Source organism: Filibacter tadaridae, assembly GCF_900609045.1.
Classification (GTDB): Bacteria; Bacillota; Bacilli; order Bacillales_A; family Planococcaceae; genus Sporosarcina; species Sporosarcina tadaridae.
On record NZ_UXAV01000032.1, the window covers coordinates 1 to 47,113 of the forward strand.

Annotated in this window: 48 protein-coding genes, 16 tRNA genes and 1 riboswitch; of the genes, 13 read left to right on the forward strand and 51 right to left on the reverse strand. The window is 42.4% G+C overall.

Annotation, left to right across the window (positions count from 1 at the left end; translation table 11 throughout):
- Nucleotide 1: 1 nt before the first annotated feature.
- Nucleotides 2-394 carry a hypothetical protein gene (locus tag FILTAD_RS06095; protein WP_124069629.1) on the reverse strand — a complete coding sequence of 131 codons (393 nt, stop codon included), beginning with the start codon at nt 392-394 and terminating at the stop codon, nt 2-4.
- Between the two features lie 42 nt (nt 395-436).
- Nucleotides 437-1,819 (reverse strand): leucyl aminopeptidase family protein, encoded by a 1,383-nt coding sequence (locus FILTAD_RS06100; RefSeq protein ID WP_124069630.1) that lies wholly within the window; start codon nt 1,817-1,819, stop codon nt 437-439.
- 283 nt (nt 1,820-2,102) lie between these two features.
- On the opposite strand from FILTAD_RS06100, the gene FILTAD_RS06105 reads away from it, so the two are divergent.
- Entirely contained in the window at nt 2,103-2,426 is a 324-nt protein-coding gene (locus FILTAD_RS06105) for a PadR family transcriptional regulator (RefSeq protein WP_124069631.1), read from the forward strand.
- Nucleotides 2,419-3,447, forward strand: a complete 1,029-nt coding sequence (locus tag FILTAD_RS06110) for a DUF4097 family beta strand repeat-containing protein (RefSeq protein WP_124069632.1) — start codon at nt 2,419-2,421, stop codon at nt 3,445-3,447. Before FILTAD_RS06105 ends, FILTAD_RS06110 begins: the two co-directional genes overlap by 8 nt.
- A 43-nt stretch (nt 3,448-3,490) precedes the next feature.
- Here the strand turns inward: FILTAD_RS06110 and FILTAD_RS06115 are convergent, their stop codons facing one another.
- Nucleotides 3,491-3,727 carry a hypothetical protein gene (locus FILTAD_RS06115; protein WP_124069633.1) on the reverse strand — a complete coding sequence of 79 codons (237 nt, stop codon included), beginning with the start codon at nt 3,725-3,727 and terminating at the stop codon, nt 3,491-3,493.
- 109 nt (nt 3,728-3,836) lie between these two features.
- On the opposite strand from FILTAD_RS06115, the gene FILTAD_RS06120 reads away from it, so the two are divergent.
- Together FILTAD_RS06120 and FILTAD_RS06125 are read left to right on the forward strand one after the other, a co-directional pair.
- Nucleotides 3,837-5,162, forward strand: coding sequence for a M20/M25/M40 family metallo-hydrolase (locus FILTAD_RS06120; RefSeq protein WP_124069634.1), 1,326 nt, complete (start codon nt 3,837-3,839; stop codon nt 5,160-5,162).
- A gap of 54 nt (nt 5,163-5,216) precedes the next feature.
- A complete protein-coding gene (locus FILTAD_RS06125) occupies nt 5,217-5,669 on the forward strand; it encodes a YaiI/YqxD family protein (RefSeq protein WP_124069635.1) in 453 nt (150 codons plus the stop codon).
- Nucleotides 5,670-5,741: 72 nt separating this feature from the next.
- Here the strand turns inward: FILTAD_RS06125 and FILTAD_RS06130 are convergent, their stop codons facing one another.
- On the reverse strand, nt 5,742-6,041 hold the full coding sequence (locus tag FILTAD_RS06130; protein WP_124069636.1) for a cupin domain-containing protein: 300 nt from the start codon (nt 6,039-6,041) through the stop codon (nt 5,742-5,744).
- Between the two features lie 15 nt (nt 6,042-6,056).
- A complete protein-coding gene (locus FILTAD_RS06135) occupies nt 6,057-7,061 on the reverse strand; it encodes an LLM class flavin-dependent oxidoreductase (protein WP_124069637.1) in 1,005 nt (334 codons plus the stop codon).
- A gap of 140 nt (nt 7,062-7,201) precedes the next feature.
- On the opposite strand from FILTAD_RS06135, the gene FILTAD_RS06140 reads away from it, so the two are divergent.
- Together FILTAD_RS06140 and FILTAD_RS06145 are read left to right on the forward strand one after the other, a co-directional pair.
- Complete coding sequence (locus tag FILTAD_RS06140; protein WP_124069638.1) at nt 7,202-8,281, forward strand: type III polyketide synthase; 1,080 nt, start codon at nt 7,202-7,204, stop codon at nt 8,279-8,281.
- A 12-nt stretch (nt 8,282-8,293) separates the two neighbouring features.
- The gene (locus FILTAD_RS06145; protein WP_124069639.1) at nt 8,294-8,824 is read left to right on the forward strand and encodes an isoprenylcysteine carboxyl methyltransferase family protein; all 531 of its coding nucleotides are present in this window, start codon (nt 8,294-8,296) and stop codon (nt 8,822-8,824) included.
- 277 nt (nt 8,825-9,101) lie between these two features.
- On the opposite strand, the gene hutG is transcribed toward FILTAD_RS06145, so the two are convergent.
- The 3 genes from hutG to FILTAD_RS06160 form a co-directional block, all read right to left on the reverse strand.
- Nucleotides 9,102-10,031, reverse strand: coding sequence for a formimidoylglutamase (hutG, locus tag FILTAD_RS06150; RefSeq protein WP_124069640.1), 930 nt, complete (start codon nt 10,029-10,031; stop codon nt 9,102-9,104).
- Nucleotides 10,032-10,059: 28 nt separating this feature from the next.
- Nucleotides 10,060-11,457 carry a Na+/H+ antiporter NhaC gene (gene nhaC, locus FILTAD_RS06155; protein WP_124069641.1) on the reverse strand — a complete coding sequence of 466 codons (1,398 nt, stop codon included), beginning with the start codon at nt 11,455-11,457 and terminating at the stop codon, nt 10,060-10,062.
- Between the two features lie 357 nt (nt 11,458-11,814).
- Entirely contained in the window at nt 11,815-12,597 is a 783-nt protein-coding gene (locus tag FILTAD_RS06160; protein WP_238988167.1) for a ZIP family metal transporter, read from the reverse strand.
- Between the two features lie 157 nt (nt 12,598-12,754).
- On the opposite strand from FILTAD_RS06160, the gene FILTAD_RS06165 reads away from it, so the two are divergent.
- Nucleotides 12,755-13,186, forward strand: coding sequence for a hypothetical protein (locus FILTAD_RS06165; RefSeq protein WP_124069642.1), 432 nt, complete (start codon nt 12,755-12,757; stop codon nt 13,184-13,186).
- Between the two features lie 203 nt (nt 13,187-13,389).
- On the opposite strand, the gene FILTAD_RS16065 is transcribed toward FILTAD_RS06165, so the two are convergent.
- The 10 genes from FILTAD_RS16065 to FILTAD_RS06215 all read right to left on the reverse strand — a co-directional run bounded on the left by FILTAD_RS16065 (nt 13,390) and on the right by FILTAD_RS06215 (nt 22,311).
- Complete coding sequence (locus FILTAD_RS16065; RefSeq protein WP_238988168.1) at nt 13,390-14,844, reverse strand: hypothetical protein; 1,455 nt, start codon at nt 14,842-14,844, stop codon at nt 13,390-13,392.
- Nucleotides 14,845-15,109: 265 nt separating this feature from the next.
- Entirely contained in the window at nt 15,110-16,000 is an 891-nt protein-coding gene (locus FILTAD_RS06175) for a cation diffusion facilitator family transporter (protein ID WP_124069643.1), read from the reverse strand.
- Nucleotides 16,001-16,141: 141 nt separating this feature from the next.
- A complete protein-coding gene (locus FILTAD_RS06180; RefSeq protein ID WP_124069644.1) occupies nt 16,142-16,501 on the reverse strand; it encodes a fluoride efflux transporter FluC in 360 nt (119 codons plus the stop codon).
- A complete protein-coding gene (crcB, locus tag FILTAD_RS06185) occupies nt 16,498-16,920 on the reverse strand; it encodes a fluoride efflux transporter CrcB (RefSeq protein ID WP_124069645.1) in 423 nt (140 codons plus the stop codon). The genes FILTAD_RS06180 and crcB overlap by 4 nt, the downstream gene beginning before the upstream one ends.
- The gene (locus FILTAD_RS06190) at nt 16,917-19,073 is read right to left on the reverse strand and encodes an ATP-dependent helicase (protein ID WP_124069646.1); all 2,157 of its coding nucleotides are present in this window, start codon (nt 19,071-19,073) and stop codon (nt 16,917-16,919) included. The genes crcB and FILTAD_RS06190 overlap by 4 nt, the downstream gene beginning before the upstream one ends.
- 130 nt (nt 19,074-19,203) lie before the next feature.
- Nucleotides 19,204-19,389 (reverse strand): hypothetical protein, encoded by a 186-nt coding sequence (locus tag FILTAD_RS06195; RefSeq protein WP_124069647.1) that lies wholly within the window; start codon nt 19,387-19,389, stop codon nt 19,204-19,206.
- 76 nt (nt 19,390-19,465) lie between these two features.
- Nucleotides 19,466-20,011 (reverse strand): GNAT family N-acetyltransferase, encoded by a 546-nt coding sequence (locus tag FILTAD_RS06200; protein WP_124069648.1) that lies wholly within the window; start codon nt 20,009-20,011, stop codon nt 19,466-19,468.
- Between the two features lie 194 nt (nt 20,012-20,205).
- Nucleotides 20,206-20,733, reverse strand: a complete 528-nt coding sequence (gene lepB, locus FILTAD_RS06205; RefSeq protein WP_124069649.1) for a signal peptidase I — start codon at nt 20,731-20,733, stop codon at nt 20,206-20,208.
- A 184-nt stretch (nt 20,734-20,917) separates the two neighbouring features.
- A complete protein-coding gene (locus FILTAD_RS06210; RefSeq protein ID WP_124069650.1) occupies nt 20,918-21,502 on the reverse strand; it encodes a histidine phosphatase family protein in 585 nt (194 codons plus the stop codon).
- A gap of 20 nt (nt 21,503-21,522) precedes the next feature.
- Complete coding sequence (locus FILTAD_RS06215) at nt 21,523-22,311, reverse strand: alpha/beta hydrolase (RefSeq protein WP_124069651.1); 789 nt, start codon at nt 22,309-22,311, stop codon at nt 21,523-21,525.
- 117 nt (nt 22,312-22,428) lie between these two features.
- On the opposite strand from FILTAD_RS06215, the gene FILTAD_RS06220 reads away from it, so the two are divergent.
- A complete protein-coding gene (locus FILTAD_RS06220) occupies nt 22,429-22,941 on the forward strand; it encodes a gamma carbonic anhydrase (RefSeq protein ID WP_124069652.1) in 513 nt (170 codons plus the stop codon).
- Nucleotides 22,942-23,644: 703 nt separating this feature from the next.
- Here FILTAD_RS06220 and FILTAD_RS06230 read toward each other — a convergent pair.
- The 6 genes from FILTAD_RS06230 to metK all read right to left on the reverse strand — a co-directional run bounded on the left by FILTAD_RS06230 (nt 23,645) and on the right by metK (nt 29,628).
- Nucleotides 23,645-24,397: a DUF3888 domain-containing protein gene (locus FILTAD_RS06230; RefSeq protein WP_124069653.1), complete on the reverse strand. Its 753-nt coding sequence runs from the start codon at nt 24,395-24,397 to the stop codon at nt 23,645-23,647.
- Between the two features lie 222 nt (nt 24,398-24,619).
- Nucleotides 24,620-24,841 carry a DUF3953 domain-containing protein gene (locus tag FILTAD_RS06235; RefSeq protein WP_124069654.1) on the reverse strand — a complete coding sequence of 74 codons (222 nt, stop codon included), beginning with the start codon at nt 24,839-24,841 and terminating at the stop codon, nt 24,620-24,622.
- 154 nt (nt 24,842-24,995) lie between these two features.
- Nucleotides 24,996-26,297: a S41 family peptidase gene (locus tag FILTAD_RS06240; protein WP_124069655.1), complete on the reverse strand. Its 1,302-nt coding sequence runs from the start codon at nt 26,295-26,297 to the stop codon at nt 24,996-24,998.
- A 398-nt stretch (nt 26,298-26,695) separates the two neighbouring features.
- The gene (locus tag FILTAD_RS06245) at nt 26,696-27,400 is read right to left on the reverse strand and encodes a DUF5694 domain-containing protein (RefSeq protein WP_124069656.1); all 705 of its coding nucleotides are present in this window, start codon (nt 27,398-27,400) and stop codon (nt 26,696-26,698) included.
- 655 nt (nt 27,401-28,055) lie between these two features.
- The gene (locus tag FILTAD_RS06250; RefSeq protein ID WP_124069657.1) at nt 28,056-28,310 is read right to left on the reverse strand and encodes a hypothetical protein; all 255 of its coding nucleotides are present in this window, start codon (nt 28,308-28,310) and stop codon (nt 28,056-28,058) included.
- 118 nt (nt 28,311-28,428) lie between these two features.
- Nucleotides 28,429-29,628, reverse strand: coding sequence for a methionine adenosyltransferase (metK, locus tag FILTAD_RS06255; RefSeq protein WP_124069658.1), 1,200 nt, complete (start codon nt 29,626-29,628; stop codon nt 28,429-28,431).
- 192 nt (nt 29,629-29,820) lie between these two features.
- Nucleotides 29,821-29,938: riboswitch (SAM riboswitch) on the reverse strand.
- 183 nt (nt 29,939-30,121) lie between these two features.
- On the opposite strand from metK, the gene pckA reads away from it, so the two are divergent.
- Complete coding sequence (gene pckA, locus FILTAD_RS06260; RefSeq protein ID WP_124069659.1) at nt 30,122-31,708, forward strand: phosphoenolpyruvate carboxykinase (ATP); 1,587 nt, start codon at nt 30,122-30,124, stop codon at nt 31,706-31,708.
- A gap of 55 nt (nt 31,709-31,763) precedes the next feature.
- Here pckA and FILTAD_RS06265 read toward each other — a convergent pair whose 3' ends face one another.
- The 5 genes from FILTAD_RS06265 to FILTAD_RS06285 form a co-directional block, all read right to left on the reverse strand.
- A complete protein-coding gene (locus tag FILTAD_RS06265) occupies nt 31,764-32,549 on the reverse strand; it encodes an alpha/beta hydrolase family protein (protein ID WP_124069660.1) in 786 nt (261 codons plus the stop codon).
- Entirely contained in the window at nt 32,539-33,000 is a 462-nt protein-coding gene (locus FILTAD_RS06270) for an NUDIX domain-containing protein (RefSeq protein WP_124069661.1), read from the reverse strand. The genes FILTAD_RS06265 and FILTAD_RS06270 overlap by 11 nt, the downstream gene beginning before the upstream one ends.
- 34 nt (nt 33,001-33,034) lie before the next feature.
- Nucleotides 33,035-33,343 carry a transposase gene (locus tag FILTAD_RS06275; protein WP_238988169.1) on the reverse strand — a complete coding sequence of 103 codons (309 nt, stop codon included), beginning with the start codon at nt 33,341-33,343 and terminating at the stop codon, nt 33,035-33,037.
- Between the two features lie 92 nt (nt 33,344-33,435).
- Nucleotides 33,436-33,615: a YjfB family protein gene (locus FILTAD_RS06280; RefSeq protein WP_124069663.1), complete on the reverse strand. Its 180-nt coding sequence runs from the start codon at nt 33,613-33,615 to the stop codon at nt 33,436-33,438.
- Nucleotides 33,616-33,681: 66 nt separating this feature from the next.
- Nucleotides 33,682-34,131, reverse strand: coding sequence for a Dps family protein (locus FILTAD_RS06285; protein ID WP_124069664.1), 450 nt, complete (start codon nt 34,129-34,131; stop codon nt 33,682-33,684).
- Nucleotides 34,132-34,224: 93 nt separating this feature from the next.
- Here FILTAD_RS06285 and yidD point away from each other — a divergent pair, with 93 nt between their 5' ends.
- Together yidD and FILTAD_RS06295 are read left to right on the forward strand one after the other, a co-directional pair.
- Nucleotides 34,225-34,452, forward strand: coding sequence for a membrane protein insertion efficiency factor YidD (gene yidD / locus FILTAD_RS06290; protein ID WP_124069665.1), 228 nt, complete (start codon nt 34,225-34,227; stop codon nt 34,450-34,452).
- 162 nt (nt 34,453-34,614) lie between these two features.
- The gene (locus FILTAD_RS06295) at nt 34,615-35,565 is read left to right on the forward strand and encodes a metal ABC transporter solute-binding protein, Zn/Mn family (protein ID WP_124069666.1); all 951 of its coding nucleotides are present in this window, start codon (nt 34,615-34,617) and stop codon (nt 35,563-35,565) included.
- 42 nt (nt 35,566-35,607) lie between these two features.
- Here FILTAD_RS06295 and menC read toward each other — a convergent pair whose 3' ends face one another.
- The 6 genes from menC to FILTAD_RS06325 all read right to left on the reverse strand — a co-directional run bounded on the left by menC (nt 35,608) and on the right by FILTAD_RS06325 (nt 42,947).
- On the reverse strand, nt 35,608-36,717 hold the full coding sequence (gene menC, locus FILTAD_RS06300) for an o-succinylbenzoate synthase (RefSeq protein ID WP_124069667.1): 1,110 nt from the start codon (nt 36,715-36,717) through the stop codon (nt 35,608-35,610).
- Nucleotides 36,699-38,144 carry an o-succinylbenzoate--CoA ligase gene (locus tag FILTAD_RS06305; protein ID WP_124069668.1) on the reverse strand — a complete coding sequence of 482 codons (1,446 nt, stop codon included), beginning with the start codon at nt 38,142-38,144 and terminating at the stop codon, nt 36,699-36,701. Before FILTAD_RS06305 ends, menC begins: the two co-directional genes overlap by 19 nt.
- 62 nt (nt 38,145-38,206) lie before the next feature.
- Nucleotides 38,207-39,025 carry a 1,4-dihydroxy-2-naphthoyl-CoA synthase gene (gene menB / locus FILTAD_RS06310; RefSeq protein ID WP_124069669.1) on the reverse strand — a complete coding sequence of 273 codons (819 nt, stop codon included), beginning with the start codon at nt 39,023-39,025 and terminating at the stop codon, nt 38,207-38,209.
- 11 nt (nt 39,026-39,036) lie between these two features.
- The gene (gene menH, locus FILTAD_RS06315) at nt 39,037-39,855 is read right to left on the reverse strand and encodes a 2-succinyl-6-hydroxy-2,4-cyclohexadiene-1-carboxylate synthase (protein ID WP_203229667.1); all 819 of its coding nucleotides are present in this window, start codon (nt 39,853-39,855) and stop codon (nt 39,037-39,039) included.
- Between the two features lies 1 nt (nt 39,856).
- Nucleotides 39,857-41,569, reverse strand: a complete 1,713-nt coding sequence (menD, locus tag FILTAD_RS06320) for a 2-succinyl-5-enolpyruvyl-6-hydroxy-3-cyclohexene-1-carboxylic-acid synthase (protein ID WP_124069671.1) — start codon at nt 41,567-41,569, stop codon at nt 39,857-39,859.
- Nucleotides 41,562-42,947 (reverse strand): isochorismate synthase, encoded by a 1,386-nt coding sequence (locus FILTAD_RS06325; protein WP_124069672.1) that lies wholly within the window; start codon nt 42,945-42,947, stop codon nt 41,562-41,564. The genes menD and FILTAD_RS06325 overlap by 8 nt, the downstream gene beginning before the upstream one ends.
- Before the next feature lie 167 nt (nt 42,948-43,114).
- Here FILTAD_RS06325 and FILTAD_RS06330 point away from each other — a divergent pair, with 167 nt between their 5' ends.
- Nucleotides 43,115-44,026: a 1,4-dihydroxy-2-naphthoate polyprenyltransferase gene (locus FILTAD_RS06330; RefSeq protein WP_124069673.1), complete on the forward strand. Its 912-nt coding sequence runs from the start codon at nt 43,115-43,117 to the stop codon at nt 44,024-44,026.
- A gap of 329 nt (nt 44,027-44,355) precedes the next feature.
- A complete protein-coding gene (locus FILTAD_RS06335; protein ID WP_124069674.1) occupies nt 44,356-45,096 on the forward strand; it encodes a TraR/DksA C4-type zinc finger protein in 741 nt (246 codons plus the stop codon).
- A 539-nt stretch (nt 45,097-45,635) separates the two neighbouring features.
- Here the strand turns inward: FILTAD_RS06335 and FILTAD_RS06340 are convergent.
- From FILTAD_RS06340 to FILTAD_RS06415, 16 genes are all read right to left on the reverse strand, one after another.
- A tRNA-Glu gene (locus FILTAD_RS06340) sits at nt 45,636-45,707 on the reverse strand.
- 8 nt (nt 45,708-45,715) lie between these two features.
- Nucleotides 45,716-45,806 (reverse strand) — tRNA-Ser (locus FILTAD_RS06345).
- A 7-nt stretch (nt 45,807-45,813) separates the two neighbouring features.
- Nucleotides 45,814-45,888 (reverse strand) — tRNA-Asn (locus FILTAD_RS06350).
- A gap of 4 nt (nt 45,889-45,892) precedes the next feature.
- Nucleotides 45,893-45,966 (reverse strand) — tRNA-Ile (locus FILTAD_RS06355).
- A gap of 1 nt (nt 45,967) precedes the next feature.
- Nucleotides 45,968-46,041: transfer RNA gene (locus FILTAD_RS06360), tRNA-Gly, on the reverse strand.
- A gap of 7 nt (nt 46,042-46,048) precedes the next feature.
- A tRNA-Phe gene (locus FILTAD_RS06365) sits at nt 46,049-46,124 on the reverse strand.
- A 21-nt stretch (nt 46,125-46,145) separates the two neighbouring features.
- A tRNA-Asp gene (locus FILTAD_RS06370) sits at nt 46,146-46,221 on the reverse strand.
- Between the two features lie 3 nt (nt 46,222-46,224).
- A tRNA-Met gene (locus FILTAD_RS06375) sits at nt 46,225-46,299 on the reverse strand.
- Between the two features lie 46 nt (nt 46,300-46,345).
- Nucleotides 46,346-46,438, reverse strand: a tRNA-Ser gene (locus FILTAD_RS06380).
- An 18-nt stretch (nt 46,439-46,456) separates the two neighbouring features.
- A tRNA-Ile gene (locus FILTAD_RS06385) sits at nt 46,457-46,533 on the reverse strand.
- Nucleotides 46,534-46,540: 7 nt separating this feature from the next.
- Nucleotides 46,541-46,614 (reverse strand) — tRNA-Met (locus tag FILTAD_RS06390).
- Nucleotides 46,615-46,636: 22 nt separating this feature from the next.
- Nucleotides 46,637-46,712: transfer RNA gene (locus FILTAD_RS06395), tRNA-Ala, on the reverse strand.
- Between the two features lie 6 nt (nt 46,713-46,718).
- A tRNA-Pro gene (locus FILTAD_RS06400) sits at nt 46,719-46,795 on the reverse strand.
- A gap of 18 nt (nt 46,796-46,813) precedes the next feature.
- Nucleotides 46,814-46,890, reverse strand: a tRNA-Arg gene (locus tag FILTAD_RS06405).
- 29 nt (nt 46,891-46,919) lie between these two features.
- Nucleotides 46,920-47,008: transfer RNA gene (locus tag FILTAD_RS06410), tRNA-Leu, on the reverse strand.
- A gap of 6 nt (nt 47,009-47,014) precedes the next feature.
- Nucleotides 47,015-47,089, reverse strand: a tRNA-Gly gene (locus FILTAD_RS06415).
- Nucleotides 47,090-47,113: the final 24 nt, after the last annotated feature.

Genomic DNA, 47,113 nt, shown 5'->3' on the forward strand with positions numbered 1-47,113 from the left:
TTTAAGACAAGTATTGGTTTGTGAATGAACTATGAGGATCTCGCAGATGGTTGCGAGGTCTTTTTTTGATGGCGGCAGTATTCTCTTTGAGCGCGAAACATGCATATTTGAGCGCGGCGGGATTCTCTTTGAGCGCGGACCATACTTCCTTGAGCGCGGCGGGATTCTCTTTGAGCGCGAAACTCGCTTTCTTGAGCGCGGTAGGCTTCTCTTTGAGCGCGAAACACGTATTCTTGAGCGCAGTAGGCCTCCCTTTGAGCGCGAAACACGTATTCTTGAGCGCGACGGGATTCTCTTTGAGCGCGAAACAAGCATATTTGAGCGCGAACCTCGTATTTTTGAGCGCGGCGGGCCCCTCTTTGAGCGAATCCACACTCCCTATAATCACAATCAAAAAAAAAGTACCCAGTCACTAACTCACTGGGTACTCCATTCTTTATTTCGAAACGTAGGCTGTATAGTCAGCTAACAGTCTTGCTCCGTAGCCTGTTGCGGATTTCGCGTAATAGCCCGCTGCTTTGGATTTGTCCATTACGCCGGCCATGTCGACGTGTAGCCATTTGCTGTTTTTCGGAACAAAGCGACGGAGGAATAGAGCGGCTGTAATTGAACCTGCACCACTTAACGAGCTGATGTTGTTCATGTCCGCGTAATCGCTTGCTAGTGTTTTATCGTATGCTTCTACCAAAGGCATCGGCCAGATGAAATCACCGTTTTGATCACCGATTTTTTTCATGGCAGCGGAAAGTTCGTCATCACCGAATACACCGCCCACCTCTGTTCCTAGTGCATTTACAATTGCACCTGTGAGGGTTGCGATGTCGACAATATAATCCGCGTTCCACTCACCTGCACGAATGAGACCGTCTGCTAAAATAAGTCGACCTTCTGCATCTGTATTGCCAACTTGAACCGTCAAACCATTCTTGTACTGAATGACTTCACCAGGAAGAACGGCTGTATTATCAGGCATGTTTTCTACAATAGGGATCAACGCCACGACATTCACTGCTGCTTTTGTCTTTGCAAGTAATGTAAGTGCTCCAGAAACCGCGGCTGCTCCGCCCATATCCATGCGCATGTCGCTCAAATCCTTGCCGCTCTTTAAACTGATACCGCCTGTATCGAAAGTGACGCCTTTTCCAACCAGTGCAACTAGTGGTTTAGAATTATCTCCTTTGTAAACCAGTTCTACGAATGAAGGCTTATATTTACTGCCCCGGCAAACTGTAAGAACGCCGTTCATTTCCATTTGTTCGATTTTTTCTTTATTGAACACATTTACTTCCACGCCTGTACCTTCAAAGTTTTTCTGCAAAACTTGTGGGAATGTTTCCGGATTTAAAACGTTTGGCACTTCATTCATTAAGTCACGTGAAAATGCAGTTGCTTCGGCACGAATTCTTCCTTCTTCAACGGACGATTCACTGCTACCATTTACATGTAGTGCAGTTTTGAATGCAGAGACATCTGATTTGTATGTGACAAATTGATACGCCCCCAATTCCCATCCTTCAACAAATGCAGTAAAGAGGGATTCACTATCCAAAGTTGAATAATTGGCGGTAAGGCCACTTCCCTCTAAAACAGCCGCTTTCACTTTTTGAGCGCTTAAATCGCGCGCGATATTTCCTGCCGTTACACGAACTTTTTCCAATGTCGCATTCGCTACTTCACATTGTTTTACAACAACATACTGCTCATTTTCAATCCATACGGACGTATGAGTTGTGGATTGATTGTCCACATATTTTTTGACTGCTTCGTTAGTTGAGATACGTGCATCATTTGCAAATAGTATTTTCACTTCATTTGACATAGGAATTCCCCCTAGGTAAATTATTTCGACTCTAGAAGTAGTTTACCATAAGACGTCCCATTTGAAAGAATTATCTTTTATCAAAATGACATGAAAAAATGTTTAGAATGGACCAATCAATAAAGACAGCAAAATCAATTCCAGCCTAATTTCTTAATTACACTATATACGTTTTTTTATAGTACCTTGCAATAAACAATACCGTGTGCTATATTGTGGTTAGTTAGTACTTTATATGCGTTGGTACTGTTCATTAATTAATAGCGAAAGGAGTCTATTTTCGATGAATGTTCAATTTAAAAAAGGCGTATTGAACTTATGTGTGTTGGTTCTTTTGGATAAGCAAGATCGCTATGGTTACGAACTTGTTCAGAAAATTTCAGATCAGATTTCGATATCCGAAGGGTCGGTCTATCCCCTTTTACGGCGGTTGACAAAGGAAGGCTATTTTACGACGTATTTGCAGGAATCGACGGAAGGTCCTCCACGTAAATATTATAAGTTGACGGATACCGGTCGGCATTATTTACATGTTCAATTGAGTGAGTGGCATACCTTTTCAGAGGGTGTGAATACATTAATCGAGGAGGGTGTTCGAAATGACTGAAAATCAATTTATTTTAGAGCTTGAAAGCGCGCTGAAGAAACTGCCTGCCGAGGAGCTTGCTGATATACGTCAAGATATACGGGAATATTTTACCGATGGTCGCGAAGATGGAAAATCAGAAAGTGATATTGCAGATTCCCTTGGCTCCCCCGATAAGATTGCACAAGAATTGCTTGCAACGTATTCATTTGTGGAGACAAAAACAAAAGAGCCCATCAGCTCCTTAAATGATATAGTGACACTTCAAGATAACAGCTATACAAAAGTCGACATCAACGTTCGCCATGGTGCACTTGTTGTTGCACCATCGGATACTTCGACGACAACGGTAGAGTTGGTCGGTTCGAATGATAAATTGAAGTTGACCGCGGAAGTTGTCGGAGATACATTGTCCATCCAACTAAAAAGCACACGCCACTGGCTGTTCAATTTCAATATGAAAGCGGTGATTCTCAACGTGTTCATACCTACAAAGTTATATCAATCTTATGCGATGAAAACGGATAACGGACGCATTGAAGCTGAAAAACTGCTAGGTAAAAAAATTATCGCAAAAACCGATAATGGTAAAATTCGATTGACTGAAATTGCGGCAACCGTCTTGCATGCAGAGACGGATAACGGGCGCATAGAAATTAAAAAAGTGCAAGCAGATCAATTAAAGACAAAAACCGATAACGGACGCATTGAAATGCATACTGTTGAAGCAGATTCAATCACGGCGGAATCCGATAATGGACGGATTGTATTTGAGCAGGTTAATGGAAATCTTACGGCAGCGACCGATAATGGGCGGATTACATTGCAGACATTAAGTTTAGACCAGAACGTTGATTTTAAAACAGATAATGGCAGCATTGCAATCCGATCCGAAAATGCACCAACAAATGTATCCATTCATGCAAAGACAAGTCATGGTAAAATCGATATCTTCGGTGAACGGAATTCGCGGACTGTCTTCGGTGCAGGTGAACATACAATCCGATTGAAATCGGATAATGGACGGATTACCGTCAGTTAATTAATCTTTCACGACAAAAAGAGGATGCCCAGGCATCCTCTTTTTAACTGTTCACGGAGTTCATCACGCCGCTCTTCGTTATATTATTATAGTTATCTTCACCTACACGACGCTTAATCTCCTCTTCAGACAATGGCGGTGGAATCTCGTCTGTCGACATAGCAATCTCATCACTTTCAACTTCAACATTTTCGTATTGTGCACTTCTTGCATTGATTTCTCTCCCGTACCTTTCCGCTTCCTCATTCGTCATACGGGCATTTTCCGGTTTTTCAGGCATCTTATTTTCTCCTCCTCTAAAAAACACTTTTCATGTTCTTTACCCTTTTCGCTTATAATGAAACATCGGCGTCATGTTATAATTTCCATACTCGGAATGGAGGATTTTCGTGAACTATAAGAAGTCGTTACTTTTTTTCATTTTTTTATTGGCGATACCATTGGCTGCCTGCTCGCAAAAAGAAACAGTTGTTGAAATGCCTAAATTTAATCAGGTTGAAACGGGGTTACTAAACGGATTAGATGTTGAAAAAATTTATGGATCAATTGATGAGTTAACGCAAGAACCGCGTGTAGCAGGAACGAAATCAGAACAAAACGCCGCAACTTTTTTAACCAACCATCTCGAGGCTTACGGCTATGATGTGACTGAACAACCCTTCACTTTTGAACGCTATGTCGCGCCTGAAACCTTCAGTATTACAATTGAGGGACTAAAAAAACCGCTCACTTCTGCACCGTTTCAATATTCGGTTTCAGGAGATGTTACAGGCGAACTCGTGGATGTGGGGAAAGGCCGGCAATCCGATTACAAAGGAATTGACGTGGTAAATAAGATTGTCCTTGCCCGTGTAAGTGATCTTTATTTCTCAGAAATGGTCCTTTACGCAGCTGAAGCGGGTGCCGCCGCAATCCTCATCCATTTTCCCGAAGAAGAATCGATTGATACTTGGTCGCTTGGAGAGCATAACGATTCCTTCATACCAGCTCTCGCCTTATCTGCTGAAGAAGGCGCTAAACTTGTCCATTCACTGAAGAAAAGTGGTCCTGTCACAGCAACCGTAAAAATTGAAGGTGCTGTTGTCAAAACAGACAAATCACAAAATATAGTTGTTACGAAGTCGCCGGTCAAGAAATCGGATGATATTGTGATCATCGGTGCGCATTATGATTCTGTCGATAAAGCACCGGGCGCAAGCGATAATGCCAGCGGAACGGCCGTTGTACTGGAACTCGCACGAATGTATAAAGACATCCCAACGGATAAGGAAATCCGTTTTCTATTTTTTGGGGCTGAAGAAGAAGGGCTGAATGGCTCGGAAAAATATGTGGATACCATGAAGAAGGATGAAATCAAAAATACTGTCGCCATGTTCAATTTAGATATGGTCGGTAGCGCTGAAGCGGGTGGATTAGCCTTTCAGACGGTGGATGGAGTGGATAATACCGTTACAAAATACGCGGGTAAAGCACAGAAGAAACTGACTGGTAAATCCACCAAGACTGATTTTGGGGATCGTAGCGACCACACACCTTTCCATGAAGCTGGAATCGATGCGGCACTATTCATATATGACCCCGTGGAAAAGTGGTATCATTCGCCTGAAGATACGATTGAAAAGCTAAGCAAGGAACGCCTTCTTACCGTAGCTAAAATCGTTGGAACAGCCGTTTTGGACTTAACATACCAATCTAGCGAGAGGCAAAAAGATTGAAACAGTGCTAAGTATGTCATACTCAGCATAAGACAGTATAGAGGGGGTTGCTAGATGGCGACAATTCTTGTTGATGCAGATGGATGTCCAGTTGTGAATGAAAGTATTCGTATTGCAAAGCAATTTGGTTTTCCATGTATTCTCATTTGTGATACAACGCACGAAATGCATCGTGATGGCGCGGAAACGATTATCGTATCCAAAGGTGCGGATGCAGTTGACTTCGTGCTTGTAAACCGGGTGAAAAAAGATGATATTGTCGTTACGCAAGATTACGGATTGGCAGCGATGGTCCTTGCAAAAAAAGGACATCCAATCGATCAAAACGGGCGATACTACACAGAAGATAATATTGACCAACTTTTATATGCACGCCACACGGCAAAAAAAATACGAATGGCTGGCGGTCGTTTGCGTGGCCCTAAAAAACGATCCAAAGAGAGCGATTTGAAATTTGAAACAAGTATGACTGCACTATGTGAGCGGATTTCAAAATTATACGATTGACTATAGGAGTAAGCCTGCCAACTAATCGGCAGGCTTTCATATTTCCAACGCATTTCTCATACAGTCAACTAGTCAGGGTTTGATTTGCATAACAAGAATATCGGCATCTTCAACTGCCCGTAGGCTATGCTTTTCGTACGGTGCTAAATGCAATAGATTCTCTTGCGTTACGTGCACTTCATGTCCTTCCACTAAAAACTTGACAATTCCCTTTCTAACAGCAACTACTACTTCATTTTTAGAATCATGTTCAGGGATTTCCTCGCCAGCTTTTAGTTGGATATTTGTAATTGTGGTATTTTCCAGCGCTACTAACTTCGCAACATGCTTGTTCTTATCATCAAGTTTCGATGGACTCAATACTAGATTCATCTGTATCCCTCCAATTCAAGTCAGCATTTCTTTGGCAATCAATTCAAATGACTTCAGCTTATCCTGGAAGTCGTAGGCAATCATGACAAGCATCACTTCATCCGCACCATAGTCAGCTGCAAGTTTTTCGATTTGTGCACGGGCTGTTTTCGGTGTTCCGACAATCATCCGCTTGCGGTTATCAAGGACACGCATTTTCTCGTAATGGCTGTATGGATAATCCATTGCCTTTTCGGGAGATGGTGTGCCCGTGGATGGAATTCCCTGCTCCAGCATAATCATGGATAAATCGAGAGATGAAACGAGTCTTTCCGCTTCTTCTTCCGTTTCTGCACAAGCGAAGAAAATGGCCACCGCTTGCTCAGGCTGTTTTAGGTATTCGGAAGGTTGGAACCGTTCACGATAACGAGCAACGTACGAAGGACCACCTTCTCCATTTATGAAATGTGCGAACATATACGGCAAGCCTTTTTCAGCAGCAAGAAGTCCCGAATTCGGACTGGAACCCAACATCCAAACAGGTGCAACCGTTTCCGACATCGGTGTCGCTTTCAATCCCTTGTATGGATGATTTGCTGGCATCGAATCGTTCAAATACATGAGTAAGTCATCCACTTGTTGTGGAAACTTACTCGCATCACGGTATTCGCCGTCGTGTAAAGCATAAGTTGCACGCGGCATCCCACCTGGTGCACGCCCGACGCCTGCGTCAATTCTGCCAGGAAACAGCGCTTCCAGCAATTTAAAGTTCTCGGCAACTTTATAAGCCGAATAATGCGGTAGCATAACGCCGCCCGAACCAACTCGAATGGTAGATGTAACAGATGCAAGATGAGCCATTAGAATTTCCGGTGATGAACCAGCGAGCGTCGTCGCATCATGATGTTCAGAAACCCAGAACCGTGTATAGCCCCACTCTTCAGCTTTTTTTGCAAGTAGTGCTGTATGTTTCAATGATTCCTCTGCGCTATTCCCCTCTGAAATAGGGGATTGATCTAAAATACTTAACTTGATTGACATACGATTCGATCCACTCCTATCACGTTGTCCCCTATTCTACACGATGGAATTCATTTACTCAGTGGACATGCTCACGGTCAAATGTTTATAACAGGCTGATTTAAGGGAATCCTTATACTAAATGAAATCGGAGGGTACTTATGCCAAAAATCCTTTCTGTAAATACGGTTCAACCACCTCATGAAGTAAAGCAAGAACAAGCAGTTGCATTAACACGGTCCCTTTTCAGCGAAAGATACAAAGATATTGAACGTCTTTTGAATGTCTTTCAAAACGGTGACATGGAGACCCGCCATATTTGTATGCCGCTCGAATGGTATGGAAAAGATCATGATTTTGAAGAACGAAATCAACTTTATATCCAACATGCTGTAGACCTAGGTGCACAAGCTATTCTGTCTTGTCTGCAAGGCTATGGCAAACTTGATGCGCCCATCGAGGCTTCGGAGATTGATGCGATTTTTTTCATTTCCAGTACGGGTATTTCCACACCTAGTATTGAGGCTCGAATCATGAACATCATTCCTTTTCGTGATGATACGAAACGGATTCCGATATGGGGACTTGGTTGCGCTGGCGGTGCGGCGGGAGTTAGTAGAGCATTTGAATATTGCTTAGCCTATCCCAAGGCGAATGTATTGATTCTGTCTTTAGAGTTATGCAGTTTAACATTTCAAAAAGACGATTATTCGAAAAGCAATCTGGTCGGCGTATCACTCTTCTCCGATGGAGTGGCGTGCGCATTGGTTAGTGGGGATGATTCCGAGTTAAACGTGAAAAAAGCAGTCCCTTCGATCATCGCTACAACGTCTAAACTGATGCCTGATTCCGAAGACGTTATGGGATGGGATGTAAAAAATACTGGTTTGTACGTCGTTTTTTCAAAAAGTATCCCCTCGATTATAACGGGTTGGCTCGGTCCATTCGTTCATGAATTCCTTGCCAAACACGGGCTGGCTAAAGATGATATCACCCACTTCGTTGCACATCCAGGCGGAAAAAAGGTACTGCAAGCCTATGAGACGGCACTTGGATTTGATGAAGAAAAAACCGCCATTTCACGAAACGTATTACGGGAGAATGGTAATATGTCTTCGCCAACCATTCTCTACGTTTTGGAGCAGTTCATGGAAAACGAGCCAGTTGCGGGCGACTATGGATTAATGGCGGCACTCGGCCCAGGATTTTGCGGTGAACTACTCTTGTTGAAATGGGAATGAGGTGTGTTGGAAATGCTGTTTATCCTAGTCATATCAATCGTCATTGTACAACGGTTAGTCGAGTTAATCGTCGCAAAGCGCAATGAGAAATGGATGCGGAGCCAAGGTGCATATGAGGCGGGTGCCGCCCACTATCCTCTCATGGTTCTCATGCACGTCGCATTTTTCGTGTCCCTTATTCTAGAAGTCATAGTATTTAATCGCCCTTTCTCACCATTATGGGGTGTGCTTCTCGGTATTTTTCTTGTCGCACAAGTGATGCGTATTTGGTGCCTCACTTCGCTCGGTAAGTTCTGGAATACGAAAATCATCATTTTACCGGGGGCGGACGTTGTACGAAAAGGACCCTATCTATGGGTCCGTCACCCCAATTATGTAATCGTCACAACTGAACTGCTCGTCCTTCCTCTGCTGTTCGGCGCCTATTTCACGGCGATCATTTTCACTTTGCTCAATGTATGGATGCTATCGGTGCGAATCCCAACCGAAGAAAAAGCATTGAAAGAAGTGACAAATTACCGGGAGAAATTTTCATTGGAATGAAGGATGGATGGAAAAACTCTAATGGCCTTTCGTGAAACTGTAAGGGCTAGCGACCGAACTGTCATGGCAATATCCGAAACTGTAAGGGCAATGTCAAACTGTCATGGCTTTTCGCAAAACTGTAAGGGCTAGCGACCGAACTGTCATGGCAATATCCGAAACTGTAAGGGCAATGTCAAACTGTCATGGCAATCCACCAAACTGTAAGGCCAATCATCCATACTCCCAAACAAAAAAAGCTTCCCCGCCAAATGCAAACTGGCAGGAAAGCTTTTTTTCATCTTACATATAACCCCATTATCGCCTCATTGACAAACGCTGCCCCCAATTTCACTGTGCGGCCATCCGGATCCAGCGACGGATTCACTTCACTAATATCAAATGACATCGTCTTCTGATCAGCCACTACTTTTCGGATGATTGCACGAACTAGTTTCGGTGTGAGTCCAAATGGTGACGGCGCACTGACGCCAGGCGCAGCTGCTGCATCGACTACATCCATACATAGCGTGAGAATCACCGCGTCGTGACGTTCCATGAATGCCGTAATTTTCTCTGCTGCAACATTTTCATCCAGCTCATCTTCACATATGTACTCGCACCCAAGTTCATCCGCTTTTCGGAATAGGTTTTCCGTATTTCCATAACGCTGGATACCGAGAACGAGATAATCCGTATCCGGGTCATTGTCTAAAATTTTACGGAACATCGTACCCGAAGACGGTTCTTCATCATAGGGGCGAAGGTCGAAATGAGCATCGATATTAATGATACCAAGCTTTTTACCCTTGCCAATAAAAGCCCTTGTCCCGAGATAATGACCATAAAACGTTTCATGTCCTCCGCCAAGAATGACTGGCGTCAATCCACTCGCCAAGCTTCCTTTGACAACTTCACCAAGCTCCCGCTGTGCTTCTTCCATCATTCCATCTACGCAAACGATGTTGCCTGCTTCAAGCAAATAATTCCCTTCAGGCAATCGCCATGCCATATTCGAAAGTGCAGCGCGCAAGGCATCCGGTGCTTCTGCAGCTCCGATTCTACCTTTGTTCCGCCTTACCCCTTCATCACTAGAAAAACCGATTAGAACGCATGCATTCTTTTGTTCCCCCCGTGCTCCAATGACCTGGTGGTAACGAAAACTGGTCCAATCCGTTTCATGGTCCGTTCTTCCATTCCAACTAAATACTGATGTTTTCCCGTCCATTCCCGACACCCTCTCCCTTTGCAACTGATTACTGTTTAGCAGGATTCCCCTTCAAGTAGGTCAATGTTTTGCCTGTAAATCCATATAGTATTGTTAAAATTGGAGACAACAGACAAAAGATTGCAAATGGTAAATAGTCCAATGTCGCTACCCCTAGCACTTTCGTTATGAAAAGTCCACAAACGCTCCAAGGAACTAAAGGATTTACCACTGTACCCGCATCTTCCATCACCCTGCTTAAATTTTTACCCGCTAAACCAACCTTATCATATTGTGATTTAAAAGCCTGCCCCGTCAATAAAATCGATAAATACTGTTCGCCTATCAACACGTTGATACCAATCGCTGTTAATGCAGACGCCGCAATGACAGAGGACACTTTCTTTAAATAACTTTCAATTTTGCCAAGCAAACATTGAACGATACCAAGTGTGAATAACAACCCACCCATACTGAGTGCCAACAGTACAAGACCGACTGTAGGTAACATACTTTCCATTCCGCCTCTAGAAAGCAATGCATCAACATCTGCTACCCTTGTAGTAGATACATACCCTTCGTATAAAATGGCAAGCACCTCTTTGCCGCCGAAACTTTGATGAAAAAAAGAAATAACGACAGCAGCAATGGAGCTAGCGGCCAATGTCAGCAGCGCAGGAACTTTATTAATCGTAAGGATAAATAAAAGAACCAGCGGAATTACTGTATACCAGTGGATCATTCCTGTACCCAAAAGCCCTTCCTGGAAAACAGCAATCCCATCCAAATCCGATAGCGTAACACTAGGAGACAATAAGCCGAAAAATACAACCGAAAGAATAAATGCCGGAACGGTCGTCCATCCCATATTGCGGATATGCTCAAACAAATCGACACCCACAATGGAGGACGCAAGGTTTGTCGTATCCGAAAGGGGTGACATCTTATCTCCAAAAAATGCACCAGAAACAATCGCTCCTGCAGTAATCGCCATCGACAAATCAAGTACACTTGCCATCCCGATAAAGGCAACCCCTACAGTTGCAACAGTTGTCAATGAACTTCCAATCGAGATGCCCACAATACCTGTAATAACAAATACAATCGCAAAGAAAAAAGTAGGCGTGATCAGATTAAAACCTGCATAAATAAGTGAAGGGATTGTCCCGCTCATCATCCAACTACTTATTAAAATACCGATGAAGAAAAATAAGAAAACTGCGCTCATGCCTGCTTGCGAACCCTTGACCAGCCCGCCTTCTAGCTTACGATACGACACTTTTTTAATAAGACCATAGCCGATCAATAACAAGATGGACAATACGATTGGAATATGGGGAACAGAATCGAATTTGATAATACTTACACTAATCAGCAGTACAATGGCCACAATCAGCGCGATTGACTCTTTAAACGATGGCGTAATGACAGCTTTTATTTTGAACATGACGGGTTCCTCCTAGATGCTAGCTGTTATTTTTGAAAATAGAAAAAGCCCCATTCATCCCTTGGAAAGGGACGAAGGAGCTCTCCGCGTTACCACCCTAGTTGATGGACCAAATCGTATCCGTCCATCCACTTTATTTATATTCGAGAATTTCAAATGGCGTACTTCATTTCGATTGCTGCCTGAACTTTCATCACCCATTCAGTTTCTAGTTGCTGCACACAGTCGGATTACTGGACCATTTCTCATATCTATTAAGTTTGTAGGTTTCATAATACGTTTTGCGCAAAACGATTAAGTAGAATCTTATCATGTCCACACGACTTGTCAAGGGCTTTTCCCAATCTGAATCTTACTTTAAGCAAATAATAGAAATGCTCCCATCAGGCAAAAACTAATGAATGCAACGAAAAGACTATAACGGTTAGATGAATACTTAATGGACTCAACCAATATTTCCTTAACTGCAATCATGTAAATCATTCCCACTGTAAAACTGATTAAAAAAGCCCATAAAGAAGTATTTTGCATCCCTATACTTTCGCCTAAAATACCGCCCACTGCGACTGGTATAGCAACGAGAAAAGAAAGCGAGAACAACCTACGTACAGTAAAACCAGTGATTATAAATGGTGTAAAAAGAATCATGCCTTCAGGAATATTATGTAGAATCAATGCTTGTAAAAGTGCATTGTTAACATCCATTTGTTCACCGGTTCCTAAAACGGCACCCATCGGAAGATTATGGACTGAAATGATGAATACTAGGAATAAACCAACTCTTTTTGTAGAATTCCCATGCAATCCAGTTGAATGGTTTGCCTTCTTATGCACGCCTTTATGAATAGACTTAAATAATAATACGCCCGCCAAAAAACCTAATGAAAAAATCACCCAATCCCCTAATCCAATTGCTTCGGGTGCAATTTCAAAACTGATTAACCCGAGTATCAACCCTGCACAGATTGCATAGATTGTACCGATACTTTTCTTAAAACCATTGACAAGCCATGCAAGAATTCCACCTATACCCACTCCAACCAATGTTGCCAAAAAACCGACAAGCCATATAGGCGTCATTCCATCATCCTTCATTAATCCGTCACTAAAGCTTATGGGCGTTGCTTTGAAGTTATGCACAGATTTCCTCTATCAAGCCGGTCTTTCACAAGCAAATCCATCTTTATCCCCCTTAACAAAATGGCCGGCATACGTTATAATAGTGGATAAAGTAAATTCAAAAAAGCTGCTGTTAACTTCATCATTCTGTATAATAAAAGGAATAGGAGTGATTCCGATGGATAAACAAGTACTTGATATGATGGGCAAAATGATGGAACAAATGGACAAGCTTGATACTAAAATGAATGGTATGCAAGATCAAATGAATGGTATGCAAGGACAGATTAACCGTTTGGATGAAAATATGTCAAAAGGTTTCGCTGAAGTTGATGCTAAATTCAAGGATGTCGATGCTCGTTTCGATGCTGTTGATGTTCGATTCAATGCCGTCGATGCTCGGTTCGATGCTGTTGATGCTCGATTCAATGCCGTCGATGTTCGTTTCGATGCTGTTGATGCTAAATTACATGGTGTAGGCGAACACTTTGAAGAAGTATCTAAAAACATCATCGCAGTACGAGATACTGTTTCTAAGGATTCAAAGTACTTGAAGTACAAGGTATCTCAAATAGAACAAGATGTATTCCATATAAACCCTAGCCAGTGACGGAATGATCAACAAAATTAGTCTCATCAAAAGAGGAAGCAGCCATGCTTCTTCTTTTGATGAGACTAATTTGTCTTGGATAAAAGTGCTAAATTTAAAGATTCTCTTTTGAATTCAAAAAAGCGTGTACCGATGTCAGATCCATCAATACACGCTTTTTGCATTGCCGAGCTCTAGCAACACCCTTACCACTCACCTTACATTCAAGAAAGATCTTCCCCAAAGATGGATACACTCTGCCGGTCCACTACGAATTTATGTCCGTCCCATTTCAACATACTTTCCACATATCCTAATCCATCCGCATGATACCTGCCCGCTATTTGTTGCACGATATTCAGTTCATAGACGCCGGTCCTGGCTAAATCGATTGGGTAAAGTCCACTTGGAGGATCCACCCATCCCTCGATTGGTTTTTTAAGTGTTCCGTCTTCATTATATATTTCCGATAGGTACTCTTTGCCTTTATACCCTAGGTCCAGTGTGTATTTCTTATGCGGAACGGCACTTTTCACGATGGCTTTATAGTGATCCTGATAGGCGACTTCATAATGGTGTTGCGCATCAAATTGGTCAGCGTCGAATACTTGTTGCATAGTTCCTTCCACAAACGAAAAGATATATCCATTCACTGTAGCGCCGCTTCCTCCTGTGTCTATGACGATAAGGATGTCATCTAGTTGATCACCTGTGAAATCACCGAGAAATATAGTTGGATGGTACCCCATGTTTTCTTTAAGCGGCAGACGTTCGTGGACGTTTGTTTTTCCGTAAAGAATAACCAAAGTTATATTTTTCCAGAAAGGGCTATCCTTATCTTTCTCAGCTGTAATGTAGACGGTGTCCATGAATCCATCGCCATTCACATCACCCCTCTTTTCATCTACAACAATCATTGTGCTTGGCGTCCTTCTTAAAGCATGCAAGATTTCATTCTTTAATGCTTCCAATGTTTCTTTGCTTGGATAAGGTGAATTGAATGACATTGCTTTCTCAATCGACAGTAATGCCTGTTCAAAATCACCAGCCTTGTTCTGCGCATCCGCTAAGTAATACCAATAAAATGGATAATCGTTTTTTTGCAATCGATGTTTGTAGTACGCCTCTACTTTTTTAAAATAATAAGGATACACATCTTTTGCGGGAACTAAGCCGTTTCCGTCAAATCGATATACATCCACTTTATATGCCTCTCCTGTATCATGCGTCCAAATGGCAATTTCAGCTAGCCCATCCTGGCCATTCGTACCCGGCATGTCTTCCACTTCTAATTTACTGTAGGCTATATCATTTGTTGGTAAGCGTTTGAATCCATCATTTGTCCATTGCAATAGGTTTAATTCCGACAACATGCTTCCTTGTTGCCATCCGACAATCAACGTGTTCACGCCCCGATTTGTAATGGGCGCAGCCAATAAATCCGTTATGCCATAGCCTCTTCCTATTATGTGCGCCATTGGTTGCCATTGGCCATTCACGTTTTTTAAAATAAGGATATAATTCTTTTCCTGAAATCTGTAGGCTACAATCAATTCTTCAACTTGATCGCCATTGATATCGGCTAGTAGGATGGCAGCTTGTTTTTGAGGTTGTTGCAAGTCCAGAACCTTTGCCGTTGGTGGTAAAAAATAGTTCAGTAAATCTGTATACTCATTCATCCTACAAAACACTCCTCAGCTAGTTAAATTCCTATCAGCCGGGACTATACAGAAAAACCCAGCGTTAACCCATGATATGATAGGCGGGGAATAAAAGGTTCCCCTCCGCTATTTCGATAATCCTTTTCATGTACTATATACAAATAAAACCCCGAAAATGGGGACACAGGTCCATCCACTTTCCGGGGTTTTATTTATTTCACATTGGTGCAGTTCAACAAACAGGATGTTATATACATCCATAATAGCCTAGCGAACAGGCACCTTACATTTTATTTTCTGTGTGCGTATTCGCTTCCGTTTCCAATTGGATGGTTGTGTGTTCAATCTGCTCTTCCATCATTTCTTTCTCAATGCGATTTAGCAGCTTTTGAGCATCTGCCATTGTCAAATGGCTACCGATGACGACATGGCAGGCAATCGCATTTAAGCCGCTTGTGATTGACCAGACATGTAGGTCATGGACAGAGATTACTTCTGGCACTTGTTCTATCCGCTTACGAACTCTGGTAAGATCCACCTCAGCGGGCGTCCCTTCCATAAGCACGTGGACCGCATCGCGCGTTACTCGCCATCCGCTCAACAGCACCAACACCGCAACGATGACACTTGCCAACGGATCTGCCCACCCCCAATCGAAAAACATAATAAGCAACGCCGCCACAATGGCACCGACCGAGCCGAGCAAATCGCTTAGTACATGAAGAAACGCCGCCCGCAGATTCAAGTTTCCCTGCGTGTCTCCCTTCCGCATGATAAAGGCGATGAGTACATTGACCAATAAACCGATGAGTGCAATCCAGAGCATTCCAGAAGTCGCCACTTCGGGTGGATCCGCGAAACGGTGGATTGCTTCATAAAAGATATAGATGGAAACGACAAGCAATGCTACACCGTTGAACACCGCCGCAAGGATTTCAAATCGTTTGTAGCCGAACGTCTTATGGGAATCCGAAGCTTTAGCTCCATATGTAAACGCAAGCAACCCGACACCGAGCGAGATCGAGTCGCTCATCATGTGACCCGCATCTGATAACAATGCTAAACTGTTCGTCAGAAAACCGCCGGTAGCTTCGACGAACATATATGCAGTCGTGATGATGAAACTGAACAGTAACACCTTTCTGTTACTACCATGTGCATGATTATGCCCCATCTATATCGCCTCCTTCCTTTATTCATTTCCCAAAATCAATAAGCTAAACAATGCATAATTCCTCCATGAAGGCCTGACAAATACAAGGCATTAATCATCAAAAAAATTCGCCGTCGTATGGGCGAGTTCAAGTTCAATATCCTAATGATTCCCTACAAAACCATAACCAATTGCTGCAAGTAGGATACCGCCTACATAAGTGATCACCAAATAACTGATAGCGGCTTTCTTTTCCCCACTCTTCCACAATCCCAGCAATTCTTTATTCATCGTAGAAAACGTGGTGAGTGCACCTGCAAGGCCTGAGGCAAAAAACAATGTCCACATTCGGGATAAATCTAACCCGAACACAATACCAATCAGCAATGACCCGGTTAGGTTAACAATTAACGTTCCCACAGGAATCTTCCTAGCATGATTCAGTTTTAAGGAGAGCAAATAGCGGGTAATGGCACCTAGAAAGCCGCCTATTCCAATTATCAAGATATCCACAAATGTCATCCACGCACCTTCTTTCCACCCAGATGAAAGCCTAGTACGCCCAAGGATAGTCCTCCGATAATGCTGATGGAAATATATATAACTGCTAACACAAACTGACCGTTTTCCATAAGCTCCACCAGTTCAATACTAAGTGTGGAAAACGTGGTGAACGAGCCGAGAAAACCTGTCGTGATTGCATTTGTCAACTCTTTATGGGCAAGTAGCATGCGAAGAGACCCCGAAACGATAAAACACAATAAGAATGTCCCGATAATGTTTACAAAGAGTGTCGCTACAGGAATTCCCCCTGCATGTTGGACCGACTCACCAATAAGCGTACGTAAGATTGCACCAACAGCGCCTCCAAGTCCAATCCATAAAAGACGCTTGGTTAGTTGACGATTACGAATGACTTCAGCGCCATTGATTTTTTTCATACTTCTACCGCTTCGAGTAGTCTCTTAGAAAGAACGAATTCAATATCTAGACGTTTTTCTACTTTGCCGAACTGAATATGGATTTCACGCCCTTGTTGTTTCGTAATTTCCCCTTGACCGAATACACGATGCATAACAATCGTTCCTACTGTGAGTTCTTTTTTATCTTGGATTCCATTCGGATTGAGCGGGATGGACGCTTTCGCTTCTCTAACCGGTTGCTGTTCTTTCTGCAGCTTATTCGGTTTCAATAAGAGGCTCCGTACTTCATTTACAAACTTTGAATCTTCTTTTGATTTGCCCTCGGATTGGCCATAAGAGAGGAGCTCCAGTTTCTCTTTTGCACGGGTCACTCCGACATAGAACAGACGTCGTGCTTCTTCCAACATTGCGATATCCCCTTCGTCTTCATCCGCTGGTATAATTCCTTTCAATAAGTCAATCATGAACACACGTCTGAACTCCAATCCTTTTGCACTGTGGAGTGTTGATAAGGTCACTGCGTTTTCAGGCGGATTGAACTTGGCGTTTTGAACGGCTTGTTCCAGTTCCTTTAGGCGATTTGCGAATTCCACCATTGTCCGAAGTTGTGCGGCGATGCCTTCTAATATATCCAGAATGCCGAACAGACTGTCAATGCGAAAGCCAAATTTTTCGGCTCTACTTTTAAGGGATGCTTCATACTCAAGTTCGTAACGTATGATCCGGATCACTTGAGCTGGACGCATGTCGGGAATCTTATCGTAGACATCTTTATATTCTTTCAGTTTCTTTATTTGACTGCTCTTCAAATCGACCGTCTTGATGAAAGCATCGAAAACATTTCCAGACGTTTCCGTGTTCTCGAATTGAGTCAACATCGATCGTGATATGAAAAGGTTCATTTTCAATACGATTTTCGCAAAGATATCCTTGCGTTCCGTATTAAAACTAAGACGCATGAAATTCAGGATGTCCTCAACAATCCAATGGGAGAAAAACTTATCATCCGCATCTTTCATGTAAAACGGGATGCCTCGTCTATGTAGTTCATTGACATACATTGTTGAAGAGGAATTATTACGGAATAAAATGGCGACCTCGTTCAACCTATCTTCGCCCAGCAGTTCGTACGTCACGTACTCCAATTGGCTCTTCGGATTATCCAGCTGCTTTATGGTTATCGGTTCTTTGGGGCTGTTTTCCGTATGCATCTCTTTTGGATAACGTTTTTTATTTTTCTTGATGAACTTCGATGCCAGCTCAACAATTTCTTTGGAAGAGCGATAGTTGCGCTCCATCATCAACACCTGTGCATTCGGGTAAACCTTCTTGAATTCAAGAAGATAATCGGGTTCTGCACCACGCCATGTATAGATTGACTGATCATCGTCTGCCACAACGCAGAGATTTCCGTGATGTACAACAAGATGCTCGACAATCTTATGTTGGACGAGTGACGTATCCTGGCTTTCATCGGTTAGTATATAGTCGTATTTGTTCCGGTAACGGTCGCCCAGTTCTTTGTCTTCCTTCAACGCTTGTTCCGCAAGCGTTAACATATCATCAAAATCAAGCAGCAAATGTCCACTAGTCTGCTTTTTAACTTGCTCATATTTTTGTGCAATACGTCCTGCACGTTCAAAAGGACCAACTAAGTCATCCCATCTATCCAAAGGAATCATCTTATTTTTAATCCCACTGATGAACGTCGATAATGCCGATAATTCATCATCCGTACAGTCGTCATGCATCACTTTTTTATAAAGCCCTTTCAGTAAAAAAGACTTTGTACGCGACTGCTTCTGCTTACCGCCACCTTCTATCAGCTCAAATGTAGTTCCTTGTTTTTCCAAGTAGCTTCGGGCAATTGTGAATGCTAAGCTATGAATCGTGGAAAAATCAACGGGTACACAATCGGGGAAAAATCGCTTAAAGCGTTCCATCATATCCCGTGCGGATGCCCGACTAAATGTGATGGCTTTAATGCGTCTAGGGTTGACCTTCTTTTCTTCAATCAAATAGCCGATTCGCATAATCATTGTTGTTGTTTTCCCTGATCCAGGACAAGCTAATAGAAGTAAAGGTCCTTCCGTTTGCTCAACGGCTCTCTTCTGTACATCATTCAAATTTATATTTAATTCTCTTTTTTTACGTTCAAAAAAATCATTCATTTTACCGTAACCCCTTCTACTTGCTCTATACCTAATTTATCATAGGTGAACGGAATTGTAGAGGATCCAACTTTCATTCATGCCAAAAAACCTCCACATTGTAGCTATGTGGAGGTCACTGATTACTTCTTTATTCACCTGTTTCAAGCCGGTCTATTTCAATACCGCCCCGTCTTTTTCCGCCCCCGGAGTATTCCGTTGAGGCGACTTCATTGGAACGACGTTCTTCAGTCGTATACTCCTTGCCTTGCATTTTGGTTTGGTTTACGCCGTCGGTCTTTTTAGCTGACATCGGATCTTTTTCGTATTTGGACAATGTATTTCACTCCCTCGTATTTTCGCGCATACGGTAAGGATGTCCAGAAAAGAGTAAATGATTCCGCATTTATTTGTCAGTTTGTATTCCATTCGGTATGCAGAAGTGAAAATATGAACGCATCATGGGATTGATTATTTTGAAATAGAAAGTTCCGTAATTCTCCTTCTTTCTGAAAACCATGCTTTTCTAAAAGGCCAATGGATGCGTTATTTGCGGGAAACGTGACAGCACCCATACGGTGAAGTTGTAACTCTTCAAACGAATAATTTAAAACAGCCCGCAATGCTTCTGACGTAATACCATTTCGCCAAAAGTCTGGATGGATTTCAAAACCGATTTCTGCTTTTTTCATACCAAGTGCCAAGTTATTCAATCCAATGGTACCAACTAATCGATTATCTTCTTCAATCACAATTGCCCAACGAATACCTCTCTTGCTTTCGTAAGTAGTTCTAAAATGGCCAACCATTTTCTCTGCTTGTTCAACTTCTTTAAATGGATCCATGCCATAATATTTAATGACTTCCGTATTTGAAAAAACATCAAAAATTGCAGGGGCATGTTCTGCCTGTACTTCAATTAGTTGAAGACGTGCTGTTTGCAATACAGGAAATGTCATAGCATTTCACCTTTTTGCCTAAGTTTTTCTTCTAACTGGACAGTACCTGTAGAATAAATGATAACAAATTTCATGGCAATCAATCCCCCTACTTTTGTATGAAATCAGCTAGTACTAGCGGATTACATTGTTCAATATACGACTCTTATTCCAGTATATACCTATTTTCGTATTTGTTAATAATCCGTGGGCATTTACTTTGGAATGCCAATTTCAGTTAATGGATAATAACGGAATTCCACTTCTCCCACAATTGATTTTTCATCGATGCAGCCTATTATTCTGCTGTCTGTACTATTTCTGCGATTATCACCCAGTACATATAGCTGACCTTCCGGCACTTCCACTTCGAAATCAGTTGTCAATTTCTGATCTTGGAATATCTTTTCTTTATTTGCTTGAAGATAGGTTTCTTCATATTCTTCGCCATTAATGACGAGTTTATCATTTTTCATACTGATGACATCTCCAGGAAGACCGATTACACGCTTGATGAAATCATCTTTCGACCCGGGTGCATGGAATACAACCAAGTCAAAACGGTCAATTTTATTAATTTTAGAAATCACGATTTTATTGGCATTTTCAAATGTAGGCTCCATGGATTGCCCGGAAACAACCACCGGTGTAAATAAAAATTGACGGATAATAATTGCGACAACAAATGCAACTGTAAGTGCCTTCACCCATGAAATAAGCTCTCTTTTGCTACTTTCTCTCATTCATATTAACCCCCGTCCGATTTGTATTACCGTTATTTTATCATACTTTTTCAAAACTCCTGTAAAACGGTTCATGGATTGTAATGTATTCCTAGGTATAGACAGTTAATACCTGAAAAAGTTCCTCTTGTAATCTTTCAATTAAAAAAATGCCCTTTTACAGGCACCCTTTTACTTCTATTTTTCAGCTTATCGTTTGCAAATGACTTATACAATTAAATAAGTGACATTGGTTTCGGTCTTCCTGAAGTTCAATAATCGTGACGGATGTGTTTTCCAAGTCCATGCTGAAATCAGCAATCGGAACGAGTTCTTTAATCAGCCGTCCGATAAATCCGCCATGACTTACGACGAGTACTCGTTTCCCCGGATAGGCTTCTTTCATTTCTTCAATGAATCCCATCCCACGTGAAATAATGTCTTCATTCGGTTCGAAGCCCATCTCTAGCTTCCTCCAGGCATATCCCCACTTTGCAACACGTTCGTTTTCCGTTGTTCCTTCTATTAATCCGCCTCCGCTTTCTCGCAGACGTTTGTCTTCCACCAACTTGATGTCCGTTTTTTTCTCAGCAATGATTTCAGCCGTCCTTTTTGCACGTAGAAGAGGGCTCGTATAAATGACATCCCATTGTTCATCCGCCAACCGTCTTGCAACACGCTCGGCCATTTCAATTCCTTCGTCATCAAGCGGAATATCCGAACTACCTTGCGCCCTGCCTTCCTTATTCCACGCAGTGACACCGTGCCTTACAAATCCAAATGTCGTCAACTAGTACACCCCTTCTGTTTTCACACTACATATCCAAGTGACCTTAACACATTATTCATAAATGACTCTGTATATAAATAAACTTCTTCCCGTTCGGGTTCCTGGAAAACATCATGATATAACCGTTTCCATTCTTTATACTGGAATTCAGTAAGTCCTTGCTGGATAAGCCATTTCCTCGCGTGAGTTCCTTCTGTTATCTTATCGTCTCCTGCCTGGTGCAGGAGTATCGGCACATCGTGTATCTTTCCCTCGTGATTGTTCACCGCTTTCATAACGGCTTGTAATTCCTTAGACCAGTTTGCAGTGGTCACAGTATTATAATTCCCGTCCTGCTGTGCTTCTGCGTATAGTTCATCATTTCTTGTCAATAGTTCTATATGGATTTCGTGATCTACTTTCATGGATGATGTCAATTTTGTCAGTACACTTGAATACTTGGGCGGCTGATGCTGTAAGGCAAGCCACGGAGAACTGAAGATGAAGCCTGCACATTCGATTTTTTCAGCTTGTAAAAGGTGCATGACGAGCGTTGCACCAAATCCGTGACCGATTACGAATAGCGGTAAATTATCACTAAGACCGACAGAGACTAATTTCTTTATGTATTTTTTGTAGGCCTCAAACGATTCATCGTGAATCTTACCTGCAGCATCTTCGCCATGTCCCGGTAAATCCCCCGTCACAACATGAAAACTATCACTTCGGAGTTTTTGAATAAGCCATGCATATCGGTTATGATGTTCGTACGCGCTATGAACAATCGCAACAACCGCTTTAGGCTGTCCTTCCGCTTCCCATTTCCACATAGACATCTCCCCCTCTTTTATCATTCATTGTTCATCTAGACATAGCGTTAATGTTCTTTAAAAACTATATCTTTGTTAAGATAATTATACACTAGACTAAGAAAAGAGGAGAACACCATGATTTACCCCTTCAAAGATAAAAGCCCTGCTATCGATTCATCCGTCTATATTGCAGATTATACTACGATTAGCGGAGACGTAACAATCGGTCCAGAGTCATCAATTTGGTTTAATACGGTAATCCGCGGCGACGTTTCACCCACCATCATCGGTCGAAAGGTGAACATTCAGGACCTTTGCTGCTTGCATCAAAGTCCCCAATTCCCGCTTATCCTTGAAGACGAGGTGACAATTGGCCATCAAGTAACCTTACATAGTTGTACAGTTAAAAAAGGCGCACTTGTCGGTATGGGATCGATTATTTTAGATGGTGCCGAAATCGGTGAAGGCGCATTCGTAGGAGCCGGTAGCCTTGTACCGCCAGGCAAAAAAATCCCCCCAAACACGCTGGCATTCGGCTCCCCCGCAAAAGTCATCCGGGAATTAACTGATGACGACCGCGAAGACATGGAAAGAATCGTTAGGGAATATGCAGAAAAAGGTCAGTTTTATAAGTCTATACAGAAATAAAAGAAGAGCTTCCAGCTACTAGCCCGTTCGGTTCAACGGTACAAAACATAAAGCGAAACTTCAATCAGTGAGGGTTTTCCTCATCCCCCACTGATTGTTTACGGAACTTAGGCTAAGAACGCCACGTCCTGTGGCAATGCCTAAGTAACCAACATCCTGTTGGCCCGAGCCATTCGGGCTTTTACGGGCAGTTGATCCCCCACTTATTCTTCTTGTTTCCTCGATGACTTGAAGTTGGGGGTCTTACTGCCCGTTAATGCGGGATACATTAAATCACGAAATAGACCGCTAATTCGCATACAGAATAGCGGTCTTTTAAATAACTTTATATCAACGTTTATAGGCAAGTGGAGCCCATATTACCAGATCAATTAATAGATGAATAAATTGACTGACAGAAATTATTGCAAGATGAATTTTTCTTGTTAAAAATAATGCTATTTATGCGGTTACTTTACTTGATGTTGTAGTGAAATATGTGTTGAAAACAAATAAAAAAGGACCAGTTAAGGTCCCTTGATACTATTAGGATTTCTCTTCCTTCCTCCATCAAAATGAAAGCGGAATACCCACCTCTCGCTTTCATTTAAATATCGGTTTAATCAATCGAAGTCAGCCCCATTTTCAATCAAAAAAGCGGTCGTTAATAGAACAACTAGGAGTCGTTAGTTTGTTGAACCCGTTATAGGTTCGAAATTTAAAATTACATGTACCAAAGTAAATCATTTTTCATTTTCTTCCCTTGTTTACTTTCCCTCTTTACGACCGCCCATTTTCCATTTGACTTAGACACTTGAATTACTATGTTTGTTCCATCTGCCTTTTTAAAGAGAATGTAACCTTGGTTTTCCTTAAGAAAGGTAACTGGATCTATAACATTTTTATACGGAGGTTTTATTTCGGGGTTTAATTCATTGACTATAATATCAGTTACAATATCCGATAGAGATTTGTATTCCTTTTGTTTTTCTGATTTATACAGGAGTTGATTATAGTTAATCTTTTCAAAGGAATTTAAATTCAACTTAAATGTCTGCGCTATATCCGAAATAGCCTCGTCGTAAAACTTAGCTATTTTCCTTTCTTCTTCATCTCCCTCGTGGATGAATTGAATGACCTTGACCTTGTCTATGTCCACTTCAAATAGTATCGTTTCTTTACCGTAAGGGGGGTTATGGGCTGCCTCAAAAGTATTAACTTGGACTTTTACTTTAAACTTGAACCCCCCTTCGTCCTTCCTCGTGATACCAATAATTTTTGTATCGTACAAACCATACGATTTATGGTAGCCATAATAATTCTCTACTGCTTCTGATATGTGCGGATCCAATAAAGTAATCACTGTGTCGATCAGTAATTTATTATTTAATTTATTTTGTTTGGCATTAGTGACATTTGACTGGATAAGAATAATGAACAAGCAAATTGAAAGTACAAACCACAATTTCTTTTTCATATGCACCCACCTAAAGCTATTTAGGTTTAGGGTTCCCTTTACTTTTAAAAAAATACACCACTTTTAGTTGAACAATCACACTTATTATTTTCGGCAATAATTCGACGACTAGTGTATTTTTGTACTTAAAATTAATAACAATTGTCCACTAGATCCGCAACTTATTAATTAACAAGGGCGCGATTGCGGTAAATGTTTGTACAGCAAACGTGCCTTATTGCCTTACAAGATATAAATCGCAACGAACAAAACAAATGCAGATACAAGAAAATAATTAAAAGCATCTGCTTTTCGTTTCCGAAATTCAGTAATTCCCATCACAATAAACATTAGCCCCATTGATAGCAACATATAAGGTATGATTGTTCCGATATTCCCTGTTACCAAGCCATAACCTGATAATGCAATTGCCGTAATCGTTAAAATGATTCTTAGTATTTTCATTTGCCATCACTCCAATTATCAATGACCCGTTTGCGATATAGACACAATCACAACCGGTACTTTAAGTGTAAGGTTTTACAACAAACGTTCTCCTTGATTGAATAGTGTCATTCACCCATTAAATAATTAAAGGGTATATACGTTCTTTTAACAATTACACCTCCAAAGTATTAAGCTCCACCTGTACCATTTCCAATGCATATAATAGATCCAAATCTTTTTGAATATGTTCCGGAGTCCAAGGTATATAATGATGAGGTTGAATACCTTTCCCGTGTAAAGGGTCGTTTAAGGTCTTTTGTACAATTCTTGATACTGGATAATAAAGTGAGAACATATTGTCCCAGCCTTTAATTACTAAGTCACTGTAATCATTCACACCCATTGTTGACCGTCCAATTACAGTTACCTTTGAAGACTCCATACATGTCTCTACAAAGTATTCAGCGGCACTGGCACAATGACTATCGGACATCACAATTACTTTTCTTGGCAAATCAGTTCCTTCAACCTCAAATACTTCTTCCTCCAATAAGTTCGAGAAATCAAAAGCCACAAAACCTTGACCACGATACGTTTCAAATTGCTCCTCAGCAAAATCAAGAACACTTAGCGTCCCTTCGTCACTTATATTCTTTCTTGCATTGCTGCAAAGTTGAATAAATAGATCTGAATTTCGATTAGTACAATTAAACTCTCTTAATTTGACTGCCGAACTCGGACGTTCACCGTATGGGAAGATATAGTGTAATAATGAAGAAACGGCTTGCCCATTTCCACCGCTATTTTTTCGTACATCAATGATTAGATTTGTACATGATTTAAGTTCCTCTTCATGTTTTTGAACGAAGTCTAAAATGGCTTCCACATCTGCAAAACTAGGCAAAGTCATCAATAAAGTTTTTTCATTTATTGCTTTTAATAAGGGTTCTTTCTTTTGAGGGGCTGGTTCATAATTCTTTAAATCAAATTCAATAGGTTGTTGTCCGTTTTCATTTTCTATTTTAATAAATGATGATTGATTAAAGATATTAGACCAATCCTCACGCTCTGCATTTGTTTCTCTCAGTAAATATTGTTTTGAAGCAAATAACTGTTCGATTGTTTGATTATCTATGGAGATGATTTTTGATCCCTTGGGAAATCGATTCTCTTCATAGGTTTCTGTAACGTAGAGGGTATCATTATATCTTCTAGTTCGAAAACCACGAGTGCTCTTTTTTACGTTTTCAGATCCCTCTAAAAGAAAATACATATGGCGATCTTGAAAACTAATCAGATAATCATTAACTATTTCTGTGAATTTCTGAGGTGTTAGTTCCTGCTCCCCTTCTAATCTTTCTATTTTCTTAAGGTGAAATTCAGGATCATCCCAGCCTTGCTTTTCATCCCATCCAGCGTAATCATGATGCGTAATATCAAGTATTTCCTTAAATACTTCAGAATAACTAGTCATAGACGCACACCAATCCTTTTCCCATTAGATTTTAAAACTCATTTCAGGTACATCAGCATCTTGAATTTCAATCCATCTGTCCCTACCCTTACTAAACAAAATGGCCTGATTAAGCAAAAATGGGCACAATGCTTATACCGCAAAAGCGCCCGATTGGTGAACAGTGTGAAACCGTTGATTTGCGTTTCAGCCGGACGCTTTCCTGGGGGCGTGCGGTGAGCCTTCTCGGTCCGCTTCGCTCCCCTGCGGGGTCTCCCTGTCACGCTGCTCCCCAAGGAGTCGCCGGCTTACACTCCAATCAACTAAGAATCTGCTTCTTAATTCTAAACCTCAAACAGTACTCTCTTATGCCGTTAAAGCGCCCGATTCTTGAATATCCGTCTAAAAAAAATACTTTTCTACGACAGATAACTAAGAGGTTGGACGACCTCACAAACTTCACTTTCTTCAATAAACTTTGTAACAATAGAAGAGTGCGATCCACCTACAATGAATAAAATACGTTCTTCTTCAGAATCAATAAGACGGGTCAAATTGGCAAACATTATAAGATTCCTTTTATACCACCAACTTAGCCAGTTCATACCAACGTAATTATTAATATCACCAATGCGTGCGATATTCACATACATTTTATGTAACTTGTTAACTAAGGTGGGAGTGTTTAATTCTTTGTAGTATTCTATTACACTTTTGTCCTCCGACAATACAGGGAATTCTAGCCCCTCGTATATTTCATTTAAAAGTTCTGGTTGATTTTCCTTTGCCCAACTCTCAACTTCCCCATAACCCATATCCGAATCGCCCATCCAATCAGTCGGATAAATCTGTTCATGCTCCAACTGTAAACCTAACCGAAAACCTACTTGAAATATTTCATTCATTTGTAGTTGGTATGTACCCAATTTATATTGATTATATTTCCCGTTATAATATTCACTATCCTTGGGTACCATTTCAACTGCAATCTTTGTCGGTTTGAACTTCTCTAATTTAGATACCAATTCCTCAATTTCAATCTGCCTTCCCTCAGAATCTAACCCCTCGTGTTCAGACATATGAAAGGTTCCAAGTACAAGAACTTTTGCCTTTTCTTGTTTCAATGTAAATCCCCCTTTTTAAATACTCCGTCTTTTCAGCTTAAATTTAAAACATGGTCACTACCAATCTTAATAATCATTCTGCGCGAATTCATCTTTTACAATCCGGCCCAATTGTTGAAGATTCTAACTTATTCCCTCTAATTTTATTATAGCAGAGTTATCTTATTAATCCCTTAATCCTTGATAATTTGATTTCAAGCCTTGGAACCTTGTAGAGTCAACGAAAATAGCACCGCGGTTACGGTGCCATTTAATGTTTAAATCGTAACAAAACCAGTGCCTGAAGTATCGTTAAATTCTCTTGTTAGTTGTAGCATTCTTTTGTTTTTTGAAACCGATCAACTCAAAGGGTTTTTCCACATACACGGAAGCTCTTTTTTCTAACGACCCACACAATACAACTAACTTATCACTGGCTCGGGCTTTTATTACCAACTCAAGCTAGGTTATCACCGCCTTGAGGCACTTTATCACCGATTCAAACTAGGTTATCACCGCCTTGAGAATTTATCACCGACTCAACCTGGGTTATCACCGCCTTGAGGCACTTTATCACCGACTCAAGCTAGGTTATCACCGCCATGAGAATTTATCACCGACCCAACCCGGGTTATCACCGCCATGAAGCACTTTATCACCGACTCAACCTGGGTTATCACCGTCTAGCCCTATTCGCCACCGCTTTCTTTCTCCCATCAAAAATTGTTTTCCCAGTCAACGTTACAATGAATGCGGCGAACACAAGCTTCACCCATATTGACCAATCCTCCCCTATCAACATGAAAAGAACCGCCAACATCAACGCTATGTACGAGTGTGTCATATAAGACTTTTTCGAACGGATATCAATAATGAAGAAGAATAGAAAGAGTGAAAAAAATAAATACTTAAGTATATCGAAAATATCCATTACTGAAAAGTCCCCCTTTGTCACGTGGCTCAACGCTGCCAGTAGCATACCATATAATTGATAACAAAAAGCGCAGAAAAAAGGATTAAATCCCTCTCTCTGCGCCATACTATCTTACTTATTCCTGTGCAGCCAGAGCTTTCAATGCCGCCGCTCTATCTGTCTGTTCCCATGGCAATTCAATATCGGTACGACCGAAATGTCCATAAGCTGCCGTTTGTTTATAAATCGGACGACGTAGATCCAGCATTTTGATGATGCCTGCAGGACGTAAGTCGAACAATCCACGAACAAGTTCAACCAGCTTACTTTCCGATATTGTGCCTGTTCCAGCAGTATCGACGGAAATCGAAACTGGTTGTGCGACGCCAATTGCATAGGCAAGCTGTACTTCACAGCGGTCCGCGAGCCCGGAAGCGACAATATTTTTCGCAACATAACGTGCAGCATATGAAGCGGAGCGATCCACTTTTGTTGCGTCTTTTCCGGAAAATGCGCCGCCGCCATGACGCGCATAACCACCGTATGTGTCGACAATGATTTTACGTCCTGTAAGGCCTGCATCCCCTTGAGGTCCACCAATGACGAAACGACCTGTAGGGTTAATGAAGTATTTCGTGTTTTCATCAATTAGTTCAACCGGTACTACGGGATTAATGACAAATTCTTTTACATCATGTTGGATTTGTTCCAATGCGATATCCGGATGATGTTGTGTAGAGATAACAATTGTGTCAATACGAACCGGTTTATTGTTTTCATCATATTCTACTGTCACTTGCGTTTTTCCATCCGGGCGTAAATAAGAAATGAGTTCTTCTTTGCGTACTTGGGCAAGTCTGCGTGAAAGCTTATGAGCCAAACTGATTGGAAGTGGCATCAGTTCCGGTGTTTCATTGCACGCATAGCCGAACATCAATCCTTGGTCACCCGCTCCGATTGCTTCGAGTTCGTCGTCTGTCATTGAACCTTCGCGTGCTTCCAAGGCTTGGTCAACACCCATGGCGATATCAGCGGATTGTTCATCGATAGCGGTAAGGACTGCAGACGTTTCCCAATCAAAGCCGTATTTTGCACGCGTATACCCAATGCCCTTAACTGTTTCACGGACCACTTTCGGGATATCGACGTACGTACTAGTCGTAATTTCACCCGCAACGAGAACAAGTCCCGTCGTAATAGTTGTTTCACATGCCACCCGTGCATTCGGATCTTCTTCCAAAATTGCATCTAGAATTGCATCCGAAATCTGATCGCACATCTTGTCTGGATGTCCCTCTGTTACTGATTCGGATGTAAATAATCGACGATTTGCCATTCTATTTCCTCCTTCTATCCTACGAGATCTATACGGTACTCATAAGTCCCATGTTAAGTCCATCCCAGATAGGGAGTGGACCTCAAGCCGTTTCGAGCTATACACACGAGGGATAAAGGGCTAAACAATCTAAAAAGCCCTTCGCTCACGTCATTAACATGAGGAAAGGCATGATTTTACAGGCACCTTTCACTCTTATCGTCCAAGGAATTCAACCTTGCTCCAGGTTGGCACCTTCGCGCAGACAAGGTCGTCTTTGCAGGTTGCCGGGTTTCATAGGGCCTGTCCCTCCACCAGCTCGGGATAAGAGTATCCGTACAACTATAAATGTACGAAAAATGTCGACACATGTCAATTTTTTTCTCCTTAATCCGCTTCAAAAGACTTGAGATTTTGCTCTGTATGGATTATTATTCTTAATGTGTTATACTAATTAAGCAATGTGATGTTACCCAATTATATGGGATTATACGCAAAGGACGGTACATAAACTATGATTTCTACGAAAATAGGCGACGAACTTAAAAATCTTCTTTCCGGCGAGAATGTAAACAATCAACTATCAGTGCCACAACTTGTTGAAAAAGCTACATCACGTGGAGAAGCTAAACTTAGCGCAGATGGGGCAGTTGTAGCCCAAACAGGTAAATATACAGGCCGCTCTCCTAAGGATAAGTACATCGTCGAGGAAGCGTCTTCCAAAGACAAAATCGATTGGGGCAGTGTGAATCGCCCGATTTCTTCCGAAATTTTCGACTCGCTCTATACTAAAATGCTTAAGCATTTAAAAATAAAAGATGAATTATTCGTTTTCAAAGGATTTGCGGGTGCAGATCCAGCTTCACGCCTTTCCATTCAAGTTGTAAATGAATATGCTTGGCATAACTTATTTGTTCACCAACTATTCATCCGCCCGACAATGGATGAATTGAAAGCATTCAATGCCAACTTCACGATTCTTTCAGCACCTTCATTCAAGGCTGATCCCGCTGTCGATGGCACGAGTTCAGAGACATTCATCATTGTTTCCATGGAAAAACGTATCATTTTGATTGGCGGAACAGAATATGCTGGAGAAATGAAAAAGTCCATCTTCTCCATTATGAACTATCTACTCCCAGAAAACGGTATCCTTCCTATGCATTGTTCCGCAAACGTAGGTGAAGAGGGAGATGTCGCTTTATTCTTCGGCCTATCAGGTACAGGAAAAACAACTCTTTCCGCTGATGCACATCGCAAACTTATTGGGGACGATGAACACGGTTGGTCAGATAACGGCGTCTTTAACATCGAAGGCGGTTGCTACGCGAAATGCGTCAATTTATCACAAGAAAAAGAACCGGAAATCTTCGGTGCAATCAGTTTCGGTTCAGTTCTCGAAAACGTTGTCATCGATCCGGATACTCGCATTCCTGACTATGATGATGTTTCACTAACTGAAAACACGCGTGCTGCTTATCCGATTCACAATATCGAAAATATCGTTACACCTTCCGTTGCAGGCCATCCAAAGACAGTTATTTTCTTGACTGCCGATGCATTCGGTGTACTGCCTCCAATCTCTAGATTGACGAAAGAACAAGCGATGTACCACTTCTTAAGCGGTTTCACATCGAAACTTGCTGGAACAGAGCGCGGTATCACATCACCTGAAGCTACATTCTCAACTTGTTTCGGTTCACCATTCCTTCCACTTCCAGCAACGGTTTATGCTGAAATGTTGGGTGCTAAAATTGAAGAGCACGATGCTCAAGTCTTCCTTGTGAATACAGGTTGGACTGGTGGCTCGTATGGTGTCGGCAAGCGAATGAACCTAAAATATACACGTGCTATGGTGCGCGAAGCACTTGCAGGTAATTTAAACGACGTTGAAACTGAAATGAATGACGTATTCGGTCTTGAAATGCCTACAGCAATCAACGGCGTTCCAACTGAAGTGTTAAACCCGCGTAATGCATGGGCTGACGGCGCTGCTTACGATTTAAAAGCAAAAGAACTTGCAGATCTATTTCGTGAGAATTTCAAAAAGTTCGGTACAGTTTCTGAAGATATCAAGCTTAAAGGCGGACCTATCGCTTAACGAACAACTATCTAAAAGGCTTGCACATTTACTTGTGCAAGCCTTTTTTCTTCGTTTATTGCCTTCTCATCCAATCACTTACATCGCGAACGAGTTGGCGATTTGCTGCTGGCGGAATATGATGTGTGTAATCCGGGAAAAACCACGTTTCGTACTGTTTGCCATGTTCTCGTAATGTGTCTTCAAGTAAAATCGCTTGTTCAAACGAAACATTGTCATCCTTCATACCATGTATAATGAGTACGGTTGCATTAATTTCATTCACACGAAAAAGGGCGGTTCGATCACGGTACTCGTCAGGCATATTATTCGGGGACCCGCCTATTACGCGTTTCATCATCCTTCTCAAATCTTTTCGTTCCTTATAGGTGAAAATCACATCTGAAATTCCTGACCACGTTACAACTGTAGTGATATCCTCTCGCAAAATGGCTGTCCAAAGTGCCATGATGCCTCCTCGCGAGAAGGCGAATAAATGAATTCGTTCCTTTTTCACCTGTCTATTCTGTTTTAATACATCAACTGCATTTACGGCATCCTGTCTGTCGGATCCCGCAAACTCGTCCAAGCCTTCGCCGCCCCTATTGCCTCTGTAGTATGGGGCGAAAACAACGAACCCATGAGACGCAAATTGTGCAATGCGCGCGGGACGTACCATGCCCACATGTTGAATACCACCTCTTAAATAGATGATCCCCTCATAATTCCCTTCAGCCATCGGTTCTGCCAGTAGTCCCTTCACTTTCAAGCCATCCGACCAATAGGTGATCTCCTCAAGTCGGATATGCGGATTTGGCGAAGGATATGCACGTCTACTCTCAATCGTACCATCACTTTTCATGCTCGGTCACCCACTTTCGGATAGCGGCCATCCCTGCATCTTTCATATGAAAGCTCAGCGTGTTGCAGTGATTCAACTCGTCATCCGTCATCCACACGATACCTTCCGTCTCACGCTTCTCAAACTGACTGTCCATCCCTAAAACTCTACCCGTGAACACCGCCTTACAAAACGGCACCGTATCGTGGACTACGTACTCAGCAATCTTCCGAACAGCTGTTAGTGTGACGCCTGTTTCTTCTATCGTTTCACGTATTGCAGCTTCTTCAAGCGTTTCTGCGTCTTCGACTTTTCCTCCAGGAAACTCGATTCCCCTTAAAGAATGGCGTGTTAAAAGCCACTTGTCATCCTTCTTCAACACAACAAGAACATGTCGTGCAGGTATTGTAAAATCTGAATGACCGAAAGAAAGGTCAACTTCTAAACCATTTAAATCCTTGAATGAAATCATCCCAAACCCTACCTTTCACCCAAGTGTATCGAACTCATCTGAAGTATGGAAGCTTCTCGATAAACCGTTTCGATTGATTATCCGTGAACTCATGAATAAGTGCGTACACTTTCATCGTGCGTATATCTATATCATGATTATCCTTATCATAATGATAAGGCACGTAAGGAAGATGTGACCGAAGAAAATTACGGAATTCCAGTCTGTCCATTTCTTTAAATAAATGATGAAAAATCGGTACATACTCGCGCGTGACAGAGACTTCATATTCCCACGGCGAGTCATCCGGATGATGGTACACTTGCTGATTCAATACGGAAACATACATTCTAAACTTTTCCATGCTTAACACGTCCTTTTTCTTGTTAGCATGCCGCAAATAATATAAAACATGCATCCCCTTATGGTAAGTAGGGAATGCATGTTTTAAAAAGACTAGGCCTTTACATCCACTGAAGCGCCTTTATGGGGATGAGGTGCCGACTGGTCAGGTAGGCTTTTCAGCATATCTACAGCGGTAACCGTATTCATGGTAATAGACTTGCTCAAAACACTTAACTGAACTGTCGATTGCAGACTTCTGAGGTTGCCCGCCATTATTGAGGTCATATCCATACTAATAGCCTCCCTTCACTGTCTTACTATCGGCAATTCATGTACATTCTAAATAGGAAAAGGGCATTACTTGTTATCTTCTCCGAGAAATGCATTAAGCATCCATTGGTGTTTTTCAATACTTTGATAGGTTGCATTCAAAATGTCTTCCGTCATATCATCGCCATCTTTCGCGGCCAAATCCATTCCTTTTTTCAGTGATTTCATAATCATATTAAAATCATTTACAACCGCCTTCACCATTTCATCTTCCTTCTCTTTTCCGGTCGCTTCTTTCACAACCGATTGTTCTAGATGTTCTTTTAACGTCGCAACTGGATTTCCGCCCAACGTCAAAATACGTTCAGCAATTTCGTCCATATGTAGCGTTGCTTCATTGTATAATTCTTCAAACTTGGCGTGTAATGTAAAGAAGTGATGCCCTTTGATATACCAATGATAATTGTGTAATTTCGTATACATGACCGACCAAGTAGAAACCTGTGTATTCATTTCTTTAATAAGATCTGCTGACATAGTGAAATCTCTCCTTTTATATAAATCGTCTCTCTGTTAAATTACCACCAAACGCAATACAATAAACATTAGCGATTGAAAAGGAGTTTTAGCATGAGGAAAGTTCTAATGACATTCATTAAATTATATCAAAAAATAATTTCACCTATATTGCCACCTTCCTGCCGGTTTTACCCGACTTGTTCTCATTACGGACTTGAGGCGATTGAAAAACACGGTGCATTAAAAGGTTCGTGGCTTGCGGTTCGCCGAATTTCGAAATGCCATCCATTTCACGAGGGTGGATTTGACCCGGTGCCAGAAAAGGAATTGAAAAAGTGAAGCGTGACAACGGCCTGGTAGAAATACCGGCCATTTTTATATGGAAAAATTTTGTGTGCTATATTGAATCCAGTTGCAAAAGTAATACCTCTGTTGTATAATATAAAAGCCAGTTTGTCAAATCGTAATCATTACTATTTAGGAGAAGGAGAATTTATATAAATGAATAAGAAGTTTTTAGTACTCACTTTATTTTTTATACTTATACTGTTAACAGCATGTTCCAATAAAGAAAAAGAACCCAACAAATCAGACGCTGATAAAAGCATGGCCATTTACACGACCGTTTACCCATTACAATATTTCACAGAACGTATCGGCGGAGATTTTGTCGATGTGAAATCAATCTATCCGCCGGGTTCAGATGAACATACATTTGATCCTACGCAAAAAGCAATGATGGATCTTGCCGATTCGGATTTGTTTTTCTATATCGGTCTTGGACTGGAAGGATTTGTTGAAAACGCAGAAAAAACAATGAAAAATGAACATGTAAAAATGATTCCTACTGCAGAAGCAATCCCTGAAGAACAACTTGTAGATGGACATAACCACGAACACGCTGAAGAAGGACATGACCATGGTGGACTAGATCCACATGTATGGATTTCTCCGACACTAAGTATAGAACTTGCCACATCCATTAAAGAAACACTTATCAAAGAAGCTCCCGAAATGAAAGACGAATTCGAGAAAAACTTTGAGCAGTTAAAGGTTGAACTAACCGAACTAGACAGCAAATTTCAAACTATGGCTACAAATGCACCAAGCAAAACGTTTTTCGTTTCCCATGCCGCATTCGGCTACCTAGCAAAATCCTATGGCTTGGAACAAGTGGCAATCGCAGGCATGAACTCACAAAGTGAACCTTCACAAAAACAATTAGCACAAATCGTTGAAGACGCGAAAGATGAACATATACAGTACATTTTGTTCGAGCAAAACGTATCATCGAAATTGACAGATGTTGTACGTAAAGAAATCGGTGCGGAATCATTGATGCTTCACAATCTTGGCATACTGACGAATGAGGACATAAAAAACAAAGAAACTTACTTTACACTTATGGAACAAAACATGAAAACTCTTGAAAAGGCGCTTAGCGTTAAATAAGGCAAAAAGGGTTGTCCTCTTAATTAGGGACAACCCTTTTTACTATGCGGTATGTGTTGCAATCAAATACTTCTTCAAGATTTCATGGTTCAAGTCCACTCCAATGCCAGGCCGCTCAGAAATACTTACTTCCCCACCACTGACTCTGATACACGGTTCAACAGGATCTTCATTCCAAAAGTGGGTCGAAGCACTGAAATCTCCTGGCAATGTCACGCCTGGTAACGTCGCGATAGCTAGGTTATGCGCCTTTGAAATACCGAATTCAATCATGCCGCCCATCCAGATCGGAATTCCATGCTGTAAACAGTATGCGTGAATATGAAGCGCTTCTGTTAATCCACCCACTCTTCCGGGTTTTAAAACAACGATATCGCCTGCCTTTTTCTGAATCATATTTTCCACATCAGAGAATGTTCGAATGCTTTCATCCAAGGCAATCGGTGTACTCATCTGTCTAACCGCTTCAGCATGGCGATCCCACTCATCTTCGCCAAATGGTTGCTCAATCAAAGCAAGACCCAGATTGTCATATGCGAGAAGTTCAGTCAACGTCTTGTTGCTGAATGCTCCATTTGCATCTGCAAAGAACAGCAGTTGCGGGAACTGTTTGATGACTGTCGCAATCACTTCCGCATCCGTTCCCGATCCAATCTTTATTTTCACACGACTATATCCAATACGGTAGGCATCTTCCGTTTTCCGTATAAGTTCTTCAGTATCAGTCCACGTTACGACGACACCCGCATCGACTTCTCGGCGAACACCGCCAATTAGACGATGAAGGGGCATTCCCTGCTTTTTGGCAAATAAATCCCAAGCAGCCTGATCGAGCGCCGCTTTCGCCATTCGATTGCCTTTTACATGTGAAAACAAATGACCCACATCTGTTGGATGATTGATCCCCTTTCCTGCTATCGATGGAACCAGCCAATTAATGAGCGCGTCCCAACATGTTTGTACGGTTTCCTCGGTATACCAAGGAGATGAAAATGCTACACATTCCCCAAGACCACTAACACCCTCTGTATCAACCATCTCAATGAAAATACTTTCCCTTTCGGTAACTGTCTGTAGATGAGTGGAGAAGGGACTCTTTAACGGCACTGTAAGGCGATGAAGGCGTATTTCCCTTATTCGGAATCCACCCATAGCTTCAACTCCCTGCGCAGTAACTTATTGGATGCGTTACGCGGTAATTCATCCACGAATCGGAACTTCTTCGGCATCTTGTAGCGGGCTAGCCTGCCCTCACAATGCGCTGCCAACTCCTCCTCCGTTACCCCGTCGGATGCGACAACGAATGCAATGGGAACACTGCCCCAATCAGGATGTTCCTGTCCACATACACCCGCATCCCGAATACCCGGATGCGCAAACAGGACGTTTTCAATTTCAGCAGGATAAATATTCTCCCCGCCTGAAATAATAAGATCCGACCGTCGATCCACTATATATAAATAACCTTCCTCATCGAGATAACCGATGTCACCTGTAGGAAGCCAGCCGTCAACAAGTGGCGTCTTATCAGAAAAACGACCGATATATCCGGGAGTAACATGAGGACCGCGTATATAGACCTCTCCTTTGTCACCTGAATTCTGTATACCATTGATTTTGATATGATTGAAAAATAATGGTTTACCTGCAGAACCCATTTTTCTTAATGCGTCTGCCGCAGAAAGTGTAGCTGTTTGTGAACTGGTTTCTGTCATACCGTACGTTTGCAGTATCGGAATTTGTAGCTCGGTCGCCCTTTTCAGATAATCAATCGGCACAGGCCCACCGCCTGCAAGCATTGTCTTAAAAGTTGTATGTGCGATTGCATCCCTTTTCTCCAACTCTTGCATGACTTTATCCAATGTATGTGAAACGACAGACATTCTCGTCACTGTGCCTTTTTGAATCTCGTCTGCTACGAGTGATGCGTCAAACTTTTCATATAGACGAACTTCCATTCCATACAAAACGGAACGCACAAGAATCGAAAATCCGCTAATATGAAATAAGGGCATCGTACAAAGCCAGACATCATTCTCGTCGAGTCCCAAGTTCAGGACAGATGAAAGAGCACTGGACACATGATTTCCAGCTGTCTGACGCACACCTTTCGGAAATCCGGTCGTTCCGGAAGTGTACATGATTGTGATGGTTCGGTCAGCCTGCCAACTATCTTGTATGTCGAACGGTACGACTTCACTCTTATTAATCGAAGAAAACGGTAGAATACGCACGTTCGTTCCTTTAATACGCTTATTCAACTCATCCGATACCAAAAGTGCAGATGCATCTGAGTCATCCAATTGATACTTAAGTTCTTCATTTGTTAAGCGGCTATTTAACATTACAATTTCAAGATCTGCAAGCATACAAGCATGGATGATAAACACCATTTCAGCCGTGGATGGGCCGAGTAATGCAATACGGTCCCCTTGCCTAAAACCGTTTGCCCGCAGTTTCTGTGCACGTGTCACTGCTTGTTCTTTAAATTGCGCAAATGTCCATGTCTCATTTTTAAATGACAGTGCGATTTTATTTGGCGTTAAATAGGCCCGCTGAATAAGCCAATTAGGAATCATTTTTTCACCTTCCTCTTTAGAAAAAGCTGCCCGGTTAGCGGCAGCTTTTTCTAAATAATTTATTAAGGGAACCGTGGGAATTGACCGAAGTCCGGTTTGCGTTTTTCTTTGAATGCATCGCGTCCTTCTTTAGCTTCATCCGTTGTATAGTAAAGAAGTGTTGCATCCCCAGCCATTTGTTGAAGACCAGCAAGGCCATCCGTATCTGCGTTCATGGCTGCTTTTATGAAACGAAGTGAAGTTGGGCTCATTGAAAGCATTTCCTCACACCATTGCACGGTTTCGTCTTCCAATTGCTCATATGGAACAACTGTATTGACTAGGCCCATGTCAAGCGCTTCTTGTGCATCGTATTGACGGCATAAGAACCAAATTTCACGCGCTTTTTTATGACCGATAATACGAGCTAAATAACCAGAGCCATATCCTGCATCGAATGAGCCGACTTTTGGTCCTGTTTGTCCAAATCTCGCATTATCCGCAGCGATTGTTAAATCACAAACAACGTGTAGAACATGTCCACCACCAATTGCGTAACCTGATACCATGGCAACAACCGGTTTAGGAATTACACGGATCAACCGTTGTAAATCCAAAACGTTTAAGCGAGGGATTTCATCATCTCCGACATAACCACCATGTCCGCGGACCGTTTGATCTCCACCTGAACAAAATGCTTTTTCGCCTTCTCCTGCTAATACAATTACTCCAACGCTTGAATCATCGCGAGCGCGAGAAAAAGCATCGATCATTTCTGTAACCGTTTTCGGACGGAATGCGTTGCGCACTTCTGGACGGTTGATTGTCACTTTTGCAATGCCGCCAAACTTTTCATACTTGATATCTTCATATGTACGTAATGTTTCCCATTGACGTGTCATACTGTCCCTCCTCATTTTTTCCAACTTAAAATATGTTCCTCTACCATTGTAGCAAATAAATGCGGTTTTTCCACGTGAATTGCATGCCCCGCATTTTCGACGGTTATATGTCGAACGATTGGGAAATGCTGCTTCATTTCCCGGGCAATATTTTTGAATTTCATGTCGAGTTCTCCCGTTATTAGAAGAACTGGATGTAAAACTGTCTCTACCCTATTCCAATAGGATGGTTGACTGCCCGTACCGATGCCGATCAAACTATTGGAAAGGCCCGTTACACTTTGCTGCAGACGCTCTTTCCGAATCGCTCTTCGAGTTGTTTCGGGTAAAGTCTTTTGGGATTGAAAAAGCGCTAATTCCTCCCAGAAGTCCACAAACGAATGTAAACCTTCTTCTCTTATTCTTGCCGCCAAGCGGGAATCAGATTCTCTTCGTACTGTTTGTTCCTCTTTTGTCTGTAAACCCGGCGAGGAACTTTCAAGCACTAACTGTAAAACCCGTTGTGGATAATTAACTGTGTAGCCAAGCGCTACACGACCGCCCATTGAATAACCGATGAGTGTAAAATGCGTCAGACCAAGCTCTTTGAATGTTTGCTCCAAGTCCTGTACCTGCTCTTCCATCGAATAGCGACTCGCATGTTCAGGTACCGCTGAGTCTCCATGCCCAAGTAAATCGATTGCGACTGTACGGAATTTATTTCCGAGTGAACTCGACACTGTGCTCCAGGTAGCCGTACTTCCTGTAAACCCATGCAAGAAAACAATGACAGGCAAATACTCATCACCGTTTATTTCCACGTGAATGTCAATGCCGCGAACATGGATCATTTTATTCAATCTGATCAAGGCTTTCCGTGATTTGAGCCCATAAGTTTCGATGCGCTTTCACATTCACTTGGCGATCCGTAAACACTTCAATGATTCGTATCGGCTTATTCTTCTCTCTTCCAAGCTCTTCCGAAAACTGATTCGGCGTATTCACTTTAGCGTATTGCGCATCATACATTGCTGCGATATGTTCGAATGTTAAACCAGTCGGTGTACCAAAAAGCTGTTCAAAGTGAAGATTCGTTTGTGCTTGAGACAAATGCGAAAAGATTCCACCACCATCATTATTCATGATGATTATAGTTAAATCCGTCTTATGGAAACGGGAAACGATGAATCCATTGATATCATGTAAAAACGACAAATCCCCGATAAGAAGCCAAGTCGGTCGTTTGCGAGCAAACTGAATACCGAATGCTGTCGATACAACACCATCTATTCCATTTGCTCCGCGATTTGCAAATATCGTGACATTTCTACCCGTCTTTCTGAAAAATGTATCCACATCCCGAATCGGCATGCTACTACCACTCACTAAGTCGCCACCATCCTGAAGATGTTCAAATAGCAGTTTCGCAAAGATACCTTCACCCCCTACATCCCCGGTATATGTATCCATAATGGTGGATGCACGATCATTTGCTGCGCACCATTGTTGCGTATACGAAGATAAAGGCTTCTGGACATTCAGAGAAAGAACAGCCTCCACTGGCGCTTGAACATGATGCGTAACGACACCGATTGAATCCCGGAATTCCGGCGATTCATCCACAGCAATCATTGTTTGCGGACATACTTTCATTAAAAATAATGTTAGCGGTTTTGAAACCGGCTGCGCTCCGAAACGAATTACCGTCTGTGGATGTATCTTATTTGCGAACTGTTCACTTTTCAGAATTGCATCATACTGATCGATGCAAAGAGACGAGCAACTGTCTGGTACCTCGGAACGAAGATTTGATAACGGGTCACATAATACCGGCCAATTAAGTGCCTTTGCGAATTTCCAAAATGCCTCCTTATTTAAACCAACGGGCATTTCTCCTGCAATAATAAATCCATTACCAGCATCACTCAGTAAATCTGTAATAAGTTGTGCGGTAGAATGATTGAGAGTGGATACTGCAGTGAACCGTTTGATAAACGTTGTTGTAGGAGTCGCTTTATCAAAGTCAATAAGGAGCGGCTCCCGGAATGGGACATTCAAGTGAACAGGCCCGTTTGGAGCAGTCGTTGCAACGGACAATGCACGACTTACTTGGCGATCAATAAAGTTAGCAAACGTGGCAGTTCCTTCAGCCAATGGTAAATCGACGCTGTATTTAACATGGTTTCCATACATCCGAATTTGATCAATCGCTTGCGGTGCACCGACTTCTCTTAATTCATGCGGTCGATCTGCCGTAATGACAACAAGCGGGATGCGCGCATATCGGGCCTCCGTAATAGCAGGGTGATAGTTCGACGCCGCCGTTCCCGACGTGCAGAGAAGAGCTACAGGCTCACCAGATGCCTTCGCTAGGCCCAATGCAAAGAATGCTGCAGAACGTTCATCCGTTTGCATATAAACGTCAAGCTTTTCGGTTGAGGCAAATGCATAGGCTAGTGGTGTTGAACGGGATCCGGGACTGACGACGGCGGCTTTTACTCCCGCATTCATCAAAGTAGCTGTAAATCGTCGGACATAGTCTGTTAAAACGGCTTGATCATCCATTCATTTTCCCTCCAAGAGCCCGCATAACCGGTCTGAATTTAACCCATGTCTCATCATATTCTTTTTCAGGCTCGGAATCTGCAACAATTCCCCCACCTGCATACAAATAGGCATGACTACCTTTTAGTAGTGCTGAACGGATTGCAACAGCAAATTCTCCGTTACCCGCAGTGTCTGTCCAGCCAATTGGAGCCGCATAATAGCCACGATCCATTTGCTCTTGCTCACGTATCATGTCCATGGATACATCTGTCGGAACACCACCAAGTGCCGGTGTTGGGTGCAATGCTTCAACCAAACTGAAAATGTCAGTTTTTTGTTCAACATTTCCTTCCAGCGGCGTGAACAGATGTTGAATATCACGAATCTTCATTAGCTTTGGTTTCTTAGGAATTGATATATCCGTACAGAATTTGCTGAATACCTGGGAAATCATATTGACGACGTATTGATGTTCTTCCCGATTCTTACGATCATCCATAAGTTCCTTGCCTAATTTACGATCATCCATTGCAGACTTACCCCGTTTGATAGATCCTGCAACACAGGAAGAGTATGCCCGTCCATTTGAGATTTCTATCAAGCGTTCCGGTGTCGCCCCAAAAAATAATTGGCCATTTTTCTCGAGGCCAAAGTGATAACTTTCTTGCTGTTCATTTGAAATATGATGAAGTGCAGTAACTGTCGGAACTTCTTCTTCAAAGTTCAGCTTAATGGAGCGTGCAATGACAACTTTTTTTGCGTCCCCGTCTTTAATCTTCTCGGTTACGTGTTGTACTGCATCCAAATACTGTTCTTTTTTTCGTTCTTCTATTGAAACGACTTCAGGTTTAGCCAACAATTCGAATTCATCTACTTGTGCAATGTGGATAAGTCTATCCCGTTCTTCTCGTAGCTTTTCAAATTCATCTACAGCTCCACCATTTTTTGTAATTAGATTAATGGCTATAGTTGTATTGCCATTTTTTATAGTTAATTGAAATGATGGAACAACGAAATGAGCGGATGGAAATGCATCCCACTCGGAGTCTTTTCGACTTTGTGGATCAAACGAAAACCCGCCGAAAAGTACCGGTTCCATATCCTTTTCTTCCTTGATGAGTGCAGCCCGTAATATATCCCATTCTTTGGAGATATGTTCAAAACGTTCCTTACCGCTTTCACTTTCCAATATAGTGGCATGTCCAAGCCCAACTAGTGTCAATGTTTTATCCGCATTTTGCCAATAAAAACGTTCGTCTATATAACAAGAATTCCCCGCTTCAAAAAAGGCAAGTGGAGAAATTCGACCTGCATCGATTGTTTCCGTAAAAAAACGCAAATCACTTTTATTGATTTCCACTTGGTTGTCGTGGCTAGCGGTCAACTTCCGGTTCATCTTTTTCCCTCCGTACATTCATTCAACAGTTTATATGCGCTTATATCCTTACTCCATCATACAGAAATTTTGTCGTTTCGGCACTAAATATGCTACTGCCATGTTCAGTTACGCCGTTTTGGAGTACAATGGATACGGTCAATCAAAATGATAGGGAGCGAACAATTTTGCAACAAACAATAAAAGCAGATACAGGCTGGCGCATTTGGTGGCAACTAACACGTCCACATACGCTTACCGCGGCTTTTGCACCTGTATTCCTTGGTACAATGATTGCGTTAATTTACGGAAACATTCATTTTCCATTATTCATCGCCATGCTTGTCGCGAGTATACTTATACAGATGGCAACGAACATGTTCAACGAATACTACGACTTCAGACTCGGTTTGGACACCGAAAACTCTGTAGGCATTGGCGGTACGATTGTACGCAATGGTATCAAACCGAAAACCGTATTGAATCTTGCATTTCTGTTGTATGGTGTTTCCGTTCTTATCGGTATATACATATGCATGGAAACCTCTTGGATATTGGCGCTCGTCGGTGTAATTGCTATGATGGTGGGCTTCTTCTATACAGGTGGACCGTATCCGATTGCTTACACACCATTTGGAGAATTGTTTTCAGGTGTAGTCATGGGGATGTTACTTGTGCTTATCGCTTTCTATATTCAAACTGGTACAGTGACGACGGAAGCCATTCTACTTTCTATTCCCAGTATGTTACTTGTGGCAGGAATAATGATGGCAAACAACATCCGCGACTTAGAAGGTGACAAGGAAGGAGGGAGAAAGACACTCGCAATATTGGTCGGTCGCCCTAATGCAATCACAATTCTTATGTCTTTTTTCATCATTTCTTATACATGGGTCATTGCCTTAATTCTCTTTGGACATTTGACGCCATGGGCACTTGTCGTTTTGCTTAGTGTGCCTAAACCAATTACAGCAATTTCGGAATTCCGGCAAAACCAAACGCCGATACACGTCATGCCCGCAATGAAAAATACGGCCCTCACAAATACACTATTCGTACTGCTACTCGGCGTCGGTATATTAGTTGGCCATTTAGTATGATTTGAAATTGACGGCTAAATGAACTTAATTTACGTCATTAAAACTTAAATGTAGATATGTTGAATTAATGATACTATTTAATCTCCAGCGAGAGGCATCCCCAAGCGCCTAGCGTTGTTAAGAGGATTGTTTATGTCAACATATGTAGTTATCACTTATAAAAAACGGGAAATACTGATTAAGTTCAGTGTTCCCCGTTTTTTCTTGATGTTTAACTAGCAAGTCCAAAAGGGAACTAAAGAACAAATGGGTAGTATTCAGTCCATTTGTTTATGAAGTAAGTGATGAATGAGCATACTGTTGTTATTACCTAAAAGGACGTGACGAATGTGTTAAACGATAAACAGAAAGCAACACTTAAAAAAGAATTACTGGAAATGGAAAAACAACTTACAAAAACAGAAGAAGAAACCGATGTTAAAAATAGTGCCCAAGATAGCGTAGGCGAATTATCAATGTATGACAACCACCCTGCTGACATGGGCACAGCGTTATTTGAAAGGGAGAAAGACGCAGCACTTAATGTGCATGCGGGCTCTGAGCTAGAAAAAGTCGAAGATGCCTTAAAAGCACTCCAAGATGGCTCATATGGCAAGTGCGAAGTATGCCAGAAAGAAATACCATTTGAACGGCTTGAAGCTGTTCCATACACGACCCTCTGTATGGAACATGCGACGGAACAGGAAATCCCTAGCGATCGTCCCGTGGAAGAGGATATCCTCATAATGGCAGAACCCAATTCATTTGCAGATAGACGGGACGGAGCTTTTCGTGATGGTGAAGACAGTTTCCAGGCAATTGCCCAATCAGGTACCTCCGAAACTCCCTCCGACTTCACAGGAGACCGCGATACCTATGATTCATTATATGATACTGAAATAGATAGCGGCGCAACCGAAGAGGTTGAGGAATTTGCAGGTGCAGACATCACTGGAAAACCTAGTGGAGTTATCGATTCTGATGCATCTGACCAATATGAATCAGAGCTGGACGCAGAAGAATTAGAATCCCCGATTGGTGATATACCATACCAAGAAAAGGATAGCTATGTGGATGATGAAAAGAAGTAAATAAAGAAGATGGAACACCATGAGACCCATCTGTCTTATGGTGTTTATTTTTGGTTTGTTGTTTTGTGGATTGGATGGTTGCTTGCATGTCAGTTCGGGTCAGCCATTACAGTTTTCCGATTTGCCATGACAGTTTTGGCTGGCGTCCTTACAGTTTCTTGATTTGCCATGACAGTTCGGGCGGGCCATTACAGTTTCGTGGATTGCCATGACAGTTCCGGCTAGCGTCCTTACAGTTTCCCGATTTGCCATGACAGTTCGGGCGGGCCATTACAGTTTCGTGGATTACCATGACAGTTCCGGCACGCCCTTAAAGTTTCGTGGATTGCCATGACAGTTCCGGCGGGCCATTACAGTTTCGTGGATTGCCATGACAGTTTTGGCTGGCGTCCTTACAGTTTTCCGATTTGCCATGACAGTTCGGGCACGCCCTTAAAGTTTAGTCTCTTAAACAATCTTCCCAAGACCATAGCAAGACTTTCACAAATGAAAAAAAACATCAACTTCCGTGAAAAAACGGAGTTGATGCTTTTTATGTATGACCCCTACGGGATTCGAACCCGTGATACCGCCGTGAAAGGGCGGTGTCTTAACCGCTTGACCAAGGGGCCATTAATTATGGCGGAGAAGGAGGGATTCGAACCCTCGCACCGCTTTCGCGATCTACACCCTTAGCAGGGGCGCCTCTTGAGCCGCTTGAGTACTTCCCCATAAAAATGGCTCCGCAGGTAGGAGTCGAACCTACGACCGATCGGTTAACAGCCGATTGCTCTACCTCTGAGCTACTGCGGAATAGTGGGCCTAAGTGGACTCGAACCACCGACCTCACGCTTATCAGGCGTGCGCTCTAACCAGCTGAGCTATAGGCCCTTGGAGCGGGTGAAGGGAATCGAACCCTCATCATCAGCTTGGAAGGCTGAGGTTTTACCACTAAACTACACCCGCAAGGAAATGGTGGCTCAGGACGGAATCGAACCGCCGACACAAGGATTTTCAGTCCTTTGCTCTACCGACTGAGCTACTGAGCCACAATATGTATTGATAAAAAATGGCGGTCCCGACCGGGATCGAACCGGCGATCTCCTGCGTGACAGGCAGGCATGTTAACCGCTACACCACGGGACCATTTGGTTGCGGGGGCAGGATTTGAACCTGCGACCTTCGGGTTATGAGCCCGACGAGATACCACTTCTCCACCCCGCGATAATATTATAAGTAATGCATTTCACAATTCATCATTGATTAAAAATGGAGGAGGAAGAGGGATTCGAACCCCCGCGGGATTTGACTCCCCTGTCGGTTTTCAAGACCGATCCCTTCAGCCAGGCTTGGGTATTCCTCCGTATATTTATAATAATGATGGTGGACCTTGCAGGACTCGAACCTGCGACCGGACGGTTATGAGCCGTCTGCTCTAACCAACTGAGCTAAAGGTCCTTAAAGATGGCGGCAGAGGGGATCGAACCCCCGACCTCACGGGTATGAACCGTACGCTCTAGCCAGCTGAGCTACGCCGCCAGGATCTTCATATTAAAAATGTTGGTGGAGCCTAGCGGGATCGAACCGCTGACCTCCTGCGTGCAAGGCAGGCGCTCTCCCAGCTGAGCTAAGGCCCCATAAGTTGGTCGGGAAGACAGGATTCGAACCTGCGACCCCTTGGTCCCAAACCAAGTGCTCTACCAAGCTGAGCTACTTCCCGGAAACATATTAAAAGTAATGGTGCGCCCGGCAGAAGTCGAATCCACAACCTCCTGATCCGTAGTCAGGTGCTCTATCCAATTGAGCTACGAGCGCATATAATAAGATGAATATTTTTTTGATATTGGTGCCGAGAACCGGAATCGAACCGGTACGGTAGTCACCTACCGCAGGATTTTAAGTCCTGTGCGTCTGCCAGTTCCGCCACCCCGGCAATACATGGAGCGGAAGACGGGATTCGAACCCGCGACCCCGACCTTGGCAAGGTCGTATTCTACCACTGAACTACTTCCGCATTATAAGTGCGGGTAAAGGGAGT

What these genes read in the sequence shown, in the direction of transcription:
- nhaC (WP_124069641.1), bottom strand. Translation starts at nt 11,457, where the DNA reads ATGTTCAAAATAAAAGCTGTCATTACGCCATCGTTTAAAGAGTCAATC.
- FILTAD_RS06100 (WP_124069630.1), bottom strand. Translation starts at nt 1,819, where the DNA reads ATGTCAAATGAAGTGAAAATACTATTTGCAAATGATGCACGTATCTCA.
- crcB (WP_124069645.1), bottom strand. Translation starts at nt 16,920, where the DNA reads ATGAAAAAAATCAATGGCGCTGAAGTCATTCGTAATCGTCAACTAACC.
- FILTAD_RS06230 (WP_124069653.1), bottom strand. Translation starts at nt 24,397, where the DNA reads ATGAAAAAGAAATTGTGGTTTGTACTTTCAATTTGCTTGTTCATTATT.
- menC (WP_124069667.1), bottom strand. Translation starts at nt 36,717, where the DNA reads ATGGGTGGATTCCGAATAAGGGAAATACGCCTTCATCGCCTTACAGTG.
- FILTAD_RS06305 (WP_124069668.1), bottom strand. Translation starts at nt 38,144, where the DNA reads ATGATTCCTAATTGGCTTATTCAGCGGGCCTATTTAACGCCAAATAAA.
- FILTAD_RS06270 (WP_124069661.1), bottom strand. Translation starts at nt 33,000, where the DNA reads ATGATTTCATTCAAGGATTTAAATGGTTTAGAAGTTGACCTTTCTTTC.
- FILTAD_RS06240 (WP_124069655.1), bottom strand. Translation starts at nt 26,297, where the DNA reads ATGACTAGTTATTCTGAAGTATTTAAGGAAATACTTGATATTACGCAT.
- FILTAD_RS06180 (WP_124069644.1), bottom strand. Translation starts at nt 16,501, where the DNA reads ATGACATTTGTGGATATCTTGATAATTGGAATAGGCGGCTTTCTAGGT.
- hutG (WP_124069640.1), bottom strand. Translation starts at nt 10,031, where the DNA reads ATGGACGGGAAAACATCAGTATTTAGTTGGAATGGAAGAACGGACCAT.
- menD (WP_124069671.1), bottom strand. Translation starts at nt 41,569, where the DNA reads ATGGATGATCAAGCCGTTTTAACAGACTATGTCCGACGATTTACAGCT.
- yidD (WP_124069665.1), top strand. Translation starts at nt 34,225, where the DNA reads ATGAGGAAAGTTCTAATGACATTCATTAAATTATATCAAAAAATAATT.
- FILTAD_RS06295 (WP_124069666.1), top strand. Translation starts at nt 34,615, where the DNA reads ATGAATAAGAAGTTTTTAGTACTCACTTTATTTTTTATACTTATACTG.
- menB (WP_124069669.1), bottom strand. Translation starts at nt 39,025, where the DNA reads ATGACACGTCAATGGGAAACATTACGTACATATGAAGATATCAAGTAT.
- FILTAD_RS06105 (WP_124069631.1), top strand. Translation starts at nt 2,103, where the DNA reads ATGAATGTTCAATTTAAAAAAGGCGTATTGAACTTATGTGTGTTGGTT.
- FILTAD_RS06115 (WP_124069633.1), bottom strand. Translation starts at nt 3,727, where the DNA reads ATGCCTGAAAAACCGGAAAATGCCCGTATGACGAATGAGGAAGCGGAA.
- FILTAD_RS06135 (WP_124069637.1), bottom strand. Translation starts at nt 7,061, where the DNA reads ATGTCAATCAAGTTAAGTATTTTAGATCAATCCCCTATTTCAGAGGGG.
- FILTAD_RS06235 (WP_124069654.1), bottom strand. Translation starts at nt 24,841, where the DNA reads ATGAAAATACTAAGAATCATTTTAACGATTACGGCAATTGCATTATCA.
- FILTAD_RS06175 (WP_124069643.1), bottom strand. Translation starts at nt 16,000, where the DNA reads ATGGGGCATAATCATGCACATGGTAGTAACAGAAAGGTGTTACTGTTC.
- FILTAD_RS06325 (WP_124069672.1), bottom strand. Translation starts at nt 42,947, where the DNA reads ATGAACCGGAAGTTGACCGCTAGCCACGACAACCAAGTGGAAATCAAT.
- FILTAD_RS06145 (WP_124069639.1), top strand. Translation starts at nt 8,294, where the DNA reads ATGCTGTTTATCCTAGTCATATCAATCGTCATTGTACAACGGTTAGTC.
- FILTAD_RS06265 (WP_124069660.1), bottom strand. Translation starts at nt 32,549, where the DNA reads ATGAAAAGTGATGGTACGATTGAGAGTAGACGTGCATATCCTTCGCCA.
- FILTAD_RS06140 (WP_124069638.1), top strand. Translation starts at nt 7,202, where the DNA reads ATGCCAAAAATCCTTTCTGTAAATACGGTTCAACCACCTCATGAAGTA.
- metK (WP_124069658.1), bottom strand. Translation starts at nt 29,628, where the DNA reads ATGGCAAATCGTCGATTATTTACATCCGAATCAGTAACAGAGGGACAT.
- lepB (WP_124069649.1), bottom strand. Translation starts at nt 20,733, where the DNA reads ATGAGAGAAAGTAGCAAAAGAGAGCTTATTTCATGGGTGAAGGCACTT.
- FILTAD_RS06250 (WP_124069657.1), bottom strand. Translation starts at nt 28,310, where the DNA reads ATGGATATTTTCGATATACTTAAGTATTTATTTTTTTCACTCTTTCTA.
- FILTAD_RS06110 (WP_124069632.1), top strand. Translation starts at nt 2,419, where the DNA reads ATGACTGAAAATCAATTTATTTTAGAGCTTGAAAGCGCGCTGAAGAAA.
- FILTAD_RS06215 (WP_124069651.1), bottom strand. Translation starts at nt 22,311, where the DNA reads ATGTGGAAATGGGAAGCGGAAGGACAGCCTAAAGCGGTTGTTGCGATT.
- pckA (WP_124069659.1), top strand. Translation starts at nt 30,122, where the DNA reads ATGATTTCTACGAAAATAGGCGACGAACTTAAAAATCTTCTTTCCGGC.
- FILTAD_RS16065 (WP_238988168.1), bottom strand. Translation starts at nt 14,844, where the DNA reads ATGAATGAGTATACAGATTTACTGAACTATTTTTTACCACCAACGGCA.
- FILTAD_RS06285 (WP_124069664.1), bottom strand. Translation starts at nt 34,131, where the DNA reads ATGTCAGCAGATCTTATTAAAGAAATGAATACACAGGTTTCTACTTGG.
- FILTAD_RS06220 (WP_124069652.1), top strand. Translation starts at nt 22,429, where the DNA reads ATGATTTACCCCTTCAAAGATAAAAGCCCTGCTATCGATTCATCCGTC.
- FILTAD_RS06125 (WP_124069635.1), top strand. Translation starts at nt 5,217, where the DNA reads ATGGCGACAATTCTTGTTGATGCAGATGGATGTCCAGTTGTGAATGAA.
- FILTAD_RS06200 (WP_124069648.1), bottom strand. Translation starts at nt 20,011, where the DNA reads ATGACATTTCCTGTATTGCAAACAGCACGTCTTCAACTAATTGAAGTA.
- FILTAD_RS06190 (WP_124069646.1), bottom strand. Translation starts at nt 19,073, where the DNA reads ATGAATGATTTTTTTGAACGTAAAAAAAGAGAATTAAATATAAATTTG.
- menH (WP_203229667.1), bottom strand. Translation starts at nt 39,855, where the DNA reads ATGATCCATGTTCGCGGCATTGACATTCACGTGGAAATAAACGGTGAT.
- FILTAD_RS06130 (WP_124069636.1), bottom strand. Translation starts at nt 6,041, where the DNA reads ATGAATCTAGTATTGAGTCCATCGAAACTTGATGATAAGAACAAGCAT.
- FILTAD_RS06280 (WP_124069663.1), bottom strand. Translation starts at nt 33,615, where the DNA reads ATGGATATGACCTCAATAATGGCGGGCAACCTCAGAAGTCTGCAATCG.
- FILTAD_RS06275 (WP_238988169.1), bottom strand. Translation starts at nt 33,343, where the DNA reads ATGGAAAAGTTTAGAATGTATGTTTCCGTATTGAATCAGCAAGTGTAC.
- FILTAD_RS06165 (WP_124069642.1), top strand. Translation starts at nt 12,755, where the DNA reads ATGGATAAACAAGTACTTGATATGATGGGCAAAATGATGGAACAAATG.